Origin of the sequence: Abiotrophia defectiva ATCC 49176 (genome assembly GCF_000160075.2) — a bacterium.
Lineage (GTDB): Bacteria > Bacillota > Bacilli > Lactobacillales > Aerococcaceae > Abiotrophia > Abiotrophia defectiva.
On the sequence record NZ_KI535340.1, the window covers coordinates 650,711 to 708,381 of the forward strand.

Annotated in this window: 49 protein-coding genes (1 of these 49 cut by a window edge); 5 read left to right on the forward strand and 44 right to left on the reverse strand. The window is 45.7% G+C overall.

Annotated features, from left to right (window positions below; translation table 11 throughout):
- Positions 1–52: 52 nt before the first annotated feature.
- The 11 genes from GCWU000182_RS02900 to GCWU000182_RS02945 form a co-directional block, all read right to left on the reverse strand.
- Positions 53–952 (reverse strand): DUF7916 family protein, encoded by a 900-nt coding sequence (locus tag GCWU000182_RS02900; protein WP_023391248.1) that lies wholly within the window; start codon positions 950–952, stop codon positions 53–55.
- Positions 953–1,358: 406 nt separating this feature from the next.
- Complete coding sequence (locus GCWU000182_RS02905; protein ID WP_023391249.1) at positions 1,359–2,201, reverse strand: MurR/RpiR family transcriptional regulator; 843 nt, start codon at positions 2,199–2,201, stop codon at positions 1,359–1,361.
- A gap of 220 nt (positions 2,202–2,421) precedes the next feature.
- The gene (locus GCWU000182_RS02910; RefSeq protein WP_035363960.1) at positions 2,422–3,213 is read right to left on the reverse strand and encodes a hypothetical protein; all 792 of its coding nucleotides are present in this window, start codon (positions 3,211–3,213) and stop codon (positions 2,422–2,424) included.
- Positions 3,214–3,321: 108 nt separating this feature from the next.
- On the reverse strand, positions 3,322–4,548 hold the full coding sequence (locus GCWU000182_RS02915) for a hypothetical protein (protein WP_023391251.1): 1,227 nt from the start codon (positions 4,546–4,548) through the stop codon (positions 3,322–3,324).
- A gap of 212 nt (positions 4,549–4,760) precedes the next feature.
- Entirely contained in the window at positions 4,761–5,195 is a 435-nt protein-coding gene (locus tag GCWU000182_RS02920) for a hypothetical protein (protein WP_023391252.1), read from the reverse strand.
- Positions 5,196–5,261: 66 nt separating this feature from the next.
- Positions 5,262–5,663: a hypothetical protein gene (locus GCWU000182_RS02925; RefSeq protein WP_023391253.1), complete on the reverse strand. Its 402-nt coding sequence runs from the start codon at positions 5,661–5,663 to the stop codon at positions 5,262–5,264.
- Positions 5,635–5,814, reverse strand: coding sequence for a hypothetical protein (locus tag GCWU000182_RS10145; protein WP_023391254.1), 180 nt, complete (start codon positions 5,812–5,814; stop codon positions 5,635–5,637). The genes GCWU000182_RS02925 and GCWU000182_RS10145 overlap by 29 nt, the downstream gene beginning before the upstream one ends.
- Before the next feature lie 304 nt (positions 5,815–6,118).
- On the reverse strand, positions 6,119–8,458 hold the full coding sequence (locus GCWU000182_RS02930) for an alpha-galactosidase (protein ID WP_023391255.1): 2,340 nt from the start codon (positions 8,456–8,458) through the stop codon (positions 6,119–6,121).
- 12 nt (positions 8,459–8,470) lie between these two features.
- Complete coding sequence (locus tag GCWU000182_RS02935; protein ID WP_023391256.1) at positions 8,471–9,298, reverse strand: carbohydrate ABC transporter permease; 828 nt, start codon at positions 9,296–9,298, stop codon at positions 8,471–8,473.
- A 2-nt stretch (positions 9,299–9,300) separates the two neighbouring features.
- On the reverse strand, positions 9,301–10,197 hold the full coding sequence (locus tag GCWU000182_RS02940) for a carbohydrate ABC transporter permease (protein WP_023391257.1): 897 nt from the start codon (positions 10,195–10,197) through the stop codon (positions 9,301–9,303).
- 101 nt (positions 10,198–10,298) lie between these two features.
- A complete protein-coding gene (locus GCWU000182_RS02945) occupies positions 10,299–11,561 on the reverse strand; it encodes an ABC transporter substrate-binding protein (RefSeq protein ID WP_051372918.1) in 1,263 nt (420 codons plus the stop codon).
- 207 nt (positions 11,562–11,768) lie between these two features.
- Between GCWU000182_RS02945 and GCWU000182_RS02950 the strand changes: the two genes are divergently transcribed.
- The gene (locus GCWU000182_RS02950) at positions 11,769–12,602 is read left to right on the forward strand and encodes an AraC family transcriptional regulator (RefSeq protein WP_023391259.1); all 834 of its coding nucleotides are present in this window, start codon (positions 11,769–11,771) and stop codon (positions 12,600–12,602) included.
- Positions 12,603–12,662: 60 nt separating this feature from the next.
- Here the strand turns inward: GCWU000182_RS02950 and GCWU000182_RS02955 are convergent, their stop codons facing one another.
- Positions 12,663–14,630 carry an alpha-galactosidase gene (locus GCWU000182_RS02955; RefSeq protein WP_023391260.1) on the reverse strand — a complete coding sequence of 656 codons (1,968 nt, stop codon included), beginning with the start codon at positions 14,628–14,630 and terminating at the stop codon, positions 12,663–12,665.
- Positions 14,631–14,925: 295 nt separating this feature from the next.
- Between GCWU000182_RS02955 and GCWU000182_RS02960 the strand changes: the two genes are divergently transcribed.
- Positions 14,926–16,269 (forward strand): APC family permease, encoded by a 1,344-nt coding sequence (locus tag GCWU000182_RS02960; protein ID WP_023391261.1) that lies wholly within the window; start codon positions 14,926–14,928, stop codon positions 16,267–16,269.
- Between the two features lie 42 nt (positions 16,270–16,311).
- On the opposite strand, the gene GCWU000182_RS02965 is transcribed toward GCWU000182_RS02960, so the two are convergent.
- The 8 genes from GCWU000182_RS02965 to GCWU000182_RS03000 all read right to left on the reverse strand — a co-directional run bounded on the left by GCWU000182_RS02965 (position 16,312) and on the right by GCWU000182_RS03000 (position 25,503).
- On the reverse strand, positions 16,312–17,868 hold the full coding sequence (locus tag GCWU000182_RS02965; RefSeq protein WP_023391262.1) for a ClC family H(+)/Cl(-) exchange transporter: 1,557 nt from the start codon (positions 17,866–17,868) through the stop codon (positions 16,312–16,314).
- A 58-nt stretch (positions 17,869–17,926) separates the two neighbouring features.
- Positions 17,927–19,402 (reverse strand): HAD-IA family hydrolase, encoded by a 1,476-nt coding sequence (locus GCWU000182_RS09560; protein ID WP_023391263.1) that lies wholly within the window; start codon positions 19,400–19,402, stop codon positions 17,927–17,929.
- 43 nt (positions 19,403–19,445) lie between these two features.
- Entirely contained in the window at positions 19,446–20,495 is a 1,050-nt protein-coding gene (locus tag GCWU000182_RS02975) for a Gfo/Idh/MocA family oxidoreductase (protein ID WP_023391264.1), read from the reverse strand.
- A gap of 210 nt (positions 20,496–20,705) precedes the next feature.
- A complete protein-coding gene (locus GCWU000182_RS02980; protein ID WP_023391265.1) occupies positions 20,706–21,305 on the reverse strand; it encodes a GNAT family N-acetyltransferase in 600 nt (199 codons plus the stop codon).
- Positions 21,298–22,095 carry an epoxyqueuosine reductase QueH gene (locus tag GCWU000182_RS02985; RefSeq protein ID WP_023391266.1) on the reverse strand — a complete coding sequence of 266 codons (798 nt, stop codon included), beginning with the start codon at positions 22,093–22,095 and terminating at the stop codon, positions 21,298–21,300. Before GCWU000182_RS02985 ends, GCWU000182_RS02980 begins: the two co-directional genes overlap by 8 nt.
- 725 nt (positions 22,096–22,820) lie before the next feature.
- Positions 22,821–23,294, reverse strand: a complete 474-nt coding sequence (gene tnpA / locus GCWU000182_RS02990) for an IS200/IS605 family transposase (protein WP_023391268.1) — start codon at positions 23,292–23,294, stop codon at positions 22,821–22,823.
- 248 nt (positions 23,295–23,542) lie between these two features.
- Positions 23,543–24,058 carry an ATP-binding protein gene (locus GCWU000182_RS02995; protein WP_023391270.1) on the reverse strand — a complete coding sequence of 172 codons (516 nt, stop codon included), beginning with the start codon at positions 24,056–24,058 and terminating at the stop codon, positions 23,543–23,545.
- A 68-nt stretch (positions 24,059–24,126) separates the two neighbouring features.
- Positions 24,127–25,503, reverse strand: a complete 1,377-nt coding sequence (locus GCWU000182_RS03000; RefSeq protein WP_023391271.1) for a hemolysin family protein — start codon at positions 25,501–25,503, stop codon at positions 24,127–24,129.
- A gap of 227 nt (positions 25,504–25,730) precedes the next feature.
- On the opposite strand from GCWU000182_RS03000, the gene cbpA reads away from it, so the two are divergent.
- The gene (gene cbpA / locus GCWU000182_RS03005; protein ID WP_023391272.1) at positions 25,731–26,366 is read left to right on the forward strand and encodes a cyclic di-AMP binding protein CbpA; all 636 of its coding nucleotides are present in this window, start codon (positions 25,731–25,733) and stop codon (positions 26,364–26,366) included.
- Positions 26,367–26,438: 72 nt separating this feature from the next.
- Here cbpA and GCWU000182_RS03010 read toward each other — a convergent pair whose 3' ends face one another.
- From GCWU000182_RS03010 to GCWU000182_RS03120, 23 genes are all read right to left on the reverse strand, one after another.
- Positions 26,439–27,341, reverse strand: a complete 903-nt coding sequence (locus GCWU000182_RS03010) for an RluA family pseudouridine synthase (protein ID WP_023391273.1) — start codon at positions 27,339–27,341, stop codon at positions 26,439–26,441.
- A 2-nt stretch (positions 27,342–27,343) separates the two neighbouring features.
- Complete coding sequence (locus tag GCWU000182_RS09565) at positions 27,344–27,949, reverse strand: thioredoxin family protein (RefSeq protein ID WP_023391274.1); 606 nt, start codon at positions 27,947–27,949, stop codon at positions 27,344–27,346.
- Between the two features lie 15 nt (positions 27,950–27,964).
- Entirely contained in the window at positions 27,965–28,816 is an 852-nt protein-coding gene (locus tag GCWU000182_RS03020; protein ID WP_023391275.1) for an NAD kinase, read from the reverse strand.
- Between the two features lie 17 nt (positions 28,817–28,833).
- Complete coding sequence (locus GCWU000182_RS03025) at positions 28,834–29,466, reverse strand: GTP pyrophosphokinase (RefSeq protein ID WP_023391276.1); 633 nt, start codon at positions 29,464–29,466, stop codon at positions 28,834–28,836.
- A gap of 140 nt (positions 29,467–29,606) precedes the next feature.
- Positions 29,607–30,500 (reverse strand): methyltransferase domain-containing protein, encoded by an 894-nt coding sequence (locus GCWU000182_RS03030; protein WP_023391277.1) that lies wholly within the window; start codon positions 30,498–30,500, stop codon positions 29,607–29,609.
- A gap of 132 nt (positions 30,501–30,632) precedes the next feature.
- Positions 30,633–31,988: a phosphoglucosamine mutase gene (glmM, locus tag GCWU000182_RS03035; RefSeq protein WP_023391278.1), complete on the reverse strand. Its 1,356-nt coding sequence runs from the start codon at positions 31,986–31,988 to the stop codon at positions 30,633–30,635.
- 48 nt (positions 31,989–32,036) lie between these two features.
- Positions 32,037–33,167, reverse strand: a complete 1,131-nt coding sequence (locus tag GCWU000182_RS03040) for a CdaR family protein (protein ID WP_023391279.1) — start codon at positions 33,165–33,167, stop codon at positions 32,037–32,039.
- Positions 33,164–34,027 (reverse strand): diadenylate cyclase CdaA, encoded by an 864-nt coding sequence (cdaA, locus tag GCWU000182_RS03045; protein WP_023391280.1) that lies wholly within the window; start codon positions 34,025–34,027, stop codon positions 33,164–33,166. Before cdaA ends, GCWU000182_RS03040 begins: the two co-directional genes overlap by 4 nt.
- A gap of 175 nt (positions 34,028–34,202) precedes the next feature.
- Positions 34,203–35,606, reverse strand: a complete 1,404-nt coding sequence (locus GCWU000182_RS03050) for a sugar transferase (RefSeq protein WP_035363963.1) — start codon at positions 35,604–35,606, stop codon at positions 34,203–34,205.
- 260 nt (positions 35,607–35,866) lie between these two features.
- Complete coding sequence (gene galU / locus GCWU000182_RS03055; protein WP_023391282.1) at positions 35,867–36,754, reverse strand: UTP--glucose-1-phosphate uridylyltransferase GalU; 888 nt, start codon at positions 36,752–36,754, stop codon at positions 35,867–35,869.
- A 10-nt stretch (positions 36,755–36,764) separates the two neighbouring features.
- On the reverse strand, positions 36,765–37,595 hold the full coding sequence (locus GCWU000182_RS03060) for an LCP family protein (RefSeq protein WP_035363964.1): 831 nt from the start codon (positions 37,593–37,595) through the stop codon (positions 36,765–36,767).
- Between the two features lie 12 nt (positions 37,596–37,607).
- Entirely contained in the window at positions 37,608–39,464 is a 1,857-nt protein-coding gene (locus GCWU000182_RS03065) for a polysaccharide biosynthesis protein (RefSeq protein ID WP_396229687.1), read from the reverse strand.
- Positions 39,465–39,617: 153 nt separating this feature from the next.
- Positions 39,618–41,099, reverse strand: coding sequence for a response regulator transcription factor (locus tag GCWU000182_RS03070; protein WP_023391285.1), 1,482 nt, complete (start codon positions 41,097–41,099; stop codon positions 39,618–39,620).
- On the reverse strand, positions 41,057–42,784 hold the full coding sequence (locus GCWU000182_RS09570) for a sensor histidine kinase (RefSeq protein ID WP_023391286.1): 1,728 nt from the start codon (positions 42,782–42,784) through the stop codon (positions 41,057–41,059). The genes GCWU000182_RS03070 and GCWU000182_RS09570 overlap by 43 nt, the downstream gene beginning before the upstream one ends.
- A complete protein-coding gene (locus GCWU000182_RS03080) occupies positions 42,756–43,382 on the reverse strand; it encodes a DUF624 domain-containing protein (protein WP_023391287.1) in 627 nt (208 codons plus the stop codon). Before GCWU000182_RS03080 ends, GCWU000182_RS09570 begins: the two co-directional genes overlap by 29 nt.
- A complete protein-coding gene (locus GCWU000182_RS03085) occupies positions 43,372–45,654 on the reverse strand; it encodes a GH92 family glycosyl hydrolase (protein WP_023391288.1) in 2,283 nt (760 codons plus the stop codon). Before GCWU000182_RS03085 ends, GCWU000182_RS03080 begins: the two co-directional genes overlap by 11 nt.
- Positions 45,655–45,802: 148 nt before the next feature.
- A complete protein-coding gene (locus GCWU000182_RS03090; RefSeq protein WP_023391289.1) occupies positions 45,803–47,257 on the reverse strand; it encodes an ABC transporter substrate-binding protein in 1,455 nt (484 codons plus the stop codon).
- Positions 47,258–47,316: 59 nt separating this feature from the next.
- Positions 47,317–48,237 carry a carbohydrate ABC transporter permease gene (locus GCWU000182_RS03095; protein ID WP_023391290.1) on the reverse strand — a complete coding sequence of 307 codons (921 nt, stop codon included), beginning with the start codon at positions 48,235–48,237 and terminating at the stop codon, positions 47,317–47,319.
- A gap of 11 nt (positions 48,238–48,248) precedes the next feature.
- On the reverse strand, positions 48,249–49,205 hold the full coding sequence (locus tag GCWU000182_RS03100) for an ABC transporter permease (protein WP_023391291.1): 957 nt from the start codon (positions 49,203–49,205) through the stop codon (positions 48,249–48,251).
- Between the two features lie 318 nt (positions 49,206–49,523).
- Complete coding sequence (locus GCWU000182_RS03105; protein ID WP_023391292.1) at positions 49,524–50,384, reverse strand: ROK family protein; 861 nt, start codon at positions 50,382–50,384, stop codon at positions 49,524–49,526.
- The gene (locus GCWU000182_RS03110; protein WP_035363966.1) at positions 50,381–51,790 is read right to left on the reverse strand and encodes a glycoside hydrolase family 1 protein; all 1,410 of its coding nucleotides are present in this window, start codon (positions 51,788–51,790) and stop codon (positions 50,381–50,383) included. The genes GCWU000182_RS03105 and GCWU000182_RS03110 overlap by 4 nt, the downstream gene beginning before the upstream one ends.
- Positions 51,791–52,147: 357 nt before the next feature.
- Positions 52,148–54,106, reverse strand: coding sequence for a bacterial Ig-like domain-containing protein (locus GCWU000182_RS03115; protein ID WP_023391294.1), 1,959 nt, complete (start codon positions 54,104–54,106; stop codon positions 52,148–52,150).
- A 468-nt stretch (positions 54,107–54,574) separates the two neighbouring features.
- Positions 54,575–55,003, reverse strand: coding sequence for a MarR family winged helix-turn-helix transcriptional regulator (locus GCWU000182_RS03120; RefSeq protein ID WP_023391295.1), 429 nt, complete (start codon positions 55,001–55,003; stop codon positions 54,575–54,577).
- 151 nt (positions 55,004–55,154) lie between these two features.
- Here GCWU000182_RS03120 and GCWU000182_RS03125 point away from each other — a divergent pair, with 151 nt between their 5' ends.
- Both GCWU000182_RS03125 and GCWU000182_RS03130 read left to right on the forward strand, forming a co-directional pair.
- Positions 55,155–55,496, forward strand: coding sequence for a winged helix-turn-helix transcriptional regulator (locus GCWU000182_RS03125; protein WP_035363969.1), 342 nt, complete (start codon positions 55,155–55,157; stop codon positions 55,494–55,496).
- A 1,059-nt stretch (positions 55,497–56,555) separates the two neighbouring features.
- Positions 56,556–57,485, forward strand: a complete 930-nt coding sequence (locus GCWU000182_RS03130) for a homoserine O-succinyltransferase (protein WP_023391298.1) — start codon at positions 56,556–56,558, stop codon at positions 57,483–57,485.
- Between the two features lie 53 nt (positions 57,486–57,538).
- On the opposite strand, the gene GCWU000182_RS03135 is transcribed toward GCWU000182_RS03130, so the two are convergent.
- Positions 57,539–57,671 carry the 3' portion of an autotransporter outer membrane beta-barrel domain-containing protein gene (locus GCWU000182_RS03135; RefSeq protein WP_051372919.1) on the reverse strand. Its footprint extends 1,223 nt past the window's final position, so 133 of the gene's 1,356 nt are visible here — the last part of the coding sequence; its start codon lies off the right edge, out of view; it ends in the stop codon at positions 57,539–57,541.

The following is a 57,671-nucleotide window of genomic DNA, read 5'->3' on the forward strand; positions in this document are numbered from 1 at the left end:
AGCGGACCTTCTACTGAAGCTAGTAGAAGGTCCGCTCTTTTTATTGCCTTAATTAGCGGTTAATGGAACGCGCAATCATAGAAATGGTATGCCGTTGGCCGCGAATCGCCTTACTGAGGGCAAAAATATTCTCCACTGGAGCCAAACAGCCGTAACCGGAGTCCCCAATGTGCTGGATGTCTACCCCACAAATCTTATTGCGGATAGCCATCTGCTTAATGGTGTCCGTATCCGAACTTTCTTGGCTAGTTCCGATGGCGCTCATGACTAGGGCACCTGCTTGATGGGCCCGCTGAACAATGGCCTTGAGATCGGCCTCATCGAAGCCTGGCACACTGCCTACAGCCGGCGCCAAAATAATATCGGCTCCAGCCTCAATGAATTGGCTGACCGCTTCTAAGTCGGCAACAGGCTCGTCAACCCCTGCCCCATGCATCTTACCCGCAATCACTAAGCCCGAGAAGTGCTGCTTAGTCAGCCTAATGGCTGACGCAATGGTCTTATTGGTCACACCGGTCCCGGGATTCCCAGTCAAACAGATAAAATCAACACCTAGCGCTTGAGCCGCTTGTAAGGAAGCTTCATTAAGCTGGCGACCCGTCACCAATTCCTGACGTTCTTCATTCATCTGGGCGCTAGCATCAACAGGTTCCAGATTAACCCCAATTGGCCGTCCTACTAGGCGATGGAGCTCTGCGACAAAATTAGGGACATTTGGATCGATGGCTGATATGACCGGATTTAATAAATCCACCCCGTTAAGCAAAATCAGGTCCGCCCCAAAAGCGCGAGCCATCTCCGAGTTGGTAATATCCCCAATGTAGGACTCCTTAAAGCCCACATTCTCCGACAAAATCACTCGACCTTCACTAGCCTTAATACTCTGCTTTAGTTCTGCTGCTGACATGGCCAGAATTTCCGACGTGTTGGCACTAATCAAACGTTTCACCATGTGAATCCTTCTTTCTTTTTGACAATAATAAAGATAAGACTAACCTTTGATTACGCCCTTTTGTTTACATTTTGTTATTAATTAGTATAGCATGATTCTTCGGATATGTAAACGGTTTATAACCTAGGGGCGCCTCGCTACAACATTAACTATATTAGTTCAATTTTATACCACGAGTTCGGGTTAACCCGAACTCCCAATAAAATCGTGACCAATTAAGAAAGTTATATTCTATACCCTATTCACTTATTATACAGGCATTAGTCGAAATAGATTTTCTTCAAAACGCCTTTTAAAAAATCTGCTGAATTGACTTTAAAATCTGCAAATCATTAGGAGGTCAAGCGCCTAGTTAATCCACTCTATCTGGACAAAAAAGGTTGGGTCTAAACCCAACCTTTTTGCTTTAATCAATTTTTCGAATCATTTTCCGGGTCTTAACTAGGTGTTCCTTGGTTGCATGGAATTGGCGTTGTGCCACACCATAGTAGAGTAGGTCTGTCACAATTAAGGAGCCATCTCGAGAAGTTACGGAGCCTAGACGGATTTCCTTTTCGTCCCGAGGAATGAAGAGGCAGACGTCGGCTAAACTTGCGAGCGGTGCCTTGAGATTGTGGCCGGTAATGGCGATAATCTTAGCCCCTTGCTCCTTAGCCAAATAAGCCATTTGGTTAACGGTATGCGTATTACCGCTATAGCTGACAACTAACACCACATCTCCTGGCATACAGTGCGCCATCTGTGCCATCAGCACATGGGTGTCGCGGTCATAAGTAACTGGGCGATTAATCCGCGTCAATTTGTGAACCAAGTCCATGCAGACGATCCCACTACCCCCAATCCCACAGAGGAAGAGACGATGGGCACTGGCCATCATGTCAATGGCTTGAGCTAGGACAGCTTCATCAATGAGTTCATAGGTTCGACGTAGATTCTGTTCCAAAATGGTCTGGGTCTTATGCAACAAGGCCCCTAGCGTATCCCTTGGATCCAAGAAAAGATCTACTTCTGGCATCTCTTCATCGGTGCGATCTTGGGCCAAATCCAACTTCAAGGCAGGTAAACCCTTATAGCCCATCTTCTTAGCAAAACGAGTCCAAGCTGCCCCTGATGTACCTGAAGCCCAACCCAATTCTAGCGTATTCATCTCCAAGACTTCATGACGGTGTTCCAAAATATAACGGCCAATCATTTGCTCGGTTGCGGTCATGGATTCCAAGGCACTCTTAATCTTGGTAATACAACTCATTGCTTTCACTCCTTTATCCTTATCAATTTATATACCACTCTCATACTGGGTCTCCCCAGCCCATTTCGCCTACAGTATAGCATACTTAAGCCCTTACGACAACTGAGTTTCACCTAATTGTTTATAACAAAGAAACAAAGTTTCATTGTTTAGCAAAAGAAAACAGGCTCTATGAACCTGTTCTTAGCTGACGATGCTTTTTGATTTATTAGTAGATATTTTACTTCACTTTGCTAACTAGCCAGGCGCTTTGCGCCGACAAATAGGCAAAAGGCAAGTACAAGACCAGGCTTCGCCAATAAGCAGGTCCGACACCCACGCCACCTCGCATCATGAGCCAATAGAGAAAAGGATAGCAAAAGAGCAGAAGATTAACTCCTACAAGTCCAAGATAAAGCCGCCAGGTCTGGCCATGACGAGCTACTGTCGCTAGAATCGCGCTCAAGACTAAGAGGCCATTGAGAAGCGCTGCCTCACGCCAATCCAAATTGTTAAAGCCAAAACGCAAATTATTCAATAAAGGGACTAGGAAATAGAGCAACATCCCTGTCTGTAAGTAAGCCAAGCCCAACTGATGACGTCCCAAGGCCACTTGCTTCTTATTTCGAACCCCTTCTGATTTAGGCCAAGCTTGGGCGAAGTTCTTAAGGCGATGACTCCAAATTAGTGAAGCCAGGAAGAAGACCCCTGACCGAATCATCAAGTCGACTTCGTAGGCAGTCCTTAGTTTTGTGCTTCCTTGCCCTGGCACAAGCAGCCCCATCAGCAGACGCCCCCAGAGCACAACCAGCCCCAGCCATTCCAAGCGATAGGCCCATCTCATGGTGGATCCAAATTGGTATAACCAAGCCAACCAGGTGACTGCCATAGCTAGTAGCCAGGCAGCAAAAGGCAAGTTAATGAAGTCCCAGTTAAAGATGTTCTGATAAATCCATAAACCGGCCAAAACCTTGAAGACTAAAAATAAAGCAAAGGCGCGTTCTTGGCCTGCTTTGTCTACTATGGGTTCCATGGCAGTCCCTCCTTTCTTTTCTTTTATTATAACAGAGTCCCCAAAATGCGTCATTAACCGACTAGCCAAAAAAAGTGCGGAGTCTCCCGCACTTTCTAAAAACAGCTCTTAATTCTTATCTGGCACAAAAGCAAGCCAGTCTGCATCTAGAAACCAACCGTTAGGGATGGCCTGACTGTCTGTTTCATGATAGCCTACTTGTCCACGAAGAGTTAGGACTCCCTGCCAACTGCTGATAGCGTGTGGGACTTTTCCCTGAACACGCACCCGCAGAACTTTAGCTGAGGCTCCCCCACCAGTAGACTGACTGAAAGTAAACCAGTAAGCATCTCCTACTTGTCCTAAAAAGCCCTTCTCATCGATAATCATTCGACATTCAATCGATTGGTCTTTTAAGTTCTCTGCTTGGGTCAATACTTGGTCTAAATCTTGTAACTGATAGGCTTCTTCCCCTTGGTAATGGGAAGTCACGCCAAAGACATAGTCTTGAACACCCGCTTTAAGCTTACGTAAGAAAAATAAGGGGAGTGTCGGTAGCCCTATCAAGAGTAGAGCAGATAAGCCCAGGCTATAGATAACATTTGCTAATATCTCGGAATCTCTCGCCTGATTAAGAAATTGAAAAATCATCGCCCCTATCACCAAAAGAGCGATTCTATAAACGATAAGAAACAAGATAGCCATTAGGAGATAAACTAGATCTAAGTTCCAGGCTCTCTTGAGCAAGTCCGGGCGATGATGGCGGTAACCCCACCAAGCTAAGTAGGTAGTAGCAAGACATAAGATTATAACTAATAGGTAAAGGGGCTCATGAGAATAATTCAGGTGTAAGATGAGCATCTGCCATCCTTTAATGAAGAGATAGCCTAAAAACACACGATTAAGTGCCTTATTCCCCTCAGTTGGAACTAGCTTTAATTGATTTCCTTGCTTATTCAATTGGCGTCCGACCAAGAATTGCTGATAGGCACAATAAACCATAGGAACTACTGATACAAAGAGTTTTGGGATGAGATTTGATAAAGCGATAAGTGGCGAAAAGGCCAATAAGCTTTGAAAATTGAAACTTAGCAAGGTATAGATGACAATACCGGCATTGACCGCGCTAGCTAGATAATGACACCAGGCTTGCTTTGACTTATAACCTAACCAAGTCAGTACTAGTGGTAATAAAAAGATTGCTTCTTCTAACAATAAGTGCCCTAAAATAGTCTGACTTAACCAACTAAATATGGCAGAACCAAAAAGAATGGGGCTAAGCCGGAATAAAAGATAAACCAGTTGGCATTCCAGCAACCAACGTTGCTGATTAGATACTGACCTGTTAACTTGCATATGTTTTCCTCCTCTTAGGGATATTCAATCTTACTGGCTTTGCCTAGTTAGAACTAGCTAGGCAAGACCGCACTGTATGTAGACTGCGGTAGCTCTAATAAAAAGTGACTAGCACAACAGATAGAATTCTTAAAACGGAATTATCATGAAACCTTCGAAATCAGCTTGGTGATCCTTCTTGTTTTCTTCTGTCATTAGGCTCCCTACTAATCTTACGATTGCCGCTCGTATCTCTTAGTTTCCAGTTCATGTAACCAAACAGCCCTTGCTTCTTCGAAACGGTTATTGGCGCCTAGGAGTACTAGCCAGATTATGATAGGGATAATCAATAGTATCAGGATAAGGCCTTGGCTTGCCCATAAAATATATGGGAAAAATAAGATTCCAAGCACCCCTAAGCCTACTTCTAGACTGGTCAAAACTAAATCCAGTTGGTAGCCTCTTTTGAAGATTGTCGCATCATGATCTTTCCACGCAATCATCAACCAATAGAAAGCCAATAGGCGCCCAACATATACAAACCCAAGTACAAATGCGAACGACATTAAATCTAAGCCTGTTATCAACGTTAATACTCGCAAAACAGTGTACAAGGTCATGTAAAGGTTAAACTTGGACTGGCGCCCCTTTTTACTCTCGTCAATCAATGCATGTGCCTCCTTAACTTACAATTAAGCTTATATTACTAGTCCATAACTAAACAGCCAATCTGACTAGTCTGAATCAAAACGGCGCTTGGCTCCAAATAAAACGAGCCAGATAACGATTGGAACCACAAATACCAAAGGCATATGCCAGGATGATATTAATGCTCCAAGCGCATATGGCCATATTATTAAGAATCCTAATAACCAAGGTAAAAGTTCAATCCCAGTCAGTATCGTATCTATCAGAAAGCCTGCCTTGAAATGGATATCCTTATTGCCTATCCAACCTCTCATTAACAAATAGAAAGCTAGTAGCCTACCAAAATAGATAGTCGCAAAAAGTGGAACAAAGGGATGAAAAGTGAATAAAAGATGTCCTGTCATAAAAGTCAGGATTCTCATGATAGTATACCAAAACATAAAATCATAAAAGTGCGGTTTATGATGATGCTTCTTTTTCTCTGACATTAGGACTACCTCCTACTTTTCCGTCTGGGTATCGGTTTAAGTTAACTAGCATAATAATACCAGTCACAAAAGTAATGACTCTTAAAGCGGTATAAATAGACATGTATCTTTCAAAGCCTGGTTGGTGGCTTTGCTTGACTTCTTCTGTCATTATCCTTACCTCACAGTCTGCCCTAAAAAAACCTCGTGCCGTTAAGACTTTAATTAATAGACTATTAATATGTCATCATTATACCAAAGTTCTCAAAGCTTGGTAAAGCTTTCGCTTCATTCCTTCTCACTAGATTTAACCCTATACACCCGATGAAAACCTGATAAATCAACATTTTAACTATTCACATCTTGTATCTTGTCAATTTTCTGCTGACTTTTGGATGTTGAATGTTTCGTCCATCAAAACACCCCTTAAAAATAATAACCGAGGCTAAATTCATTTTAATTTAGCCTCGGTTAAATTATTTTATAGCCTCTACATAGAAGAGCCTACCTACAAAATCCTTCGTTACTTGAGGGTAGAGATAAAAACCTGCCTTCATTAACTCTGCACCACTTGCTTCAAATGATTGGAAGCCTGACTCTACTCCACTGTTATTAGAATTTGAGTCATCACATGCCGAGTCAGTTAAAGACATAGCTTCAGCTTCTGGACCTCCTTCTTCTTTTGAAAGGGTGGCACCCCAAGCGCCTTCGCCTAGTACTTGGGTCACACGATATTGACATTCTGATTTCAGACCTTCTAGTTTAAGTACTTGCAATGGCTGCGAAGCCTTTCTTAATACTTGGAAGACCATGACCATAGATTCTGTCTGAGAATCATTGGTCAAACTCCAAGCAGTAAGGTTCCCATCATCTTCAAAAGGGCTAAGTAAACGATGGAAAGTCCCTTGTTGGAAAAGAGTCCGATGGTTTTTATAGAATGCAACTTGGTCCTTTATTTCGGATTGCTCAGATTTTGTTAGCTTAGTAAAATCTAGCTCATAGCCAAATGCTCCATAGAAAGCAACTGCCGCTCGTGATGCTAGCGGTGTCTTACGCCCAGTTTGGTGATTTGGCACAGCTGAGACGTGTGCCCCCATAGCATTAGTAGGTACCATAAGAGAAGTTCCATACTGAATTTTCAATCTAGCTACCGCATCCGAATTATCACTAGTCCATACTTGCGGCATATAAGCTAATATCCCTAAATCAAAGCGCCCGCCACCACCAGAACAACTTTCAAAGAGTATTTCTGGATATCGAGAAGTAATACGTGACATTAAGGCATAAACCCCTAGCATATACCGATGAGCTATCTCTCCCTGTTGATCATAAGGAAAAGCACTTGAATAAACTTCACTTAAATGTCGATTCATATCCCATTTAATATAATTCAATCCAGTATGCTCGATAACAGCTACCATTTGATGGTATATATGGTCTTGTACATCCGAACGAGACATATCTAGAACATATTGATTTCTACCATAGGACTTAGCACGTCCTGGTGTATGGAGAGCAAAGTCAGGGTGTTGCCGATAGAGCTCAGAATCTTCTGAGATCATCTCAGGTTCAAACCAAAGTCCAAACTGCATCCCTTTACTATGAACGTAATCCGCTAAACCTTTAAGTCCATGAGGCAGCTTAGTCTTATATTCAAACCAGTCGCCCAATGACGAATCGTCCCAATCTCGTTTGCCAAACCACCCATCATCCAAAACAAAAAGCTCAACACCTAAATCTGAAGCTGAGTCCACCATTGCATGCAGACGTTCTTCAGTAAAGGCAAAATAGGTACCTTCCCAATTATTAATAAGTACAGGACGTTCTTTATCTCGGAAGCGAGCTGGGATGAGATGGTTTTTAAGGAAATGATGGAATGCTTGTGACATACCATTTAAGCCATCTTCACTATAAGCGAGCACAACTTGTGGTGTAGCAAATTCTTGGTCGGGCTCTACTTTCCAGTGGAAACCTGTCGATTGGATCCCTGCTTGTAATCGGATTTGTTGATAGGGGTCCTGTTCTACACTAAGCTCGTGGCTACCGCTATATACCAACTGAACCCCTAGGGCAACCCCTTGATTTTCCGTTGTGTTTGGAGATACCAAAGCCATAAACGGAGTTTGTTGATGACTACTCGTCCCCCGCTTACTATCATATACCTTACGACCTCGGTGTACGGCTTCTCTCTCGAGCATTCTTTCGCGTCCCCAAGCACCATTCAGTTGAATGATTTCAGATGGACGAGGTGATAGATCTAAACTAAAACTAGCCATACGCTCTATCGTTACCGGTTCTGCACTTTCATTTCGGAAGACTGCCCAACGAGTAATAATCGGATGATTCCTGAAAACTGTATAGTAGAGATCTACAAACCATGAGTGGATTGGATCGCCCAAACGAACTTTCAGCGTTTCAGCCAGCTCACTTGAATCGACATAAGCATGCGGTAGCCCCTCTATAGATGAGGCCCCCTTTATAATTTCATATGACTGATATCTAAAATCTGTCACACTACTTCCGTCCATTTGCCGTAAGATTAAAGCCGGGTGACGATAATCGCCATGATTATATCCTGGAAATTCCTGTAAGATATTTCCTAATGACCAATCTCGTTTAGTCTTTTGATTTTGATCAACAAAGTCAACTTCAAAGTCCCTATGAATGACTGGGTAAGACAAGTAGTTAGAATATCGTGGTAATCGTGAGCCAAAATAGCAATGACTTAACACACCATATTCATCAACTTTCATAACATAAGAAATTTGATCATTTTGAAGATGAAAGGTCTTATTTTTGTCGTTGTAATGTATCATCTAAACCCCTCCTTATAATTTGCTACCAGTTGTTGCAATACCTTGAATAAATTGTCGTTGGAAGAAGACATAAATTAGCGCCATTGGCCATATTGCAAGTACTGATGCGGCCATCAAATGCGGATAGTTGACTGTGTAGGCGCCTTGTATCTTGGATAAAGCAGATGAAAGGGTCGCTTTATCTACCTGTGGATTAATGATTAGTGGCCACATTAAATCCTTAAAAGCAAATAGCGCTGTGAAGATACCTAAGGCAACCAGACCAGATTTTGCCAATGGTAGCATGATGGAAAAGAATATTTGTCCCACATTGGCCCCATCAAGAATGGCAGATTCTTCTAAGGATCGTGGTAGTCCCATAAAGAACTGTCTCAAGAGAAAAGTACCGAATGCTGAGACAATCCCAGGGAAAACAAGCGCAAAAATCGTGTTACGCATGCCCATAGCATCTACCATCAGGTATTGCGGAATAATGAAAATTTGAGAGGGAATCATCATTTGGAAAAGCACCAATCCAAATAACAAATCTCTGCCTGGAAATTGCAGTCGAGCAAAGGCATAGGCTGCCATCGCTGAAAATAGCAAGCCACATACTAGTCTAAAAAACATCATAGCTAGTGTATTAAAATATAGGACTGCGAAGTTATTATCTCGAATTACTTGCGTATAATTCTCAAAATGCCACTGGCTGGGCCAGAAGACAAATGGATCTAATTGAGTAGATTCCGTTACCGTCTTGAAGGAGGTCAGAACCATCCATAAGAAGGGTAACAACATAGATAGAGCTACTAGAATCAAAAATACATGAACTAGACCTTTTGATACCATCGGTTTTGACATAATTATCCCTCCATATAATTAACCCATTTCTTCTGGAGCCGAACTTGAATCACGGTAATTAGCATAATAATCGCCAATAACAATATGACAATAGTCGATCCATAGCCTTTATCACTATACTTAAAGGTATTATTATAGAAAAGGTAAACTAAAGAAACTGTTGAGTCATAGGCTGGACTGGTATTAAGTATCATCATATAGATAGTATCGAACACCTGTAAAGATGAAATAATACTTGTTACCAAAACAAAGAATATCTGTGGTGACAAGAGCGGTAAGGTAATCGAAAATAACTTTTTAATGGGCGTTGCTCCATCCATTGTGGCTGCTTCGTAATAATCTTTAGGGATTTCTTGTAACCCGGCTAACAAAAGTATCATGTTGTAACCAATACTTCCCCAAATGCCGATGATGGCAACAGAGTACATAGCAAATTGCGGATCATCAATCCAGGCAATCGGGCCAACTCCAAAATAACCTAATACATGGTTTATTAAACCAAACTGGGTATTATAGAGCCATTTCCATACCATGGTAATAGCGGCCGGCGCTGCAACCATAGGCAAGAAGTAAACTGAGCGATAGAAATTTCGCCCTTTAATTTTACTATTCAGAATAACCGCTAGAATTAAGGAAATAACGATAGTCGGTGGAACGACAAGTAGCATATAGCGTAAAGTGTTCCACGTTGCTTGCCAGACTTGGGGATCCGAAAATAACTTCGCATAATTTTTAAGGCCAATAAATTTATCGCCCTTTCCAAATGCGCCTGACTTATGAAAGCTCAAATAAAAGGTTTGAAAAATTGGAATGATATTGAGAATAAGGAGCCCCAGAATAGTCGGCGCAACAAAGCCATATGCCCATATCCAATCTTTCTTCTTAAACGAGTTTGTCATTGATTTCACCGCCTTGCTTGCCTTTATAATATCTTCATATCTGAAGAGCGGGGCTACCTAACCTTTCAAGATAGCCCCACACAAACATTACTTATTAAGCACTACTCTTCCTCTTCTATAAGCTCGTTCATAGCTTTAGCTGCTTCTTCTGCAGCTTCTTTCACTGGTTTTTCACCTAGATATGCTGGCTTAAGAATTTCATATACTTTTTCTTCCCATTTTGTGGTTTCGTGTGTATATGGACGGATTTGAGCATCTTTGATCTCTTCTATGTATGACTTAAGGTTAAATTGCTTGTTAGTATCCACCCAAACATCAGAAGCACCTTCATAGGCGGAGATTGCAACCCCTAGTTTGGAGGCCTTTTCTTGTACCTCTTTGCTGGACAGATAATTAACAAATTTCCAAGCCGCTTCTTTATGCTCTGTCTTAGCAGAGATAGCATTTGCTAAACCATTATAAATAGATACTCTCTTACCATCTTTGCTAGGCAATGGCACTACATCCACCTTATCTTTAAGACTTTCATTACTGATAATGCTCCCAATCCGCCATGAACCAAAGAGAGCCATCGCTGCCTTATCATTAGCGAAATAATCCATGGCATCGCCAGTAGTTGGACTTAGGCCTTCTCGTCCAAAACTGAAATAATATTCTAACGCTTCAACTGTCTTTGGATCCGTGTAGCCAGACTTATTGTCAGATGTTAAAGCAGTCCCACCATTGGTATACATAAAATTATAAAAGCCTTCTTGGTTTGCTAGCATTGTAGCAATACCATAAATTTCCTTATCCTTATTAGTTAATTTCTTTGCGGCTTCTTTTAAATCATCCCAGGTCCACTTATCAGTCGGATAGGCAACACCCGCTTCATCAAATAACTTCTTGTTATACCATAATGCGATAGTGTCAAAGTCTTTTGGAATACCATACTGATGACCGTTGACCTTATAAATATCAACCAGACCTTGAGGGAATTTGCTAAGATCTAAGTTAGATTCCTTGATTAAATCATCCAGTGGCAACAATTGATCATTAGCACCGTATTTATAGATTTCATTTGAATGCATCCAGAATACATCAGGTAGTGATCCACCTGTCGCAGCAGCCTCTAACATTGTCCAATAGCCTTCCCATCCTGTTACCTGGATATCAACCTTGATATCAGGATTAGCTTTTTCAAAATCGTCTGCAATCTGTCTCAACCCCGGCTCTTGGCGTGAGTCCCAAATACCGTAAGTAATTGTTGTCTGCCCTTGTGCGGCCACAGAATCATGTACAAATAGTGTTGGAGTTACTACACCCAATACCAATAATAGGCTGAATATAAAGCTTGGCCAACGACGTTTATGTGCTGATAACATGATGAACACTCCTTATTTATTTGATATTTAAATTATACACTGGTAGATAGCGGTTTCATATCTTATAATGCCTAGTTTTTTATTTAAGAATGACGCATCATGTACGTACAACATATATTTTGTCTCTTTTCAACATATCTAAATTGACTATCTAAGCTAACTAGCATTATAATAGTATTATAACTTCTATCAGACGAGGTGATATCCATGTCCGAGCAAGAGTTTTACGTTTTCCATAATATATCTTCTGTTGACCTCTACCCCATTCAGTTTGGCAAGGAGAAGTGTGACCCCTGGCATCATTATGGGCCAACCCTGACCCATAATTACCTCTTCCACTACATCCTGTCGGGGCGGGGGAGCTTTCTTGAGAATGAGAGACACGAGGCCATTCAACTGGGACCAGGCCAAGGCTTTCTCATGCCTCCTAACACGGTTTGTTCCTATACGGCTGACCAAGACGATCCCTGGACCTATTGCTGGATTGAGTTCAATGGACTTAAGGCTGCTAATTTCATGCGCCAAGCAGGTTTGAATGCTAACAACCTAATCTTTACACCTCATAAGCCCATGATTATCTCTAGTATCAAAGACACTCTAGAGACCATCATCCGCAACCACTCCCAGCATGAGTCCTTTCTGATTGCCCAGCTCTATCTCTTAGTTGATCATCTGATTCGCTTTTCCAAGCACAGTCCTCAGCAGCGTCCTAACGAGATTCACTCCTTCTATATTCGAGAGGCTATCCACTATATCCAGGACCACTATATGGACAATCCCAGCGTCGATCAACTGGCAGACATCTGCCACCTCAACCGCAACTATTTCACCCGACTCTTCAAACAAGAGCTCCACATGACACCTTCGCAGTTTATCTTGACCTATCGTATCAACCAATCCTGCGAGCTCTTGGCCTCAACTAATCGTTCCATTCGCGACATTGCCGATCAAATTGGCTACAGCAATCAGTTCAACTTTTCTTCGGCCTTCAAACGTGTCAAGGGAATGACACCTATGGAATGGCGTCGGCGCTATCGTTAGCCGAGGGGTATGATGGCATACAAAAATCCGCACTCAATCAGTGCGGATTTTTTTAACATTCTAAGTTCTTGAACCAACCATGGGATCAGCATAGGTCAGTTGATAGATGACCAGTTCCTGAGGCGCTAAAGTAGCCTGCCAAATATGCTTTTCCGTCCGTTCCAAGCTTGCACGACCTGCGACTTGCATGAGGGTCTGGAGTTCGCCATCCCCCAAAACATAGGTTTGAGGTTGAGCTGTCGGATTACGTAGCGACAGAATGACACGACGCCCGTCATCACTCAAACAGCGATAGCCATACAACCCCGTATGGTCAGCTGGCTTATGGCCGATAAAGCGACTATTCTTAAGGCAATCGTCATAGTTATCCTGTACCCAGCGAATGGCCTCGGCATTGGCACGCCAACGTTCCTGGTCGAAGAGGTCGTAGGAATAATAGCACTCCCAGAAGGCATTACCGCGCGTCCCAATAAAGTAGAGATAGTCACGGAATTCACTGACACTGGCCTGGATAGGATGGTCTAAGAGCCCTGCAGTCGCCCGATGAGCAAAGATTGGCTCATGGTTATAGAAGTATTTCTGTGGCACTTGGATAGCTCGCTCGCGAATGAAGGCGTGATAACGATCATCTCGATAGGTCATCATACGGGCAAAATCAGTCTCCCCAAGTGAATCGTAGCCTGTATCCTGAGAAACTTGAATCCATAGGCTATTGACATAGGCTAGCCACCAAGGGCTTGGATTGACGTAAGAAGTTAAATTCAACCATAAATCTCGCTTCGCCCCTTTTTCATCATGGTCTTGGGCATGTTTTTGGCGATAGGCTGTCCGGAGGTTCTGGAAGAGCCTAATCAAACGTTCGTAAGTCGCCGTCATCTGGTGCATGCCATGAGGACCAGAGGCATCATCTTGGGCGGGCTCAATCAAAAAGCCATCTAGCTTCCAATAAGACAGATCATACTGGTCCTGATAGGCTAGAAGCTTAGCTTCTAAGGCATCCAAATAGGCCGGGTCACCCACATTGACGTCTTGAGTGCGTTCATTTTTAGTCCCTAGCCCTAATTCTGGATGAGCCTTGAGCCAGTTGCTCATGGTCAGCTGCGTGCCCCCATAGCCACCGCGTGGCCCCATCCAAAGGCCAAGCTGGCCACCATAACTTGCCACTTGATCCTTGATACATGAGAGGCCAAGCGGAAATTTCTCGTTGAATTCCCAAAAGCTCTCATAATTGGCCCAGCCATCGTCGACCACATAAGTATCCAGTGGCACCCCATAATCACTGAAACCTGCTCGTATAGCGGCAAAGGAAGTCATAATCTTGTCCTCGTCAATGTCTAACATATGGTCGTACCAGGAATTATATTGTAGGCGGAAGTGGTTTGGTAATGCAATGCTATCGATGTAAGCGAAGAAGGCTTGTTGGATGCTTGAATATTCAGGGCTTGCCGCTGATCCTATAACCGTCGCATGTAAATTCACTGGTTGGTCTGAAGTCACCTCTCGCCCTAGATAGTAGCGTGACCAATAGCGACCTTCTTCTAGGCGATTCTCTGCTAGGGGAAATTCCATCCCTAGGAAGAAACTATTGGCGTAGACTGGCTGGCCACAGGCCACATAGTAACCACTAAATCCTGCCATCTCAGGAATTGCCTCTTGTTCCTTTGGCGGATAAAACTTGGCATCCTCCTGGAAGGTCATGGCCGATAAATCTAGGAAATTAATCGCCTGTTTTGCCTCTAAGAGGCTAACCTTGCATTTAAGATAGCCGTCTATTAGCTCGTAAATCACCTTGACTCGCGCTAGGTCGTCTTGGTAATCTACCTGAATGGCTTCTGAGGTATCTTTCTCAAGCTGAGCTTGCATCTGGCTAGCGGCTAGCTGCTCGCCCTCCTGCCAATGGATAACAAAAGGCTCACTCTCACTTAAGAGATAGGTCTTTCCCGTCTGTCTATTGGTCAGCCGGTCTAAGTAAAACTGTTGATGATTGCAGACAAAATGTCCGATAAGCGTTTGGCTTTGGAGTTCCATACGCCTCTCCTCCTCATAAAAGTAATCATACTTACCTAATATAATTGTAAGCTCCTAGCAAATATTTTTCTATCTTACTTTGCCACCTTCTCTATGTGCTGATTAATCACTAAGGAACTTTTGTCATATTTATAGTAGCTTTTACAAATATTTCTAGTATAAAAGGCGCTCCATCCCGAACGGAACTCATCTAATTCTCATTTTTTTGCCACTTTATTCAAATTCTTCTTGTGCCTCTTGACCTAAACGCGTATAATGTAGAGTAATTCATCTTTGATATTAGGAGGTATTATATATGAATCAACCAAAAAAAGCCTACGGCCTCTTAACAGCTGTAGCGATGATTATTGGGATTGTGGTCGGTTCGGGGATTTACTTCAAGGCTGATGACATCCTGACCTATACGGGTGGTAGCCTAGCCTTAGGCTTACTGGTCCTGTCCATTGGGGCCAGCAATATCGTCTTTGGTTCCCTATCCTTGTCAGAATTTGCTAAATTAGAGACTTCAAGTGGTGGGGTTGTGGCTTACTTAGACCGCTTTATCTCTTCACGCTTAGCAACTGGCTATGGTTGGTTCTTAGCCTTCGTCATGATTCCAAGTGTGGTTGCTGTCGTATCTTGGGCTTCTGCAATTTACACCGGCTTACTCTTCAATCTTGACCTGAACCTAGGTCAGCAAGTACTCTTAGGTCTGGCCTACACCCTCTTCTTCATGGCCTTGAATGTCCTCTCTCGTGTCCTCGGGGGTTACTTCCAAACTCTGACCATGTTCATCAAGATGGTACCCTTGGCCCTGATTGTCTTTGCTGGTCTCTTCTGGTCAGCACCCGCGCCAAATCTTCCGGCTGGTGTTTCCGCAATTGAACCGAGCAATGTGGGCTTAGGTTGGCTATCAGCCCTAGTTCCCCTGGCCTTCACTTATGAAGGCTGGAACTATGTCGTGACCATTGCACCTGAGCTCAAACATCCAAAACGTGATTTGATTCGTGCCTTCATTATTGGCCCGCTCATTATTCTCTTGACTTACTTGCTCTTCTTCTATGGCATGGTCCGCATTCTGGGGGCAACTTTCGTACTATCAACTGGTGACCAAGCCATCACCTACGCCCTGACTTCACTCTTAGGTGAACGCGCTGGTAACCTAATCCTAGTCGTGGTGATTATCTCCATGCTAGGGGTCCTCAATGGCCTTCTCTTAGCTGGGATGCGTCTACCACAGGCCTATGCTGAAAAAGGCATGTTACCAAAAGGTCGCTTGGAAGAGATTCACCCTAAATATCAGGTATCTGTGCCTTCCGCCATCCTCTTCACTGCTATTACGCTAGTTTGGCTTTTAATCCATTACCTAACGCAAAAATTCGGGATTATGGGCAAGGGAGATGTCAGCGAAATTACCATTGTCTTCAACTACATCTTCTACATTATTCTCTATCTTCGCGTCATCAAACTCAATCGCGAGGGCTTGGCTAGCAATCGCCTGACCAGTCTCTTTGCTCCAGTTATGGGGATTATTGGGGCCGCGCTAGTCATCGGCGGGAGTTTGATTTCTTCCCTTCAAACCACTTTGGTTTTCAGCTTACTCTGCGCCCTAGTGATTTTGACCGGGTGGCTTTACTCTAAACGCCAAATGCAAAACTAACAACGAAAAAGGCTGAGACGCTGTCTCAGCCTTTTTTTATTGTCATTCATCTTGCGCTGGCATAGCTAGTTGGGTCATGGCTTGATGCATGTTGCCCACAATGCCTTCATCCGTCACCGCAATCAGAATATCGCCTGCCTGCAGGACCATTTTGCCTTTGGTGATGTACTCTTTCTCACCACGGCGAATGGTGGCAATCAAGACCTCTTCAGGCCATTTAATAGCGGCCACCTTCTGGCCAACCAAGGGGCTGTCAACATAAATGGGCACTTCGAAGGTGGTCCGTCGCCCTGTCTTGGCTAGGTCCTCTTGGTGCAGCATTTTTTCAGCTAATGCCTCATAAATTGGCGGCATCTTAAGGGCTTCCGCAAGAAGGAAGGCAGATAGGACCACTACCGCGAGCGGCATGAGTTGGTTGAGGCCCCCTACCATTTCACTTACCAGAAGCAGAGCCGTAAGTGGCGCTTTCCCGATGGCTGCAAAGCCTCCTGCCATAGCGAAGAAAATAAAGCAGAGCAGGAGTTCCTGATCCATGCCGGTGACATTGATAATGAACTGGCCGTATAAAGCACCTACTAAGGCACCTAGGGACAGGATAGGTAGGAAAATCCCGCCCGGCAGGCCAGTCCCATAGGAAACCATGGAAAATACAAAACGCACTAGGAGAATAAGGGCTAGGACTAAGAGCGGCGTCTTAGTGTGAGCTAATTCTAAAATCAACTCACCACCCCCGCCTAGAATGTGGGGTGCCACCAATCCAATTGGAATGATAAGCAAGCCAGCCACAATGCCATAGAAAGGCGGGTTAACCCAAGGCACTAACTTAGCATAAAGCCGTGGCAAGGCAAAGGTCACACGTTGATAGCACCAACCGAAAGTTGCTAACAAAAGGCCTAAAACTACCAAATAACCGTAATAGGCGACAGGAAACTTGAGATGATTACCTAAATCAAGCGCTGGATGATTACCAAAAACATGTAGGGAGATAAAGTTAGCCGTCACCGTTGCTGTCAAAGTCGTTAAAGCGACCGTCGGACTGAAGCTATGGTGAATCTCTTCCAAAACAAAAAGCAAACCCGCAATGGGCGCATTAAAAGCCGTCGCTAGACCGGCACCTGCCCCACTGGAAATCAGAATATTCTCTTGGACGCGATTGCTCTTGGTTACCTTAGCGACCCCCTGACCAACTGCTGATCCCAATTGAATGGAGGGACCTTCTCGGCCTAGGAAGAGTCCGGACCCAATAGCAATACCGCCCGCCACAAATTTCTTCCAGAGAATAGACCACCAGTTAAGGCTTAGATGCCCTTGAAGTTGGAGCTCTACCTGCGGGATCCCGCTGCCCTTAATATAAGGTTCACTCCGAACAATTAGGCCTAGAACATAGCCTAGGACTAGGGTCCCTGCAATATAAGGCAAAATCAGCCAAGGATTAACCTGCATGGCCTGATAGGCTGACACAATCCATGACAGGACAGCACCTATCATAAAGCGGAAAGCCGACACAATACACCCCACTAGCCCCCCGACTAAGAGACCCGCTAAGACATAGCGTGTCTTATTGCGGCGAGCCGCAAATTCTTGAAATCTCCTACGCATACTATCACCTCTTCTAGTGAATATTATAGCAAAAAATTGAGGGGCTGTGGTAAAAAAATTAATTACTCATATCCAATCCTTGACTCACACACCAGGCTTGAACATCCTCAATCACCTCATCCGCCATCTGACGGAACTCTCGGTCATCAACCTTGAGGACATAGCGGTAGATGCCTTGGGCCAATTGGAAGGAGAGACAGGCATCTAGCAGGGGGCTTGGTTCTTGCAGGGGCAGAATCTTGCGGTAGCCTGCTAGAAAGGCTTGGCGTTCTTCTGTCGACTTGACTTCACGCAGCCAGAGCTTACCTAATTCACGCCAGGGAATATCGACCACAAGGCGCTCAAAGTCAATGACCGCCCACTCATCTCCCCTACGTTTGAGGTTACGCCAGGAGTAGTCCCCATGCAGAACCGCTTGCGGAAGACTGGCATACTCCGCATCGATTTGCTCAAAGCGAGCTTGGAAAAAATCATAGAGGGGTGCTAGCCTTGCCGCTTCAGAGCTACCAAGTAAATCCTGATGCCAGCTATTTACTTGCTGACTGAGCGGCGGTTGACGTCGCAAGTGATCAGCTAAAGGCGCCAGCTTCAAATGCGTTTTAGCTAGGAGCTCACCTAGTTGGCCTAAGTCCTCAAGGCTTGGCGCCACCACTGGGGCTAGTTCCTGCCAGTCTTGAATGAGAACATGGCGCCCTTCTAAGACTAGGTCCGCGACATACCAATCGGGCCAGATTGCTAGGAGACCTAGCTTATCCCGCTTAAACTTGTCTGCTTCGGCATACACTTTGACGAAATAGCACCGCTGATACTGAGGCAAGTCGGCCCGGAAAACTGCATTCAGCGAAAGATGATCCAAAGGTGTCAAACTGGCTGACAAACAAGCCGCTAACTTAGCCTTAAATTCCGGTGTGACGGGGCCATCATGAGGCGCAAACCAATCCAGAATATCCTTTAACTGCGTCATGACGCGTTGCCGACCAGTCTCTGGACCGATAAAGTTAATGCTTCCTACACCAGCAGCCAGCGCACACTCAATATCTAGGTCGCGGTCACCGACATAGTAGGTTTGAGCCGGATCCAATTGATATTTAGCTAAGAGGTAATGCACCCCTTGAGGATCAGGCTTGCGCTTAAAACCTGCTTCAATTGTAATGACTTCATCGAAATAGTCAGACCAACCCAATCGGTCCAGAACTTGGAAGGCTGCCTTGTCCTTATGGGTGTAGACAAAGTGCCGATGGCCTGCTTGCTTCAAGCCAGCTAGGGTGGCATCTGCTCCTTCCATGGGACCAATCTGTCCGTCCCGAGCAGCGGTCGCTTGTTTGAGTCTAGCCACAAAACGGTCGCGCTCTATCTGGCCAGAAGCCACTAGATTAGCGATGAGGTCACGGATGGAATAATCAATAATATAGGTTGCCACTGCCTCTCGGTCAAAGCTGAGTCCCAAGGCTTGATAGGTTTCGGCTAGCGCCTCTAGGGTATGGGGATAGGAATTAATGAGGGTCCCGTCCAGATCCCAGATAAAGTTGGCCATGGGCGACAACTCCTTTTCTTAAAATTAAGTTATTGGCTGAATACTAAGGTGCTACTTGCCAACTGGCCTTCAGACTGGCAATACCGGCTTCTAATATTTCTAGCTGAAGCAAGGTCTCTTGCGGTTGAACGCGACGGGGGGCGCCTTCTCTGACTGTGGCATAGAGGGCCTGATAGACGCGGCCATAATCGCCCCTTTGACTCTGGATGGCTTGTCGGACTAGGCGCCCCTCTTGATCGAGGCTAGACAGAATGCCATAGTGCTCTGGCCTGTCCAAACCAAAATCAGGCTGGTCTGGCATATAGAAGGCCTTGAGATCTTCCTCCTGGCGGTCCTTGCTAGCCTTGATAAAGGAGCCTTTACTGCCATAGAGTTGGAAGGAAGGTCGTTCTTCTAGGCGGAAGTAGGAGGATTTAACGGAAACCTTGAGGGGACCATAATAGAGGTCCAGGTCGAAGTAATCATTCATCCGATTGGGGCCTAGGAGAGATCGAACATCGTAGACCACCCGGTCAGGCCGGCCAAAGTAGGCAATCACCTGGTCTAAAGTATGGCAGGCGTGGCTGTAGAGAAAGCTCGAATTGAGGGTAAAGGTTTCTTGCCCTTGCGGAACTTCTGGTCGATAGTAATCAAAGTGCATCTCGACTTCCAGCAAATCACCCAACTTACCCGACTCGATGACCGCTAGGCTAGTGAGGTAGTCCGAATCATAGCGACGATTTTGATAGCACTCTAGGTGTAGGCCTAATGCTTCCGCCAAGCCAAAGAGCTCGCGCGCCTCTTGGGCAGTCGCTAAAAAAGGCTTCTCACACAAAACGTGTTTGCCAGCTAGGAGGGCCTGTTTAATATAGTCATAGTGGGAGTCCAAGGGTGTCGTGATGACCACTAAGTCCACTTCAGGGTCTGCTAAAATAGCCGCTAAGTCCTGACTATAGTGGATATCTGGGCGTTTGGGCCAAGCAAAGTTAAAATGCCGGACATAGACGCTTTTGACCCGAAACAAATGGGGCAGTTGATCGACGAAGGGTAGGTGATAGCGGTTGGTACTCTTGCCATTGCCGATATAGGCCAGAGTGAGGGGCTGAGTGGTCATAGCATTACCTCCTTTAGCGAGTGACGATAAAATAGTGATTGCTAGGCTAGCATAAATTACTGATTACTTCTATTATACGCAATGAGGGGGGCTATCGACAAGCGCTTTCCATTCCTGGCTCGATAGACAAAAACAAGGCCAGAGCTTGCACTCTGACCCTGTTTTCCTGGCTAGTACTCTAGCACTATACAGTACCGGTTCCATTTTAGCTTATGCGTAAGAAGCTCGCTCGCGCCGGCGAGCCCAGTCTGACTTAAGTAGTCCATAACGTAAGTCATCGATGCGGGCATCATCCAGTTGGTGTCTACCCCGCAAACAAGCTTCTAGGGAAAAGCCACATTTGCGTAAGACTGACTGACTCTGTTCATTACTGCTATAACAGGATGCCTCTAATTTGTAGAGATCCAGTAGGCCAAAAGCCACCTCGATAAAGGCTGACACAGCTTCCGGCGCAATGCCCCGTCCCCAATAAGTAGGATGTAGGACATAGCCAATCTCTAAGATATCTGGCCCCAGACGATCAATAAAATCAATGGAGCCAATCACTCGATCAATTCCCTTAAGGGTAATGCCATAACCAATCGGCACCCTGCGATAACTCATTTCTTGAGGAAAAACCTGGGTAAAGTAGGTAATTTCTTGTTCTAGACTCCGAATGCGCGGGAACCCCGCCGCCTGAGCCACGGTATCCAAATGAGCATAAGCAAACATATCTTCTGCGTCCGCCAAGGTCCGCTTGCGCAGGACTAGGCGATTGGTCTCCACGCGCGGCAAGTGGTTGTCCACCACGCCACCAAATATCTTAATCATGGTTTTCTTTGGCCTCCTTCGCCTTGCTCCTGCCAAAGTTAAATGAAATCTTGTCCCAATTCTCGTGCTTATCCTTGAGATAAGCCAAGGCTTCCTTATTCACCTCCCGTAAATCCACCCCTTGTTGCTTGGCTGCAAAGACACAGCCACAGTAACACTGGCGATAGACATCGTATTCGCGGCACATGACGATTGAACGCTCATAGCCTTTATTTTTCTTAAAGTCACTGGGTAAGTAGTTAACATCATAGAGTTGTTGAACCTCTAGCCCCAATTCATTAATAAGCTGACTGTTTTTCTTAGGGGATAGGGTCAGAGCCGAACCAAAGTAGTCAAAGCCCAATTCTTGGGCCACTTGGGCTACCCGGTCTAGTCGCATATTAAAGCAAGCCGAGCAACGCTCGCCCCCCTCTTCTTCTTCAGCCAATTGATGGAACATGACCATACGCGTAAAGACTTCTGGCCGATATTCATCTTCAATAAAGCCCGCCTGATGGCCAGTCCGTTCATTGAATTGGTCAACGAAGCGCTTCTGCTCATGGGCCCGGCGCTGATACTCAGACTTAGGATGAATATTGGAGTTAGAGAAGAAGATGGTCACCTCCGCGTGCTGGCAGAGGAATTCGAGGGTGGAAGTCGAACAAGGTGCACAGCAAGAATGCAAGAGAATGGTTGGCTTGTCTTCTTGGGCCTCCCATTTAACAATCATTTTGCGTAAGACCTTGTCATAGTTAATGGTCTGATTCTTCAGACGTCGTAAGACTTCTTCTGCGTTAATCTTAGCGTGCATGGCCTCATCTCCTTTCCGCCTTTATCTACCTATAGTATACCATAAACGCCGAATAAATATCATTGGCTATTTTACGTTATTCCTATTATTCATATTGCGCAAAAAAAAGACCCCATTCTGACCTCTTTCTAAATTTCAGGGGTCAAAATGGGGTCAGATTTTATAGGTCGCTTACCCACTTGAGATAAAAGACTTTGCGTGACAATTAGTTAGTCTTTCCTGCTACTCTGCCGTCCACATTGTTGTCATCTCCTACTTAAAGGTTAGCTACAAAGCGCCGATGATGATAATCCGTCCGATTAGAGCTTTCCAATCTGGCTTCGTGCGCTCTATTTTGAATTCGACCTTGAAGTTCTTCATTTTCACTGTTTTTTATGATATACTAAGCATGACCCCCGGAGGGGTGTAGGAGCTTACGCTTCCCACTTGATGCGCCACTTGAGCTTGAACAACCAGAGGCTGATTTCGAAGGTGACCTCGTGTTCTCGTTTAGGTGGCTTTTTTTCGACATGAAAATATACTTTTAGACCAAAAACCGTAAATAGAAGCCAAGTCAACCATTGCATTTTTTGCAATAGTTGAATGCAAATAAATCAAAACCGCCCGTGACAACGGGCGGTTTGCTCTGCGGCTGGAAGCCTATGCTACCGGCCACGGCCTAAAGGCCTACTGAATCGGTTTCCCTCCTGCACCACTTTCCCTCGCTAGCTCTCAAAGAGCTCCACTTACTTTCTCCGATACTTTTCTCCCGTGAAAGGATCTGTCACTTCGAACAAACTCAGTTGTTCTGCTACCTGGTCCTCACGAACTTGATTCCGAATGTATTCTTCTATCTTCTCCTTGTTTCGGCCTACTGTATCCACGAAGTAGCCTCGACACCAAAACTTGCGGTTCCCATAACGGTACTTTAAATTGGCGTATCGATCAAATATCATCAGACTACTTTTTCCTTTCAGATACCCCATAAAGCTTGAAACACTTAGTTTTGGTGGGATACTGACTAACATATGAACGTGGTCTTTGCAGGCATTTGCTTCATGGATAATGACGCCCTTACGCTCGCATAATTCACGGATAATTCTGCCAATCGTTGCCTTGTACTTCCCATATATGATTTGCCGTCGATACTTAGGCGCGAACACGATATGATACTTACAATTCCAACTTGTGTGTGCTAAACTATCATTGTCCTTTTTCATAAGGATACCTCCCTGGTTCTTTTTGTGTGGTCGGGAAACCTACACTAAGTTTACCACTTGGGAGGTCTTTTTGCTTACCTCGCTGTAAGCTCTCCGGAACCACCAGCATTGCTGGTGGTTTTCTCCATACAAAAAAGACCCCCAGGCCGAAGCCTAGGGGTATGTCATAAAGACTGCCTTCAAACATTGCGAGTTTAGCGAAAGCAAGACACAGTAAAAGGCACCGCGTCAGCAGTGCCCCATAGCTTTTATAAGTCGATTTCTACTTGGTAACCGTCTTGAATCAGAAGATAGTTGGCGCCCGCTTGCTTAGCCTGAGCTAGCTGTCTGGCATTGTCCCGCAAGACGCTGTCAAGGGTACACCAAGTGTCATCTACCCTTTGTTCAATGGCATTGGCATGTGCTTTGATATCGGCAAAGTGCTTTCTAATATAATCCTCACTCATGATTAGGCAATAATACTTAATCTGGCTAAGTTCGTCTGCTTCAAAATCCTTGGCCCAATCAAAAGGGATATAGCAGCCTTCTACTATCAAATTTTGCCCATTCTCAATGGCTGTTTTAATCATCTCCCGCACAATCGGCCAGAGAAATTCGGTCAAGGTCTGATCATCCGTCATGGCATGATGGGGACTATGCCCACTCCGAATCAAGCCCATTTTTAGATGGTCGATGGATAGGTAGGGATAATGATATTTTTCCAATAGTCTCTGGGCGAGTAGGGTTTTGCCTGTATGGGACGCCCCCATAATTAAGATAATCATACTCTTTCCTTCCTCTCAAATTCTATAGCAGAAGAGGCAGAGACGATGGTCTCTACCCCTTTAGAAGTCTAGTTTTCTTCGTTTTCTTCGTCACCAAATTCTTCTTCTTCGAAGTCTTGGTAATCAAAATCAGTGGCCATGGTGCGCTCAGCATCTAGTGTTAGCAGTACCCAACGAATACGGCCATTTTCAATTTGTGTGGTAGTCAAGACATAGTCGTTAACCCGTACCGACAAGCGTTCATCATCATCTGGCACATAGCCGATAATTTGAATCATGAGGCCGGCAATGGTCTCCACGTCCTCAGATCGGACTGACTCATTGAAAGTCGCATTAAACTTATCTAGGGTCATACCGCCGTCAATTTCCCAGTGGGTTTCATCAATCGCTTGAAGTGACTCACTATTGATATCGGACTCGTCTTCGATTTCCCCGACAATTTCTTCAATTAAGTCTTCTAGGGTGACAATCCCTTCGACACCGCCGTATTCATCCTTGAGGATAGCCAAATGGGTTTGTTCGCGACGGAATTCGAGGAGTAAATCATCCGTATAGATAGTATCCGGCACAAACATTGGTTCATTGGCAATCTCACGTAAATCTAAGTTATCAAAGCCATGCTCACGTGAGGCACGTAAGAGGTTCTTGACGTGAATCACACCAATCACATTGTCCTTATCCCCTTCATAGAGTGGAATACGAGAGAAAGGACTATCTAATAAGGCATTAATATTTTCTTCCAGTGGATCTTCAATATCAATCATCTGGGTGTCTGTCCGAGGCACCATAACCTCACGAGCTAGCTTACTATCAAGTGATAGCACGCCCTGCATCATAGCAAACTCATCCGTGTCAATGGCACCGTCATTGCGGCTGTTAGCCAAGAGGGCCTTCATCTCACTACGGGTGAACTTCTCTTCTTCTTTGGTAAAATCAATTGGCGTCAACCGCTTCAAAAGCCCTGTTGAAGCCGTCAGCAAGCCCACAAAAGGCTTGGCTAGCCACTGGGTAACAGAGATAAAGCCCGCCGTTCCTAAGGCAATCTCTTCAGGCATCTGAAGGGCGACTTGCTTAGGATAAAGTTCCCCTAAAACCAGGGTTAAATAAGATAAAACAAAGGTGACAATCAAAATCGCGACTGCTTTTCCGCCCGGCAAACTTGGTAGCCAAGTCATAATTCGATCTGCAAAGGTAGTTGCAGCCGACGCACTAGAGAAGAAGCCTGCTAAGGTGATGGCTACTTGAATAGTGGCCAAAAAGTCGTCCGAATTATCCAACAATTTCATCACGCGTTGGGCTTTAACATTACCTGATTCAGCCAATTGCGTCATCTTTTGTTGGTTGAGCGACACGAAGGCAATCTCTGATGCCGAGAAAATCGCATTAATAAAGGTTAGTACTAAGATTAATAAGATTTGTGTACTTAAATTCCCCGAGGGGTCCATTGTCGTCAATCTCCTTTTGCTTTTACAATATAATGTTAACTTTAATAATAGGTAAAAATGCTGCAAATTGCAAGAGCTAGAGGTCAATAATACGTTTTCTTTTAGATATTTTTAATATTCTATGAGATATCCATGAGAAAATATTGTGTTTTGCCCTTATTTTTGATACACTATACGAGATTGGGCCCTATGATAGGGCTAGAAGTTCCCCAGAAAGGAGTGCCGCCATGATTGAACAACTGGTCGTCCCTAAACAACAGATTAGCTATCTAACCGAAGCCGATAACTGCGCTAGCGCCTTGGATTTATTAGAAGACCAAGGGCTACGCTGTGTACCCGTCTTAGATGCCACCCAAACCCTCTACCGCGGTAATCTCTATCGCTATCATATCTATCAATACGCCTACCATCACCCTGATGAGGATTTGAGTCGCTTACCTGTCACCCACTTCCTAAAAAATACCACCCGCGTAGTACACGAGCAAGACTCCTTCTACCATCTGGTCTTTACCCTCAACGACTTACCTTACGTAGCCGTCTTAGACCGTGAAAATCGCTTCAGCGGCATTATCCGCCACAATACCATGCTGCAATGGCTAGCTCAAGCCTGGGCCATGCCGAATGCTGGTTTTGCCCTATCAGTCGAGACCCTAGGGAGCCGTGGCGAGCTGGCTCAAGTCAGCAAGTTAATCAATCGCTTTAGCGATATTGTCTCTGCTACCACCCTAGAGAAGACCGATATGGATACCAAGGGCCAAATCCTCTATGCGCTTCCAAACAGTTTGGACCCTGTTGAGTATAATCAATTAGTCAAACAACTAGAACGACGTGGCTATCGTATTCGAAGCTATCGTCTACATTAAGCCAGGCTTGGAGCTAACTCCAAGCTTTTTCTATAAGAAAAGAGCTCGATATTTGGCTATCGAGCTCTTTTTTTATAGGTGATGTTGTCTTTTAGCTAGCCAAGCAGCCATATCCTCAGGCAGAGGAGCCGATAGCACCAAACGCTGCCCTGTAAAGGGTTGGGTGAGACGGAGTTCACCGCAGTGCAGGGCCTGGCGCCTAATCGCTTCTAAATGCGGGCCACCATATAGGTCATCTCCTACTAGGACCCCACCTGCATCCTGCATATGGACCCGAATCTGGTGAGTACGTCCGGTATGAAGGCGCAGCTTGAGTAGACTGCTGTCAGCAAAGCGATGCTTTAGCCAATATTCAGTGACTGCCCGCTGGCCACTTTCATGGACCCGTCGCGTGATAATCGAATCTTCTGTGCGCGCAATGGGCCGATCGATGACGCCATGATCCGGCCAGTCTGCTTTTGTCGAAATGGCCAAATAATATTTCTCTACTTGCCCCCCTTGGACCTGCTTATCCAACATGGCGTGAGCTAAACGGTGCTTAGCTATCAACATGAGGCCAGTGGTCTGGCGGTCCAAACGGGTGACAATATGAATGACCTGATCCGCGTAGTCTTGGCGCTGATAGTAGCCCTTAACCCGATTGGCCATGGCGGAATCTGGAATCCGTTTGGAAGGGATGGAGACTACGTCAGTCGGTTTATTGACAATCAGTAGGTCCCGATCTTCGTAAATAACCTGAATGGGGACATGTGAAGGTGGCACCGTCTCGTGGCTTCCTTCATCAGCTGCCACCAAGGTCAAGATATCGCCTGCCTCTAATTTGGCCAGGACATTGACTTCTTGCCCATTCAATAAAATGTTGCCACCTTCGAATTTAACATGTGATACGAACTTGCGAGGGATGCCCAGATGCTTGAGATAGTCCTTGATTCGAACCGGATGCTCTCCCTCATAGTGCCATTGAAACTGGACCACGTTTACTTCGCTGCCTCGTTAATAAAAGCTTCGAGATCTGCCATTTTACTTGAGTGGTTGACATTGGTGCCGGGTTTTCCTGATTTGACGATAAAGGCATTAGGTACCTTATTAACCCCATAGACTTGCATAGCAGATTGGAAGTTGCTGTCATTGGCGTGTTTACGGGTATTGTAATAGTAGACAGTGACGCCCTTTTCCTTAGCTAATTGGTTGATCTTAGGAGAGAAGGCGTGGCAGTATGGACACTCGTCAAAACCTAGATAGACAATTTTAGGCCCATCGGTCGTTGATAGGATGAGGTCATTATACTCTTGTTCAGTGACAATTTCTTTGATGTTAGAGTATTCACCTGGCTTGAGGCCCTCACTGGTGTCAAGTGTAATCAGGTCTAAGCTAGAATAGAAACTGGCTTTTTCAGACTCAGACATGCCCGCAATATTGGTGTTGTCTGGAATTTCGACTTTCTTATCGACTTCGGTGACGGTCGCATTAGTCGTATTGTTGCTGGAGTTGTTGCCACCTTGCCCTAAGTTGCAGGCTGCCAAGCTTAAGCTAGCTAAGCCTAAGAGCCCGAGTTTGATTAAGTGTTGTTTATTAAAACGCATATTTTTCCCTCTTTTTTATTTTACTGACTTGTTAATGTTTGATTTTGGATTCCGTTCCTGCTTGTGGCCGATAAAGGAATTCTCTACGCGGTCCCAGAAATGGGTGTGGCGGAAGCTGGCAAACTTAATCCGTGTATCAGCCAACTGGAATTTGACTGACTGGATCCCCTTAGTCTCGCAAGCAAGATGGTCGATCATGAGCATGGTCTGAGCTTCTTCTTGGATAACCAAGGTTAGGTATTCATCACGTGGAATAATCATAGGCGCACCCAGGGTTCGATAGACCCGGTTGTTAAGGGCGGCCATCTCCGTTAATTGTAAGGCATCCACACGAGGATGCATGACGGCTCCACCCAGTGACTTGTTAAGACCAGTGGATCCAGTTGGCGTCGCGATACAGAGGCCGTCGCCACGGAAGGTGGCAAAGAACTTGTCGTTAATTTGAATCTCGGCTACCATGGTGCCAGCCATCGTCCTTAGGGAACATTCATTGAGGGCCAGCCACTCATGAATTTTGCCATCTTTGCAAGCGGCCTGTACCTTAAGTAAGGGATAGCTGACATGGCCCTGTCCGCCAGAACGAACCAAACTATCCACTAGCTCATCTAATTCATGGGGTAGCCAATCGGCATAGAAGCCCAGATGGCCGGTGTGAATCCCGATAAAGATGAAACAATCCAACCAGTCCTGATATTCATGGAAGGCTGCTAGAAGCGTGCCATCACCGCCAATGGTAATGAGGTAATCAGGCACCTGGCCAGGTTCCACCAAGCGGAAGCCCGCAAACTCCAATTTAGCCTTGAGACTGGCCTCAATTTCTAAGGATTGGGGCTGTTGATTGGTATAAATCATGATTGCTTGTTTCATCCGTCAACCGTCCTTCCTTAGCGTTTGTCGAAGAGCAAGAGCGCTTCACGAATCTCATCGCGAATCTCCGACATCTCTTCGTCCAGGCGAAAGGCTGCCTCGGAGGCGCGCTCTAGCCGTTCTAAGATTTCTTGTGGGTATTCGCCTTGGTATTTGTAGTTGAGCGAGTGCTCAATGGTTGCCCAGAAGTTCATGGCCAAGGTCCGAATCTGAACCTCAACAATGAGTTGCTTGACTTCGCCGGAAGCCAGCTGGACAGGATACTCCAAAACCATATGATAGGAGCGATAACCGCTCGGCTTACGATTTTGAATATAATCGCGAATTAAGAGTACTTTGAAGTCCTGACGATTCTTCAAAATATTGGCCACTTCATAGATATCTTCTACGAACTGACACATGATCCGAACACCGGCAATATCCTGTACCCCTACTAGAAAATCTTCTGGCGCAATCTTGCGTACTTCCATTTTCTCTAAGATACTCTCCCGCGTCTTAACCCGCCCCGTCACAAACTCGATAGGCGCCCGACGATGCTCGATACGAAACTCCTTGCGCAGGTTTTTAAGTTTGAGCTTAAGCTCATCCACTGCCTGCTCATAGGGTGCCAAAAATAATTGCCAATCATCGATAAAATCATCCGCGATCATGCAACCCACCTCCTGATACTCACACCCTTCATTTTATCATATCTGAAGCCCCTTCGGCTACTAGAAACCTAAGCTAATATGCGACTAGATGCCATAGAAAAAGGAGCTAGCTCTCTCAAGCTAACTCCTTAAGTAAATCCTTATTCCTTCCAGCCTACTAAGACCGTCAGATCGAGTAAAAATTCATCCGGCAGAGACTCTACTAGTTGGCTGGCCTGACTTGCATCTAGGTGCCAAGTCAAAGGTGTCATCGCCACTAAGTCAGCCTTGGCTTGGTCTGTGAGCAGGCGCTTTGCCTGCACTGGATAGGCTTGATGGTGTCGGTAGTGGCTTTCAAAGACTTGTCGGGTTGCCTGGTTGTCGTAAGTTTGTTTAACCGCCTCTTGCCCTAAGGCCCGGCGGATTTCTGCCAAATATCCGCCATTTGGAATAACCTTGAAGACTTGCCCACCCGGCGCCAGGACGCGGTCAAATTCCTGATAGTTGGAGGGCGATAAGATGGACAATAGACCATCGATGGTCTGGTCGCCAATAGGTAGCTGGGCCAAGTCCCCTACTAAATTGAGTTGTTGCCCATTAAAATCGGTAGCAAGGGCAATACCTGCCCGCGCCAAATCCACACCAAGTCCAATCCGGTGGTTCGGATCTTGAGCCAAGAGCCAGGCCAAGTGACTCCCTTCGCCCGAGCCTGCATCTAGAATGCGATAAGGCGAGTCTGATTGTCCTAGGCTGGCTTGATGGTCGCTTACTAATTGGTTTAGCAGGTCCTGCAAGGGAGCGTAATAAGCAGATTCTTGTATAAACCGCCGTCTTGCCTGAAAAAGTTGCCGGTCATAATGGTCATCAACTGACTTATTGCTCAAAAAATAGGTGCCTTGTTTATGGCTATCTACTCGGTGTCCCTGAGGACAAACCAAACTATAGCCCTCCAGGCTCAAGGCTTGATGGCAATGATGGCATTGTAGGCTCAGATGCCCCAAATGCGCTTGGAGCCAGTCCTGGGTCCGGTCTTTCTTGCTTTTTAATTCCGTCATAATAGGCCCCTTCCTCACTTCTCTATCGCATGATCGTCATTGGACATTATAGCCCTTATCCGCTAAATTTTCAATCGAGCTAGTCAATAACAAGAAAGGTTGGCACCCCAAGGTCCCAACCTAATGCTTGACTTATTCGATTCCGCGTTCAGCGCGAATGACATCGGCAATGGTATCCACATATCGGGACACCTTCTCGTCGGTTGAGGCTTCAGCCATAACCCGTAAGAGTGGCTCCGTCCCACTTGGCCGAACCAAGATACGTCCGTCGCCATTCATTTCAGCTTCAACGGCTTCAATCACTGCCTTAACAGCTGGTTCATCCATAACCGTATGCTTGTCGCGTACGCGAATGTTCACTAGTTTTTGCGGGAAGATGGTCACTTGAGCTGCTAATTCAGATAAAGGCTTACCTGTTTCCTTCATTACAGCCAAGAGTTGCACGGCACTTAAGAGGCCATCCCCAGTTGTATTCAAGTTAAGGAAGACGATGTGGCCAGATTGTTCGCCCCCAAGGACATAACCACCTTCACGCATGGCTTCTACTACGTAACGGTCACCCACTTGGGCTTTAAGTGCGACCATGCCATGCTCTTCAATGGCCTTGTGGAAGCCAATGTTGGACATAACCGTCGATACGATGGTGTCTTTTTCTAGGCGGCCTTTAGATTTAAGGTGTTGGCCACAGATGAACATAATCTTGTCCCCGTCAACCAATTCACCATTCTCATCTACTGCAATCAGACGATCGCCATCCCCATCGAAGGCCAAACCAACCATGGCGCCTTTTTCTTTGACGAAGGCTTGCAGGCCTTCTGGATGAGTAGACCCTACGCCATCGTTAATGTTAATGCCGTTAGGACGGTCACCCATGGTGTAGAAGTCAGTTTCCAAATCAGCGAAGAGTTGGTTAACCAGAGGTGCTGTAGCCCCGTTGGCTGCGTCGATACAGACACGAATGCCTTCCAAATCGCCAGAAATAGTCGATTGCAAGAATTGCAAGTACTTGATGGCCCCTTCTGGGAACTCATCGATAGTCCCAAGACCATCGGTACTTGGTCGCGGCAAGGTATCTTCTGGTGCATCAATTAAGGCTTCGATTTCTTCTTCCTGTTGATCAGAAAGTTTGAAACCGTCAGAACCGAAGAATTTAATCCCATTATCCAAAGCTGGGTTGTGGGAAGCAGAAATCATAACCCCTGCTGCCGCATTCTGCGTACGGGTCAGGTAGGCTACTGCTGGCGTCGAGATGACGCCTAATTGCATAACCTCAATCCCTACTGATAAAAGGCCGGCTACTAAAGCTTGCTCTAGTAATTGGCCAGAAATCCGGGTGTCGCGTGCCACCAAGACGCGTGGATGCGCCTGTTCTGGTGCATGTTGCATTAAAACGTAACCCCCGCACCGGCCTAGTTTAAAGGCTAACTCCGGTGTTAATTCCGTATTAGCGACGCCGCGAACGCCGTCAGTTCCAAAGTATTTTCCCATTATGTTTATGTTCTCCTTCTTATCAACTAATCTAAGGATGTCTTAAACTTATTCGACATCTTGGCCGCCAGGATTGGCGTTATTGTCTTCTGTCACACCTGGATTGGCGTTGCCACCATTTTGATTGGGGGTTGTTGGGGCCTCTTCCACCGCGCTGCTGGAACTAGCGGCAGGTGTGCTACTGGTAGTATCACTGGTATCCGTTGTGATTGGGGTGACCGTCACAGCAACTGAAACGGGACCTGAGAGATTGGCGGTGACACCCTCTGGCAGTTCTAACTGACCCTTGAGGGTAGCACTAGAGGTCAGGTTGCTGACGTCTACATTGACCTTAATATTGCGGATGTTTTCTAGAACCGATGCCGATCCTTGAAGGGCAATCTGACTGGCATCTACCAATTGATATTGGTAACGATAGCTATTGGATTCGCCTTGCGCGGCCACTACTAAGTTGACCGTCTTACGCTGTTGGGCGTTAAGCTCCACATGAGCTTCTACTTCACTGACATTGGCATTAACATCCAAGAGCTTGTTGTCAGCATCTACTACCTGGAGTTTGAACTTACCGCTAAAGGACCGGTTGTGAGCCGTCGCATTGCTGATGCGGATGTAGGCGCGTTTCACCTTATTGATATTTTCCTCGTTGCCCGTTAACTCAACTTGACTTGGGTTGAGCGTCACATTTCCAACTTCCATACCAGAGGCAATGGTACCTTCTTCGATTTCATATTCTACTGGTACAGTTACGGTCTTACGTCTTGCGACCTGAACGACTACCCGCGATGGGTTAATCTGATATTTAACACTGTCTGGCAAGCCAGGTATTTCTAATTTGAGGGTTTGTTGCCCTGTCTCAATACCGGTTAAATCTTCGGTTTGGACAACCAAATTGCCACTGGCTAACGAAGAGACGATATTCTTAGGACCCGTTAGGGTAACGGTCACGGTTTCTTGCAGTTGGCTGACGAAAATGTCGTCGTCGTGCTTACCTAATTTAACTGGCACATTGGAGATGGTTTCGGTTGTATCCACACTGACTACTTGCTGCAAATTAGATAGGCTAGTCACTGAGGGGCTACTTGCCTGGACCATGCCATAGAGGAAAACCGCAAAGACTAGAGAAGCAATCCGCAAGAACCATTTATTGTCGTACCAACGACTATTCCAAAGCTTCTTCATGCGGCACCACCTTTCTGCTTGTTAAAGAATGACAAGAGATCATTAACCAGGCGGTTACGACTAGACTCAGCGTTATCGCCTTGGTCGTCTCTACTTAAGTAACGTTTTAGGAGTTCCTTGAGCTCCTTAGGGTCTACATCCCGGTGCAAATGGTCTCTCATAGCTAAGCTGACCCCGCCTGTCTCTTCTGAGACAATCAAGGTGACCGCGTCTGTGACTTCTGATAGACCAATCGCTGCCCGATGGCGTGTCCCTAATTCCTTAGGAATGGCCTGACTACCAGACAAAGGTAGATAGCAGGCAGCTGCTGCCACGCGATGGCCCGCGATAATAACGGCCCCATCATGGAGTGGCGTATTGGGGATGAAGATATTGACTAAGAGCTGATGGGAAATAGCTGAATCCATGGGAATGCCCGTTTGGATGTATTCATTCAGGCTATTTTCTCGTTCGATGGAAATCAGCGCCCCGATTTTACGACGGGACATGTACCAAATACTCTTGTCTAAGTCTTGAATCAAACGAGCAGTTGGATCATGCTCTAATCCCTTGCGCGAGCGAGAGCTGACGGTTCGCCCGATAGATTCTAGGGCACGGCGCAATTCTGGTTGGAAGAGGATGACCACGGCCACCACACCCCAAGAAATAACTTGTTGCAGCAACCAATCGATGGTCTGCAAGCCTACAACCGAGGCAATAAATTTAGCGGCTAAGATTATGCCTACCCCTTTTAATAAGTTCATTGCCCGTGTATTACGTGCATAGAGTAAGACACGATAGATAATGTACCAGACTATGGCAATATCCAGGAGTCGAACTAAAGGCTTATCCACTAAGAATTGATGAAACCAATCCAACATCTTCTCCTCACCTTTCTCTTGTATTCGACTTATTATACCATAAGTTAGCTAGAGGAAGGAAATATTTGTACAGTGAACTTTTCACCTGGCTTTTGACTGTCTCTGTTACTGAGCTAGTAACCTTCCATAGACAGACAAAAAGACCGGCCGTAGCCGATCTTTTTCTAGTGCTATTTTAACGTGCTCCTTTGCCTAGGAGGACAATTCTAACGGTCTTCAAGAGAATCTTGAAATCTAGCCACAAGGACCAGTTATCAATGTATTCGGCATCTAAATGAACCACTTCTTCAAAGTCAGTAATATCACTACGTCCGCTTACCTGCCAGAGCCCAGTTATACCAGGCCGTAACTTGAGGCGCTTCTTATGGCCAGCAGAATAGGCCTTGAACTCACTCTCGGTCGGCGGCCGGGTGCCAATCAAGCTCATATCACCAATCAGAACATTGTAGAACTGTGGCAACTCGTCTAGACTAGTCCGGCGAATAAAGCGACCGACTTTGGTGATACGTGGGTCATCTTCTAACTTGAACATGAGACCCTTCATCTGATTGTATTGTTCTAATTCCTTCTTGCGCTCTTCAGCGTCAGCATACATGGAGCGGAATTTATAGAACTTAAAGACCCGTCCATTACGGCCCACACGATTTTGGGCGAAGATAGCAGGACCCTTAGATTCTAACTTAATCAAAGGCACTAAGATTAGGCCAACTAAGAAGGTAATGACTAAGCCCACTAAGGCGCCCAAGATATCAATAGCCCGCTTAATGGTCATCCATTTGTAGTCATAGAATTTAGTGGAGAAGGTCAAGACACTGTACTTGCCTAGCTTACGAACTCGGCGGTCCGAATTAAGGGGAATCTCAAAGGCTGAGATATTGAGACTGACCACAATCCCCATGGACTGGAAGAGTAAGAGGTAATCCGCAATTTGCTCATCAAAATCACGAGACAAATTAAGGAAGACTTCATCGACCACATTCTGAGTCGCATAGGGCTCGAGCTCATCTACAGAAAGGATGAGCTTATCTTGGAAAATCTTAGGTAAGGCCAATTCCTCTGGTTTATCTAAGAGCGCAATGGCACAAATCTGCCCACCCCAAGCTCTACTGGCTTCAAAGCGAGCCGCAATACGTTCTAGGCGATCCGATGTCGTCACCAAGAGTACCTTGCGCGAATATTTGAGGGTTGGATAGAGGTGCTGGTAATAGTATTTAATCGAGGAATGAACAGCATAAACCAAAAGCCCATTTAGCGTCACGAAAACCAAGGACGCCGTCCGAGCAATATAGAAGTGGTTCTTAGACATAAAGACCATCATGGTAATGCCGACAAGGAAATAGATAGAATAAATAATAACTGACTTGAGTTGTTCCAAGTAGCCGCGGTCAAACAAAGAGTTAAATTGATTGGACACATAGAAGGCTGCTATATGAATCAGTAACAAGGTATTGACATCGTCCATATCCATGTGGAGTCGTGGTGAGCGGCTGGTGGTTAAGAGTAGGCCGACCAAGATGACACCCATCAAGTCAACCATACAAATTAAGAATTTTTTCAAATCACGATCTTTCGTGGTCACTGTGGGGCGTCCTCCTTATAGAATTTGATAAATTCCTATTTATTGCATCACTTTATTATAGCACCTGTCACCCAAAAATTCTATACTTCTCAAAATAAATTTCAGAAGCTAACCATCACTTTTATTTAAATGATAGAAGAAACTACTAGCAAATGCTGAGCAAACTTTTACTAGCTCTCGCTACTCTCATACCTAGACTTAAGGGCCAAATAAAGCAAAAGGCTAAGACCTAGGTCTTAGCCTCCATATTATCCATTATTCTAGCGTAATGTTGTTGCTATATTTTTGATATATTCCTTTAGCCCCGCAGCGGTTTCAGGGTGACTCAAGCCATACTCCACCATATAGCGCATATAACCCATTTTGTTGCCAACATCATGGCGGTTACCTTGACACTGAACAGCCAACACACGTTGGGTCTGATTGAGTTTGTTAAGGGCATCCGTGAGTTGAACTTCGTCTTCCTTACCTACAGGCAGGTCTTCCAAGAGATCGAAGATTTCAGGTGGCAAGACATAACGTCCGGCAATGGCCATGTGACTCTTGAGCTCACTGGCCTTGGGCTTTTCCACCATATTGTTAATGTGATGAACCGGTAAGCCCACTTGATTGTCGACTACTTTGCCTAATTCAACAATCCCCATTTGTTCAGCTTCTTCATCAGAAACTTCCATAATGGCCACATTGGCCGTTTGAGTTTCTTGATAGAGATCCATGAGCTGACGAGTGACAGGTTGCTGCCCCGTCATAATGTTGTCACCTAACATGACCACAAAAGGCTCATCTGCCACAAAGGCCTTAGCCGCTAAAATCGCATCTCCTAAGCCCTTTGGATAAGACTGGCGAACAAAGAAGAGATTAGCCTGGGTGGTCCCCTCCACTAGTTTAAGCAAATCTGCCTTACCTTTTGAGCGGAGGTTGTCTTCCAACTCGATATTGGAGTCAAAGTGGTCCTCAATAGGCCGTTTGGTTTTACCCGTAATAATCAAGATTTCCTCGATACCAGACGCAATGGCCTCTTCCACAATAAACTGGACAATAGGCTTGTCTACAATCGGGAGCATTTCCTTAGCGAAGGCTTTAGTGGCTGGCAAGAAGCCCGTTCCATAGCCGGCCGCCGGAATAACAGCTTTTCTAATTTTCTTCATGAGATGTCTCCTATTCTTTCAAGTCAGACAGTAAGGTCGTGCGTAATTCAGCTAGAGAGGCTTGGTCAGGGATATCGTAATAAATGCCATTAATGGTTTGTCCCTGCCCTTGCAATTGACCTAGTTCAAGTTGTAGGCCCGCTTGGCGATATTGATTGAAAAGCCCCATGAGTTGATCCAAGGACAAGTCAGTCGAGACAGATGTCATAAGAGAGGCCACTTTCAAAGGATCTAATTTAAAAGAGGCATCTTGTGCCTTATGCATCAGGGCTTCTAGCACTTGTCGTTGACGGGCTTGGCGGACATAGTCACCGCTTGAAGAGAAGCGATCTCGCACATAGTAGAGGGCTGTCCGGCCATCTAAATAAACCGGCGTGTCTTGGTAAAATTCATAGCCATCAATGGTAAATGTTTCAGGTGGCACTACTTCTACTCCGCCCACTAAATCCACCAAATCTTCTAGCCCCTTCATATTAAGCGCTAAATAGTGTTGGATGGGGACGCCTAGTAAGTGCTCGACGGTTAGTTTGGATAACTCCGCACCACCATAGGCATAGGCGTGGTTGAGCTTATCCATGCCCTCGTAGCCCTCAATATTGACATAGGTGTCTCGCGGTAGACTAACGAGGCGTAGGGTTTTATGGCTAGGGTTCAGGGTCATCACCATGATGGTATCGGAACGACCTTGTTCTGTCCGGCCCAGCTCCCCCGTGTCAATCCCCAGAAAGAGGAAAGACATTGGCCCCGATTCAGGCGTCGCCTGAACCTGAGGTCCTTGCCACAGACTGGCCACTAGGCCCAAGATGAGGATTAAAAGCAAATGCTGGAGTTTTGATTTCATCATGGGGGCCTCCTAGTCAGCTTGAGTAGTTTGATTGGCGAAGCCAATGATGGCTTCTTTGAGGACATCGCCTTCTAAGTTATCGAATTCTGCCATTTTAGCTTCAATGGTAGCCAGCGGCATGGTATTTACCTTGCCGACGAAGATTTGATCATGCACTTGGTTATCAACAAATTCTGACGCCACCAAGAGCTCTTCATAGAGTTTCTCACCCGGACGAATGCCTACTTCAACAATTGGGATTTCTTTTTCAGTATGGCCACTAAGCAGGACCATTTTCTTAGCCAAGTCATAAATCTTAACAGGTTCACCCATATCTAAGATGAAGACTTCACCGTCGCGGGCATATGCCCCGGCATGAATGACTAAGCGACTAGCTTCCGGAATGGTCATAAAGTAACGGGTCATGCGGAAGTCGGTCACCGTCAAAGGTCCACCTGCAGCAATTTGTCGTTCAAAGACTGGAATGACACTGCCTCGGCTACCTAAGACATTACCGAAACGAACGGCACAATAGGTGGATTGACTGGTCTTATTGAAGCCAGTCACAATCAGTTCGGCTACACGTTTAGTTGCCCCCATCACGTTAGGTGGGTTGACCGCCTTATCTGTCGAAATCATGACCATCTTAGGCACACCAGCTTGGTCGACTGCCTTGGCCACATTATAGGTCCCGTGGATATTATTTTTGAGGGCTTCCTTAGGGTTACGCTCCATCATCGGCACATGCTTATGAGCTGCTGCATGATAGACGATAGCTGGTTGATAATCCTGGAAGACTTGTAATAAGCGTGGGTAATCTTGAATATCTGCAATAACGGGCACATATTCGATTTCCGGATGGCTCTTAATTAATTCATGGTAAATCAGATAAATGGAGTTTTCGCCATGACCTAAGAGGATCACGCGTTTAGGCTTGAAGCGACTCACTTGGCGACAGATTTCGCTCCCGATTGAGCCACCTGCCCCGGTCACTAAGATGGTTTTATGGCTTAACTCTTGGTCCAGGCATGACTCATCTAGGCGGATTTCCTTACGACCCAAGAGGTCTACAATGTCAATTTTCTTAATCCCATTGCGTTGTGGGCCAGCCCCTTGAATAACATCTTCAACCTTAGGCATTTTATAGACGGTTAAGCCCGCCTCATTACACATTTCGAGAATGCGTTCATATTCGCGCGGTTCAAGAGAGGGGATAGCCACGATGACTTCGTCAATATCATATTCTTTGGCCAGGCTGGCTAAATCATCATAACGGCCTAAAACCGGCACACCACTTAACTGTTGTCCCTTCTTATTGAGGTCGTTATCCAAAATCCCCACGATGTCCAAATCACTGGTTTGGGGTTGATAGCTGTTCATGAAGGCCGCGCCTCCGTCCCCAGCCCCAATTAGGAAAATTCGGCGACTGGTCGCCACCTCCTGGCCGCGATCTCGTTGGGAGTATAAGAGCTGCCAAATCAAACGTGGCGCAAAAACCAAGAAGGTACTCAAGAGAATGAAGAGAACCAAGAATCGAACTGAAAACTGAGGCAAGAAGACATAGCTAATGCCATAGCCCACCACACTGGAAATGGCGATGGTGGAAAAGAGCTTCATAAATTCATCTAGGGAATTGTAGCGGCTCATACTTGCTGCCAAGCCCATAAGATGGGTTAAAACTTGGTAAATTGCAAAAGTTAACCCCACATACACAATGTAGTCAAAGGGATTAGGGTTAATCAAGGTATAGAAGAGGACATAGGATACCACAATGGCTACAATAAAACTTATTAAGTCACTGATGGCCCAGAAAAATTGTTTCTGCCCCCGATTTAATCTTTCAACGATGTCTATTACATAGCCGGCTATATCTTTATTCAAAATCATACTGCCACCTTTTCTATAGATTTGCATTCTTTTGTATCAGTACTATTTTACTCTTGATTGGGTCAAAATACAATGTATTTTCGCTAAAAAGAGCCCCAGTTAGCCCATAGGACTCTGTCCCTACCCCAAATAAAAACACGGCAAGGCTAACCCTTACCGTGTCGTTTGCTTATCTTCCTGAGCCTTAAGGTGATCATGATAGTGTTGGCGATACTCTTTAGGACTGACACCCTCAGATTGTTTAAAGACCCGATAAAAATAGGCTTGATTCTGATAGCCAACCTTGACCGCAATCTGGGCCACCGACAGCTTAGACGCAATCAGTAAATCCTTAGCGATAGCTAGACGATATTGATTGATATAGCGGGACAGAGTCATACCGACCTCACGCTTGAAGAGTTGCCCCAAGTACATGACATTGACATGGAGGTCATCGGCCAAACTCTTCATGGAGATATTCTCGTTATAGCGTTCATAGATAGCCGCCAAGACTTCATTGACTATTGGCGGATAGAGGTGGTGACGTTTCTCACGTCCACCTAAATCTAAACTCTCCTTGAGATGTTGGCTTAGCAAGGCAAAAGTCAGAGGCTGATTGGCCCCTTCATCTAGGAGACTGGTTGGGGTATGCTGGTTAGATTTAATATCAAAATAATGCCGAATCAAGGCCGTTAATTGCACCACTTCCTGAGGCGCTAGTTCCCGCTCCTGACAAAAGGCCAAGAAACTATCTAAGTCCGCATCCAGTTTAATACTATTCTGCTTGTCGATGGCTTCATAGAGATGGCCCACTAATTGATCGACTAACTTGGCGGTTGCCGGATCGCTCTGAGGACTTTCGCTCTCATCCTGACAAAAGATTTGCCTAGCTCTCTCTTCATCCCACTCCCATTCATAGAAAAGCCGTCGACTTTCAGCCTGAAGGAAGGCTTGGAGTTTATGATGAATGTCGGTTAGGCTAAGCTTAGTCTGTATTTGCATCCCACTATCTTGAAGTTTTTGACTAGAATCTGACTGGGGCATAATCCCTAGTAGCCAGTCACCTAGCACCATAATAGACCAACCGCCCGTAGCCAACAATTGGGGCTGACAAGTCTTTGGTGCCAAAACCCACTGCCAGTTGGGGGCAGTGACATCCTGGTAACGAAGAGGTAAGCTCCCTTGGCCTGTCTCTAACCAACTAGTCAGTTGAGCTTGCTCATGGTCCGAAATAACCTGAGCTAGGGCTCGCTTATCCCGAATTTCTTGGGCTACTTGGCTAAGCACCCGATGAAGTTCTACCTTGTCTATAGGCTTAAGCAGATAATTCTTGGCCCCTAATTCCATGCCTCGCTTAACGTACTCAAATTCCTGATAGCCTGACACAAAAATGAAGGCAAAGTCCTGGCCCAGCTCCTTGGCTTGACTAATAAAATCAATCCCCGTCACGTTAGGCATATTGACATCGGTGATGACAATATCTACAGCTTGGTGACTCATTAAGTCCAAGGCTTCCTGGCCATTACCAGCTGTCCCTACAAGTTGCAGGCCTAGTTCTTGCCAGCGGATCAGGCGTTCTAAACCTTTGACGATCATGTACTCATCGTCCACAATCAGGACCCTGAGTGGGGTGGGTTGAAAGGACACTTGAGCCATACACGGACACCTCCTTCTTCATTTACTTGATAAGATAAAGTAGCCTCGCCACCAAAATAATGATGCAGTCGCTCAGCCACATTAAAGATTCCAATTGACTGCCGGCTATTCGGTTCAATGGGTCGAGCTCCTTCTCTTAATCCTTGATTTAAGGCGCTGAGGGTTTCCGGGGACATACCTCTCCCATTATCAGACACTTCAATCCAGAGCCTGCTAGTCAGGCTAGCTTGGTCGGCCACGCCTTCCACCCAGGCTTTGATGACTAAGTGATTATCACTTCTAGCGAAATCCACGCCATGCACAAAATAGTTTTCAATCAATGGTTGCAAGGTAAACTTAGGCAAGACGAAAGCTTGACATTCTGATGTCATTTCAATATCCACCTGCAATTTGTTAGGATAGCGCACTTGGTAGAGGTGGATGTATTTACGACAGAAGGAAAGCTCACGCTCCAAGGTCGTCTCCTTCTCATCGCTAATGTTATTTCTTAATAAGGCAGCGAAATCATAGACGATATCGGCCAATTCATCTGCCCCCTCAGTCAGGGCACTCATGCGAATAAACTCTAGAGTGTTATACATAAAATGCGGATTGATTTGCGACTGCAAAGCCTTGAGAATGGCTTCGTGCTCGCGGGCTTCCATGGAATAGAGTTCCTGTATGTTGACCTGATACTGGTCTAACATGGTATTAATGGAATGGGTAATTTCCCGAAGTTCATCCTGCTTATCGGCTTCACGAATACGATAGTAGAACTGCCCTTCTCCAATTCGCTTGAGGGTCGTGACCATATCATGAACCTGATTAGAATAGGCCCCGAAGAAACGATAAAGCAAGGCCAAGAGGATGACTGCCACAAGTATGGTAATCAAGGTAATCACTAATACTGGACCCGTAACCCGTTGCCAGATGATCGACTTAGGCAAGAGACTAATAATCAGTAGATCCTCGCCCGTCTCCATGCGGCTGATTAGGTAGCCAGACAGCGAGTTTTCTCCTTTGATGACCGCTTGTAGCTTGTCTTGACTCAGCTTGCCACGTTCTAGGAGCATGCGTTTTAGCTTAGCATCGACGACGACAGTTTGAGCCTTGGTTAAGAGCGGCGACTCGGCCAGCCCTTGGAAGAAACGATCAGCATGGTAGTTGACCTGAACCTGCCCCAAACTATGGCCAGAACGCAAGTCAAATAAAGGGCGGTCAAAGCCAATCTCTTGACCCTCTTCTTTACTTATATCAGACGGCATCATCTTACGGCCTCGTGTGTTGTCGGCGGTAGAAACAATCAGTTCTTTGGCATTATCGACATGGATCACAATCGAGGTAATATCTTGAAACTCCCGATGAAGTCGATAGAGCTTATCAGGCAAGTAGAGATTGTACTGACGGTTCATTAGAAAGCTCTCTAGCGACTCCTGGTAGCTATAATTGGCATAATGACGCAAGGCTTCAATCTGCTTGGTTGACTCCGTCAGTTTTTGCGCGATTTTCTGAGTATCTTGGTCAGCCTGACTGAGTTCTGTCTGAATATGGTAGTGCATGAGATTAAGCTCCGCCAGGGCGTTATTGACGTTATGTTGATAGAGCAAGTAGACCGCTACAAGAGGCAAAAGAAAGACCAAGACCAGAATCAGAGTTGCATAGTAGCGTAAGAGCCGACTAAAGCGGTTGGGATTCTTCTGGCTCATGCGGAATCACTCCTTGCCGGCGCCATTCTCTCAAATAGAAGGACGACAAGCTAGTCACCCAGAGAGGGACCGCGAAGATAAAGGCCAAGGCTGGGAAGGTCATCACCACCCAGACAATAACCAAACTATAAACCAAGGTCAGGAGATTGGGACGAGGCGTCACCAAGAGTTGGAAGAAGCTAAACTTAATGAATTGGCTAGCTTCCCCCTGGTAGACTACCCGCATTTGACTCTCTGCAACCAAAGCTAGGTTCACCAGAACTAGAACCGTCACTTGGATAACAAGGGCCACCAAGAAGATCAGGCCTCGCATTTGAGAGGTAATAAAAATCAACCAGCACAGGAAAACAGACAAGAGGGTATAGAAGAGATTGAGCCCCCAACTATCACGACGATTGGCCTTATAGCTATCCCAAAAACTAGAGAAGGTCAGCAGGTCTGCCCGCCATTTAGCTTTTTGATGGGCTTCAGTTAAGGCCGTCAGACTAGCCATAGTGCCAAAAAGGCCCAAACCAGCCAACCAACCCAACCAGAAATAGGCGGCTCCCTTCATCCAATAGTAGACTCGCATCATCATCTCAACAAGTTTAGTTTCCATGCGCTTCCTCCTCTATCTTACAATCAAGACTATTATACTCCCTTTGGCCATTTAGCGCTAGAGAAAACGGTCTTAAAGATGCTTCCAACGGCTTGATTGACGGCAGCAAGCCAAGTTCTTGCTCCAATTGGCCACCCGCCATGATATCTTCATAAGTCAGGAAGTGAGCAGCATAATCTCGGCCATTTAATTGGCGGCTCAAAACTACATTGAGTACCTGGCTAGGATTCAGGGTAGTCCATTGGAAGCTCCGTCCCTCACTTAGGTTGAGACTGGCTCGGTCCCAGATGCTGATCCCTAAGACATATTGATTAGTCCCCGGTGTGACGGCATAAATTCCCAGAGAACTCAAAACAAACCAGGCTGATAAGGAGCCGTTGTCCTCATCGCCAATATAACCTTCTTCTTCCAACTTAAAGGCTTCTAGCATGAGCGATTTAAGCAATTGATGGGCCATATGTGGGTAGCCAGCATAGATTGGCAAATAAGGCAAATGGAAGCTGGGCTGATTGGACAGGGCAAGCTGGCCCCAATCGCGGCGGGCCATTTCTAACATTTCATGAATTTCATAGCCATAGCCATCCACCCGGTAGCTAGCTGGTTGATTAACCAAGGCCTGCAGTTGCTGGTAGAAGGCAGCATCCCCGCCATGTAGGGCCACTAAATCAGCTAAATTATGATAGACTGCGAAAGACTGCTGCCATGCAGATCCCTCGGTATAAGGTCCACCCCAGGCCTGGCTAACAAAGCTGTCTAGGAAGTGGCCCTCTTGATCCTTGGCCCGCATCAGGCCACTTTCGTCATCGAAAAGCTGGCGGTAGTTGAGTGATTGTTGGCGGTAGTCCTTAGCTCTCTCCCAATCGCCCAAGGCCTGGGCTACCTGACTAATACAGAAGTCACTATAGGCGTAGTCCAAACTTTTATTAACCGACTCGCCGTAGCTTGCTGGCAAATAGCCCAAACGACGATAGTCACCCGCCCCCTGGCGACCTTCCAAGTGGTGGCCACTCTCTGTCTCAGCCGTATAAAGCATGGCCTGATAAAGCTCCTGAGCTAATTCTTCAGGCACTAACCCCTTGACGATGGCATCCGCTATGACCGCATCTACTAGGGTACCTGGCATGAGCCCCCGCTCATCAGGAGACAGCCATTTAGGCAAGAAGCCATCTTCTCGGGCAACCGCTAGAATACCTTCTAGGAAGAGTGGAACCATTTCAGGCACAATTAAGGCATAGAGTGGGTAGTTAGTCCGGAAGGTGTCCCAGTAGCCATTGTTGGTGAAGAAGTAACCAGGCTCCAACTTACCCGTATAAGGCGATTGATGAATCGGCTCTCCAGCCTCTGACCACTCATAGGCCGCTTGAGGGAAGGTGGCCGTCCGATAGAGACAATGATAGAATCGATTGACTAACTTGTCCTCTCGATGACTAACTGTCAAACGGCTTAGATAGGCCTCCCATGCGGCCTCCGTCTGAGCGCACTGCTGGTCCCAGGACTGGCCGAAGAAATTGGATTGCTGATAATTAAGCTCCAGCTGGTCTGGGCTAATATAAGAGGTCACCCATTCCAAGTGCAAGAACTGACTTGGGACAGCTTCAATACCGTCCAACTCTAGCCAAAGTTGCTGAAGCCCCTCTCCCAAACTCACCACCTGGCAAAGCTTGAAGGATACACCTTCAGGCGCTTGCATGCTACTGTATTGCCCATACTGGCCATACTTAGAACCTGCTAGTTGATTAGTATAGAAGCTTAATTGACGCCCCTCTAGCTCATACCAGCCACTTTGTGCCAGAACCAAGCTCATGACCCAATGTCCCTTAGGATAGCGCCGGTCAGGTGTCACCTTAAGACTGGCCCCATCCCGCGTTGGACAACAAGCCACCTGCAAGCCGTCCCGTAAACGTTGATAGGACAAAAAGCCTGGCCGAAATTGAGCTAAATCACCGCGATAGCCAGAACTTGCTAATTCTCGACTGGCCTCAGCCGACAACGGACTCTTAAGTTGATCCCACTCCTTATCCGTTAGACAGGCCACCTGCCAAGTCACCCAGGCAAAGTCGCCCATCCAGGGACTGGGTTGGTGGGTCAAACGAATCCCAAAGGCAGTCCCATCTTCCGGATGGAAAAAGCGTGCCTCTCTAGGCCGGGTTTCCAAAACAAAATGGTTCATGCCAAAGGGGACCCCAGTATAAGGCAGGGTGTTGCCCTGGCCCAAGCGGTGACTATTCCGTGTTCCCCAACGAGTATCAATGGTTTGGTAAGGGGCTGACATCTCTTTTCTTCCTTTCTTTCAATCCTCAATCTTTGATCCGAGGGAGTGCAAAAGCTCCCGACTTCTGCTTCCGAGCCACAAGGCTTGAGCCGTCTGTTAACAACAAGAGGCTGGAACTGAGTCCCAGCCTCGCCTCATTCATTAGGCATTAGTTTTTGTTTTTCAAGAATTCGTCGTATTGACGTTGCATTTCTTCCTTGATTTTATCAATACCTGCGTCTTTCAAAGCTTTGTTGAATTCAGGCAATACTTTTTCAGGGTCAACTGTACCAGTGTGGAGACCTGCAACATATTCGTTAACAACGTTGTTGACGTTAGCAATTTCATCCGCTACAGGTTCTTGGTTGAAGTTGAAACCTAAGAGTGGAGAATCAGTTGCTTCTTTCAAGCCTTTTTCAGAAGCAGCCAATTGTTCTGGTGTGACGCGTTCATCCTTGTAAAGCAAGGCAGCATTCCCTGTGTTCCAGGCAGACATGTGAGTTGCGCCTTCGTTGTACTTAGGCAAGAGTTTGATCTTGTCTTCGCCAACTTTTTCCCAGTTTTCGCCTTCAAGACCATAAACCAAGGTGTTCATGATTTCTGGTTTAGAGTTGATGTAGTTGAGCAATTTCACTGACTCTTCAACGTGGTCAGAGTTTTGCGCGACAACGAAGTTAGACATACGTGCTTGAGCGTTTGTCTTGATGATAGAGTCGCCGTGAGGCACGATTTCTAAGTCTTTACCAGAAACAGCACGGAGTAAGTAGTTACCGTAGTCACGTGGCCCTACTGTTTCACGACGCATGAACCAGGTATCCGCATCTAATGGGTAACCTTGGTCAGAAGTGGCAGCATCTTTAGGAACAAAGCCTTTTTCGTAGAATTCGTGCATTACTTTGATTTCTGGAATGAAGGCATCTGTTTCTTCATAAGGGTTCACGATCTTAGCGGTGTCGCCTTTGAGGTAAACCCCGAGTGGTACGGCATCACCAATGACATAGTCAAAGTCATGCCCTACACGCCAACCACGACCGGCAGCTAAAGGCGCTACACCAGGTTCTTTGTCTTTAATGGTTTGTAAGAGAGGCTCTACGTCTTTGAGTTCTTTGATACCGTCTAGTTTGAGGTTATATTTCTTCAAGAAGGTTGGGTTGAAGGTGTAGAATTCTTGTGCATACACGTTCCCGTTTACTGGGAAAGCATACATCTTGCCGTCAACTGTGTTCCCTTTGATGTAAGCTTCGTCTAAGTACTTGAAGGAGTCTTGAGCGTGTTCTTTGATTAAGTCGGTCAAGTCAGCATAAGCGCCTTTTGAAGCATTTTGGATATAACCAGAAGCACGCGCGATGTCGTATTTTTCACCTGAGTTGGTCATCACGTTCATCTTGTCATCGTACTCACCCCAACCTAGGTAGCGGATTTCAAGTTTAAGGTTTAAGTCACGAACAAAAGCTTCGTTAACTTTAGCCAAAAGTTGATCCAAGTTATCAGGTGGTGTCCCGATTTGGTACATGGTGATAGTAGTTGGCTCTTCAGCTTTAACAGCTGGAGTGAAGACAGAAGCTACAGATACTGCTGCTAAAGCAGACATAGCCATATTACGTACAAGACGTTTCATTTTCATTGTGGATTCCTCCTAAAATTTTTATATTGTTATTACCTGTAAGAATGGGGTGGTCACGTCTATTCCTTGACGCCACCGATGGTTAAACCAGAAATAAAGTATTTCTGGAAGAAAGGATAGCTTAAGGCGATTGGCAAGGTTGAGATAACCACCATGGCCATACGCGTTGCTTCCCGCGGAATGGAGACGCCCGATACGGCCGAAGCCCCTTGGGCAGCATTTTTAACGATATAGTCAATATTGGCTTGGATTTGCATCAAGACATATTGCAGTGGGAAGAGGTTTTGATCATCTAAGTAAAGCAAAGCGCTAAACCAGTCGTTCCAGAAACCAATAGCCGCAAAGAGAGAGATAGTTGCAATCCCTGGGATGGCCAGTGGTAAGACGATTTGACGGAAAATCCGAAATTCGCCTGCCCCGTCAATCCGAGCGGATTCAATGATGGATTCAGGAATAGACTTGCGGAAGAAGGTCCGCATGATGATGACGTTGAATGGACTCAAGGCCATTGGCAAAATCAAGGCCCAGATAGAGTTTCTTAGCTTGAGCAAGGAAGTCATCACGATATAGCTTGGCACCATCCCAGCCCCTACCAACATGGTCACCAAAATGATGAAGAGGAAGAAGCGGCGGAAGATGAAGTAAGGTCGTGATAAGGCATAGGCATAAGTCGAGGTCACCGTTACGTTAATCAAGGTCCCAACCACGGTCACGAAGACTGTCACCATAAAGGCATTGACGATGGTAGAACTTTGCGTAAAGAGATACTCGTAACCTGCCGTAGACCAGGCATCCGGAATCAAGCGATAGCCGTTCCGCACAATGGAGTTTTCATCGGTCAGCGATAAGATGATAACAAAGATGAAGGGAAAGACACCCGTCAAACCAACCAAGGTCATCAGAAGACTGAAGAAGAAGTTAGCTTTGGGGCCGAAGGTATCCACCGATACCTTGCCCAGTTTTTTCTTGGTCTGAGTCATGGTGGCACCTCCTAGAATAGAGCAGAATCTGGATCAATCTTGCGCACAATCAAGTTAGCTGACAGCAACAAGATGAAACCAACGAAGGACTGATAAAGCCCGGCTGCGGTGGTCATCCCCAGGTTCCCTGCGTTTTTCAAACCATCATAGATATAGGTATCTAAGACGGACGTCACATTCTTAAGTGGACCAGATTGAAGTGGCACTTGGTAGAAGAGACCGAAGTCGGCCCGGAAGATGTTCCCAATCCCCAAGATAACCAGAATAATCATCATAGGCACCAAATGTGGAATCACGACGTGACGGATTTGATCCCACTTGCTAGCGCCATCCATTTGAGCGGCTTCATAGTAGGTCCGGTCAATCCCCACGATGGTCGCGAAGTAGATAATGGAGGAATAACCAATCCCTTTCCAAATCCCCATGAAGACAAGGAATGGTGGCCACATATCAGGTGTTGTATACCAGTTAGTGTCGGCCTTCATGCCCATATCCCCTAACATTTGGTTCAAAAGACCGCGGTCAGTAGATAGGAAGGTTAAGACGAAGATACTGATGATAACCCATGACAAGAAATAAGGTAAGAGCATGGAGGTTTGAATGGTCTTAACCAAGAGCTTGCTGCGTAATTGGCTGAGAATAATCGCGAACATAACGGCGAAGATAAGGCCAATAATAATGAAGGCTAGGTTGTATAAGACGGTGTTTCGGGTAATGAGATAGGCCTTAGAACTTGAAAATAGGTAGTTAAAGTTGGCGAACCCTACCCATTTACTGTCGAGGATGGACTGAACAAATCCTCCCTTGGAGAAACGGAATTGCTTAAAGGCCACTACGTTCCCTAATACTGGAATATAGTAGAAAAAAATGAGCCAAATCAGCCCTGGTAAAGTCATAATGAGCAAGGGTATATTTTGTTTCCATTTGCGTCGTTTTTTGGAGCTTTTAGCTTTTTTCGCTGCTTCCATTGTCACTCCTCTTTTCTGTTAACGTTTACAGTTTGTATTATACGCCATTCTCCTTGAGCTTCCTATCCTCAAATCATAGGTAATTTATTAAAAATTATAGGTATTAAATCATACATTGTGCACTAAACCCGTATAGGCAAATAGTTATTTCGCCCGAGACTCTAGCAAGCCACTTGTACTTTTTAAGCCCCTCTCTCGCTGCTAAATTAAGCAGATATTTTACTAGGCTTTATAGTCGCATCAGATCAAAGCAAAAAGGCATGACTTCAGTCATGCCTTAAATATATACTAAATGAGTTCGACTCCTTGGAAGCCAGGCTAGTCACTAAGTTCAGCAGCTGCCAACCAGGTTACCCCTGCCCCAATCAGATTAGCATCTGCTTGATGGGCACAAGAACGTACCTGAGGGTAATGGGGGACTTCAGACGCTTCTAAGAAGGTCTTGACCCGCTCTTCTAGTAGCCGACTGAAGTCCTGATTGCCCGACAAGGCGCCCCCAATCAAAATAAGCGGCAAATCCATAAAGACATAGAGATTATGAATCAAGAGGGCCAGGTCATCTACCATTTGATTGACGGCTTCCTTGGCTTCTGGATAACCTTGTGTGGCCAATTCCAAGAGGGCCTTGAAGTCGCTCGACCCATTATAGCGTCGCGCCACATTGACTGGACTCATAGTTGGGCTGACCCGGCGGTTGAAGTCAACCATGCCATAACCAAACTCTCCGGCAAAGCCCCCTGGCCCCCGGTAGAGCTGACCATTTAAGACTAGGGCACCCCCAATGCCAGAGCCTAAGACTAGGAGGGCCACTACTTGAGCACCCTGCGCAGCGCCTGAGTGGACTTCAGCCACCGCTGCACAGTTGGCGTCATTTTCTATGGTGACAGGCACTTGGAAGGCCTGGCTCATCTCTTGAACAAAAGGCCGATGATGGATATAAGGGACGGCACTTATGCCTTCGATAAGGCCCTTGTCCGGCAAGACGGTCCCTGGCACGGAAAAGCCGATTCCTTTGATAGGTAGGTCCAATTGTTGGCGGAGTTTAGCAAGCTCGGACTGGAATTCCTCCCAAGTCGCTGGTGTTAGAAACTTGCCTTGATGGCTCAACACCTGCCCATCAAAGATGCCATACTTAACGCTCGTGCCCCCGACATCACATACTAGTAGATACTCGGTCATGACATTTCCTCCCACTCAAAACCGTGATTAGCAGTCAAATCCTTGAACCACCAGCCGGATTGTTTGACGGTCCGGGTCTGGGTATGAATATCGTTAGAGATTAAGCCATAGCGGTTCTTGTAGGCATTGAGCCAGGACCAACCATCGACTGGCGTCCAGACATGGTAGCCAAAGCAGTTAGCCCCTTCTTGCATAGCTCGGTTGAGCCAGTAGAGGTGCTCACTGAAGAACTGAATCCGATAGTGATCCTGGATAATGCCTGTCTGATCCAGATAGCGCTCCTCACGCGAAACGCCAATCCCATTCTCGGAGACGAACCAAGGGATATTATCATAATTGTCTTGAAGGTTCTTAGCAATATCATAGAGAGCTTGAGGATAGATTTCCCAACCCTTATCCACATTCATACGCCGGCCTGGCATTTGATAGTCGTTAAAGTAGCGTTGTGGCATCCAGTCAACCGTTAAACTGTTAGGCGAAATTTCTGGCGCCTTGACCCGATGAGGGTGATAGTAGTTAACCCCGATGTAATCCACGCGATTGTCTCGGATAATGGCTAGCTCTTCTGGCGTCGATTCCCATAACACGCCATCTTTAGCCAGAACGGCCACTAATTCCTCTGGAAAATGCCCCTTAACTGAAGCATCTAAGAAGAGGCGATTAACAAATAAGTTGGCAAAATGCGCCGCTGCCAAATCTTCTTCAGATTGGCTAGCTGGATAAGCCGGCGTCAGGTTAAGGGCAATGGTGACTCGACCTGCCGGATTTCGATTGATTTGGCGGTAGGCTTGAATGGCCTTAGCAGAGGCTAGTTGTAGGTTATAGGCTACTTGCACCGCCTTCTTGCCATCTACCAACATAGGGTAGTGGAAACCATAGAGATACTGGCCTTCTACGACTACCATAGGCTCATTGAAGGTCATCCAATCGGTCACACGATCGCCGAAACATTCAAAGGCCCGACGCGCAAATTTCACAAAAAGGTCTACGACATGCTTGGACTCCCAACCACCGTAACGCTCATAGAGTTCGATAGGCAGATCAAAGTGATGGAGATTGATAATCGGCCGAATACCGGCTGCCAAGAGGGCATCAATGACCCGATTGTAGTAGTCTACCCCTTCTGGATTCAAGCTCCCTTCCTCTAAATCATCAATCAAGCGGGTCCATTGAATGGAGGTCCGCAAACTGTTAAAACCTAAGTCCTTAAATAGGGCAATATCAGACTCATATAAATGGTAGAAATCGGATGCCACATCCGGCCCTACATAGCGGAAGAAATCTTCCGGCTTGGTATCATAATGATAATCGAATACATTGACATGTGGCTTATGGAAACGCCCTTCATTCTGTGGACCAGAGGTTGCCCCGCCCCACCAAAAATCTACTGGAAATGTTACTTTCATCGTCATCACCTCACCCTTATTATAGCATGACCCTGACTGTACAAAATATAGACCTTTTGCAACAAACTATAGGCTTATCTTAAAGTGCGCCAAAGGAGCCGGCAAAGGGCCTATCGTCCGAGCCAGATAATCATAATCATGTTGAAGCAATTTTTTACTCCGAGTTGTGGTTAACCACAACTCGTGACAAAATCGTGACCCAACAAGAAGTTTATATAAGGTATAAAGGATGCCTCTATATCAAATAGGGACAGATAAAACATCTCTCACTTGGCCCAAAATCATTTCTCTAAAAGTTCTCTAGCTTTGCCTGATAGACAGAAAAAGGCGAGAGACCTAAGTCTCTCACCTTTTGAATTAAAACCAAGCAAATAAGTCTTTCATTTGTCGGCTAAGTGATTCGATTTCTCTTGCAGGAATCACTTCTAAAGGCAACAAGGCCTTAGCCGCGTTCACTGCTTTTTGAATGGATGGATATAAGGTTGAGGTTGGGAAGCGAGACATCAAGTTTTCCCCTCGGTTAATGAGGGCCTTGAAATCATTTAAGACCTTGTCTTTGTTAGCTGTCCCGTTGAGACGACGCAACTCCCCATAGAGGCTCCAACGAGCTCCTTCTTCCTCATTGCTACGAGTGAATGGTGAATTCAAGGCTTCTTTGGCCCGAGCAAGTGCCATGTCGACTGCTACTCGCGCACCTAAAGTGGCATATTGGTAGTGACCCGTTTGGATGACGGCTTCTGCTTCAGCAACTAAGGCTTTTAGGCGAGTGAAGTCAAGTTGTTCCTTAGGCTTGACCACCACATCAAAATGGCTGAGCACTTCATTCTTGAAGGTCATGGTGATGCGTTGGGTTCCTAATTTATTCTTGTCATAGCCTGAGTAGACTACACGTCGATGAACGAATGGTTGCAGAACTGCGCGCCCATCGCTATAGAGCAGACGGAAGCGTCCGCCAATTAAATCTAGGTCTTCACCCTGAATATATTCAGCTTTCGGTAAGGTCACGACATCCATTCCGACAACTACGCGTGAGTTATCTGGCGCTGGTTTGTAAACAAAGACCTTCCAAGGCAAGCGTACCTTGTGGCCTAAAAAGCTAATCTCTAGGTCTTGTTGGCCTACTTTTTGGCTATTGAAACCTGAAACCGTTACGGCTGGGTTAGTTAGATCATAGACCTTACCTGCAAAGTCCCCTACATAACGAACTAGGAGTGAAGTATTGCTAAAGTCTAATTCTTCCCCAACTCTATAAATGCGTTTTGCCTTGTCTACCTCAAGGGTCATCTGGCTAATGGCCAAGTGCGCATTTTTTGGAACGTCCAATTGCCCTACAGCACTTTGTGCTAGGCCTGGAGTTTGAATGCGATAGTAGAGCGTCTTGATATCATTTTTTAAGGCTAGCGGTTTAAGTAATAAATTGCCACCTTGATCCGCGATACCAGTCGCCACAATCTTGCGAACTTTGGCATTATCATAGACGGTTACAGTACTATGTTGTGGCAAGTTCTTCAAGCCCAATTGAACATAGCCTTCCCCTAAAGCATGAAGGGTCACTTGGCTAGGATCCAGCGCCGGAGTCTCAGGATTTGCTTTTTCATACATCTTCCAGTTGTAGATTCGAACGCCTGGATGCTTGTTACCATTGGTTGCCGTCTTAACAACAAGGCCCCACTCATCAGATTCGAAGGGACGTTCTAATAAGACATCTGTCACAGATTCTTCATTACCACGAATAGCCTTAGCTAGTTTCCAGCCTCTGCTCTTCATATCGCGGAAAATCAGGTCGAAGTCGCGCGTATTCATCTCGCTATCTTCGCCACCTGCCCCTGCGTGTTCCACTACCAAGCGCACAATGGTCCGCGGACGGTCTAACTTAATCTCAACACGTGCTTGGCTCTTAGGCGTAAAGTACTTATCAGATAAGCCATTTTTAGTCCCGTTCAACATCTTGTTGGCCGTCTCAGCATTTTGACCAGGTGCAGATTGATAAGTAATGCTAGCTCCAAGCACCACATTTTCTTCTTCAGCAGGTGCTTGAGGCGCTGGGCTTGTTTGACTAGCCTCTGGAGTTGGCTCAGTCTGAGGCGTTTGGCTTGCTGATTCCGGGCTGACGGATTCAGCAGGCACTTGTGGTAAGACCGGGGAAGTCTCTTCCTTGCTAGCTACTGCGGGGACAGTAGACTGAACTGGTACTTCGGATGAAGTGGAATTGGCAGGTTCAACTGCCTGTGCTTGTCCCTGATAGGACAAGGCCATACCTAAAGCGATAGAGGTCGCCAAGGCATATTTGAAGCGGGTAGAATGTTTCTTGCCCATTTCGATTCCTCCTATTGGTTATTTGATACTTCCAGTATAAGAGAGGCTCCCCCTAAAAAATATGCACAAAATATAGAAAAATTAGCACAAATTATAGTTTTGTTCAATTTTTAGCTATCCTTATTAGGGGTATAAACACAAATATATTGAACCCTTATTTTTAGACTTAACTTTTACTTTAGTTTGTAAATGTAAGCATTATATTAATTGCCGGAACAGCCCAAACACTTATAATATAGATATTTATAAGCATCTAAATAGAAAATCAGAGTTATTATGATTATAATCTATATATAATACAATGAAATCTTACTGGTCTGATTAGAAACATATAACTCTATACAGCCGACCATTTTGTTAAATTTGTCTTATTTGACTAGATAAGACCTCTCTTATACCCACTAAAGCAGACAAAAACAGGGAGCCTGAAACAGGCTCCCTGTATGAGACGCTTATAAGTAATATAGGCTATTCAATTGAGTCAAATTTGATTTTCTTGAGTAACGTACTGAGCCGCTTTAATTCTGTTTCACTTAATTTACCGAAAATTTGATCGAGCCGGGCTGCGTGTTCGGGAAAAATATCTTTCATTAAATCATAACCTGACGGACTCAGGCTAATATAGGCCACCCGGCGGTCCTTAGGATCCACTCGGCGTACCACAAAGCCCTTACTTTCGAGCTGGTTAATGGTATAGGTAGTTGACGAAGAAGAGATAAGAATTTTCTTGGCTATCTGCTGAACTGGAAATTCCCCTTTGGAGTAGAGCAACTCGAGCACCCCAAACTCCGTCGTATTCAGGCCATAATGGGTGATATCACTCTTAAGAAATTGGAGCAGTTTACCACTTGTACGCACTAGCCCTACAACAACTTTTAATGCTAGCTCTTGATGCATAAGTCACTCTCCTTCTCTTTTCACACTTAAGGTTTTATTATAACAAGTCTTGTTTTTTTCAACAAGGAAAACTTTTGTACTTGACGATTCGATTATAACTCTATATAATATATTAAGTATCAAAATTATATATACGAAGGAAGTAAATGATATGACACGCTTCAGCAGTGACAAACTCCCCACTTGTCCATTTGTCGTCACCCAAAAGGTATTATCAGGCAAATGGGCTATTCTCATCCTCCACGCCCTCGAGCAAGGTCCTAAACGCTTTAACGCCCTCCACCGTGAGCTATCCGGGATCACGCAAGCTACTCTGACCAAACAATTGCGTCAGTTAGAAGAAGATGGCATCATCCTCCGCAAGGCCTATCCTCAGATTCCACCCAAGGTGGAATACCAATTAACCGAGATTGGTACTGAGTTCCGTTTAGTCCTAGAGCAACTAGGCACTTGGGGTGGCAAATATATTCAGTTCCTAAAGAACCAAGACTAAGAAAAAGCGTGTTGACTCCCCTAAGTCAACACGCTTTTTGTCATCATGATAGAACGCGTCAAAATAGAAAAGTTTTCGGTATGCCCCTATACTCCCTATTTGACTGACGATATCCAACTGAACCATGGTCGGCCTTCCCCTAAAGGTCGACCACTTTATCAGCGCATCCATCATTCGAATAGTAACCAATAATAATGAGGTTATGCTAGCCCTGTGCTAGCCATGAAGTATCTTGACTGGGCTGACCGAGATCCCTCAATCTCATGGTCAGTGTCAAGTTACAGGATGAGGTATCTACAGCCTCTTCAAAAGGCAACCTCAGATAATGTGATCAACGGTGGTATCAGGCCATCATCCCTATTAAGCAGAGAAACCACTCATCAAATAACCAAGCTGTAGCCATCGCTTGTCCTTGATCTCTTGCCAACTCACGTACCCCATTGCTAGGAGCAACGCGCCGTTACTCCCTGACAGGATAGGTTCTTTCAGCCGAATCCACACTCAGGTGAAAAAAAGAACCATAAGTGGCATAAGATTTAGGTATCTAACCCACAAGCGATTGATGTGATTGAAACCAGCCGTCGTCACAATCATCCTAAATTCGAAACGACACACAGCAAAAGAACTACTTCCCCTCTATTTATAAAAGCAGTATCTTAGATTACTTAGTTATCTCGAATTCGAAGTAATTATATCACGCCAATGATACCCGGTCAATATATTGATTTTCAAAATATTTTATTAAATAAGTGGGTATTCACACAATCAAACATTCGGAATTATATGAACTTTCCCTGATTTTTTTTGAATTACATTCTTGTTTTCTAACCATGTCTATTATTGAAACGTTTTCGATAAACTTTCATTCGCTTTTTAGTCTTAAATTTGAGTGTAAATCCCCATATTTTTTTCTAAACATCAAACATCTATAGCTAAAAACTATAGATAATCCTATGAAATCGGTATAGCTAGATGATTGACCCTTCCCTGCTCTAGCCCTTACAATAAGAGAAAAGCTCCTTTACATGATAGGAGTCATCACGTAAGGAGGTTGCCCCTTTGCCAATTCGTATTGCTGATGGCCTACCCGCCAAACAAGAATTACTTCGTGAAGGTATCCAGGTCATGGAAGAGCAGACAGCACAGCGTCAGGATATTCGCCCGCTTAAAATTTTGCTCCTCAATCTCATGCCAAAAAAAGAAGAAACTGAACTTCAATTTCTACGCCTTTTAGGGAGCCAACCTCTACAAATTGAAGTCGACTTCCTCCAGATGTCGAGTCGCAAGTCTAGCCACACCAACGCCTCACACTTGGAGAAATTCTACTATCAATTTAATCAGATTCAAGATCGCTATTATGACGGACTAATTGTGACCGGCGCTCCAGTAGAGCACCTTGACTTCGAAGACGTCACCTACTGGCAAGAACTCCAAAGTATCTTTGACTGGTCTAAAAGCCATGTCTTTTCTTGCCTCCATATTTGTTGGGGGGCACAAGCGCGGCTCTATACCGACTATGGCATCACTAAACATAGCCTACCTATTAAGCTTTTTGGTATTTTTAGTCATGACTTGACCCAACGTCACCATCCCCTAACACGAGGAATGGACGACTCTTTCTTGGCGCCGCAATCACGTCACACGGGTATTGACGAAGCGAAACTGGCACAGCACCCAGAGTTGGATGTGCTGGCCACTGCGCCTGAAACAGGCACCCTATTGGCCGCTTCTAAGGACAATCGTCAGATTTTTGTCACGGGTCATATGGAATACGACGCCCTAACCTTAGATCAGGAATACCGGCGAGATTTAGGTTCTAATCCTCAAGTCTGCTTACCTCTCAACTACTATCCTCAAGATCAGGCGGATCTACCTCCTCAACATCGTTGGCGCTCTAGCGCCTATCTCTTCTTCCATAATTGGCTGAACTTGGTTTATCAACAAACACCTTATGATTTAACCACGCTTGACAATCAGTCGGCAAAATAAATCGCCAAACAAAGCAAGAGCCCTCCCCTAAGTGGGAGGGCTGCTTTTTGCGCTTATTTTAGGACCGTACCGTCTGCTAAGGTGATGGTGTGTCCATTGAAATTGATAGTGCCTTTGTTGGTTAAGCTAGTTAGAGTGACATCCCCGGTTAAGTTCCAAGTTGCCCCTTCTTCTACTGTAACCACT

What these genes read in the sequence shown, in the direction of transcription:
- GCWU000182_RS03105 (WP_023391292.1), bottom strand. Translation starts at nt 50,384, where the DNA reads ATGACCGAGTATCTACTAGTATGTGATGTCGGGGGCACGAGCGTTAAG.
- GCWU000182_RS03060 (WP_035363964.1), bottom strand. Translation starts at nt 37,595, where the DNA reads ATGAAATCAAAACTCCAGCATTTGCTTTTAATCCTCATCTTGGGCCTA.
- GCWU000182_RS03020 (WP_023391275.1), bottom strand. Translation starts at nt 28,816, where the DNA reads ATGAAACAAGCAATCATGATTTATACCAATCAACAGCCCCAATCCTTA.
- GCWU000182_RS02945 (WP_051372918.1), bottom strand. Translation starts at nt 11,561, where the DNA reads ATGTTATCAGCACATAAACGTCGTTGGCCAAGCTTTATATTCAGCCTA.
- GCWU000182_RS03080 (WP_023391287.1), bottom strand. Translation starts at nt 43,382, where the DNA reads ATGGAAACTAAACTTGTTGAGATGATGATGCGAGTCTACTATTGGATG.
- GCWU000182_RS03070 (WP_023391285.1), bottom strand. Translation starts at nt 41,099, where the DNA reads ATGGCTCAAGTGTCCTTTCAACCCACCCCACTCAGGGTCCTGATTGTG.
- GCWU000182_RS02965 (WP_023391262.1), bottom strand. Translation starts at nt 17,868, where the DNA reads ATGCGTAGGAGATTTCAAGAATTTGCGGCTCGCCGCAATAAGACACGC.
- glmM (WP_023391278.1), bottom strand. Translation starts at nt 31,988, where the DNA reads ATGGGAAAATACTTTGGAACTGACGGCGTTCGCGGCGTCGCTAATACG.
- GCWU000182_RS03125 (WP_035363969.1), top strand. Translation starts at nt 55,155, where the DNA reads ATGACACGCTTCAGCAGTGACAAACTCCCCACTTGTCCATTTGTCGTC.
- GCWU000182_RS03090 (WP_023391289.1), bottom strand. Translation starts at nt 47,257, where the DNA reads ATGAAAATGAAACGTCTTGTACGTAATATGGCTATGTCTGCTTTAGCA.
- GCWU000182_RS03040 (WP_023391279.1), bottom strand. Translation starts at nt 33,167, where the DNA reads ATGAAGAAGCTTTGGAATAGTCGTTGGTACGACAATAAATGGTTCTTG.
- cbpA (WP_023391272.1), top strand. Translation starts at nt 25,731, where the DNA reads ATGATTGAACAACTGGTCGTCCCTAAACAACAGATTAGCTATCTAACC.
- GCWU000182_RS02950 (WP_023391259.1), top strand. Translation starts at nt 11,769, where the DNA reads ATGTCCGAGCAAGAGTTTTACGTTTTCCATAATATATCTTCTGTTGAC.
- GCWU000182_RS03095 (WP_023391290.1), bottom strand. Translation starts at nt 48,237, where the DNA reads ATGACTCAGACCAAGAAAAAACTGGGCAAGGTATCGGTGGATACCTTC.
- GCWU000182_RS02960 (WP_023391261.1), top strand. Translation starts at nt 14,926, where the DNA reads ATGAATCAACCAAAAAAAGCCTACGGCCTCTTAACAGCTGTAGCGATG.
- tnpA (WP_023391268.1), bottom strand. Translation starts at nt 23,294, where the DNA reads ATGAAAAAGGACAATGATAGTTTAGCACACACAAGTTGGAATTGTAAG.
- GCWU000182_RS02940 (WP_023391257.1), bottom strand. Translation starts at nt 10,197, where the DNA reads ATGACAAACTCGTTTAAGAAGAAAGATTGGATATGGGCATATGGCTTT.
- GCWU000182_RS03085 (WP_023391288.1), bottom strand. Translation starts at nt 45,654, where the DNA reads ATGTCAGCCCCTTACCAAACCATTGATACTCGTTGGGGAACACGGAAT.
- GCWU000182_RS02925 (WP_023391253.1), bottom strand. Translation starts at nt 5,663, where the DNA reads ATGTCAGAGAAAAAGAAGCATCATCATAAACCGCACTTTTATGATTTT.
- GCWU000182_RS02935 (WP_023391256.1), bottom strand. Translation starts at nt 9,298, where the DNA reads ATGTCAAAACCGATGGTATCAAAAGGTCTAGTTCATGTATTTTTGATT.
- GCWU000182_RS02900 (WP_023391248.1), bottom strand. Translation starts at nt 952, where the DNA reads ATGGTGAAACGTTTGATTAGTGCCAACACGTCGGAAATTCTGGCCATG.
- GCWU000182_RS03120 (WP_023391295.1), bottom strand. Translation starts at nt 55,003, where the DNA reads ATGCATCAAGAGCTAGCATTAAAAGTTGTTGTAGGGCTAGTGCGTACA.
- GCWU000182_RS03030 (WP_023391277.1), bottom strand. Translation starts at nt 30,500, where the DNA reads ATGACGGAATTAAAAAGCAAGAAAGACCGGACCCAGGACTGGCTCCAA.
- GCWU000182_RS03065 (WP_396229687.1), bottom strand. Translation starts at nt 39,464, where the DNA reads ATGATTTTGAATAAAGATATAGCCGGCTATGTAATAGACATCGTTGAA.
- GCWU000182_RS02905 (WP_023391249.1), bottom strand. Translation starts at nt 2,201, where the DNA reads ATGAGTTGTATTACCAAGATTAAGAGTGCCTTGGAATCCATGACCGCA.
- GCWU000182_RS02975 (WP_023391264.1), bottom strand. Translation starts at nt 20,495, where the DNA reads ATGACCACTCAGCCCCTCACTCTGGCCTATATCGGCAATGGCAAGAGT.
- GCWU000182_RS03000 (WP_023391271.1), bottom strand. Translation starts at nt 25,503, where the DNA reads ATGGACCCCTCGGGGAATTTAAGTACACAAATCTTATTAATCTTAGTA.
- GCWU000182_RS09560 (WP_023391263.1), bottom strand. Translation starts at nt 19,402, where the DNA reads ATGGCCAACTTTATCTGGGATCTGGACGGGACCCTCATTAATTCCTAT.
- GCWU000182_RS09565 (WP_023391274.1), bottom strand. Translation starts at nt 27,949, where the DNA reads ATGCGTTTTAATAAACAACACTTAATCAAACTCGGGCTCTTAGGCTTA.
- GCWU000182_RS02980 (WP_023391265.1), bottom strand. Translation starts at nt 21,305, where the DNA reads ATGATTAAGATATTTGGTGGCGTGGTGGACAACCACTTGCCGCGCGTG.
- GCWU000182_RS02915 (WP_023391251.1), bottom strand. Translation starts at nt 4,548, where the DNA reads ATGCAAGTTAACAGGTCAGTATCTAATCAGCAACGTTGGTTGCTGGAA.
- GCWU000182_RS03115 (WP_023391294.1), bottom strand. Translation starts at nt 54,106, where the DNA reads ATGGGCAAGAAACATTCTACCCGCTTCAAATATGCCTTGGCGACCTCT.
- GCWU000182_RS02995 (WP_023391270.1), bottom strand. Translation starts at nt 24,058, where the DNA reads ATGATTATCTTAATTATGGGGGCGTCCCATACAGGCAAAACCCTACTC.
- GCWU000182_RS02930 (WP_023391255.1), bottom strand. Translation starts at nt 8,458, where the DNA reads ATGATACATTACAACGACAAAAATAAGACCTTTCATCTTCAAAATGAT.
- cdaA (WP_023391280.1), bottom strand. Translation starts at nt 34,027, where the DNA reads ATGTTGGATTGGTTTCATCAATTCTTAGTGGATAAGCCTTTAGTTCGA.
- GCWU000182_RS03025 (WP_023391276.1), bottom strand. Translation starts at nt 29,466, where the DNA reads ATGATCGCGGATGATTTTATCGATGATTGGCAATTATTTTTGGCACCC.
- GCWU000182_RS02910 (WP_035363960.1), bottom strand. Translation starts at nt 3,213, where the DNA reads ATGGAACCCATAGTAGACAAAGCAGGCCAAGAACGCGCCTTTGCTTTA.
- GCWU000182_RS09570 (WP_023391286.1), bottom strand. Translation starts at nt 42,784, where the DNA reads ATGAGCCAGAAGAATCCCAACCGCTTTAGTCGGCTCTTACGCTACTAT.
- galU (WP_023391282.1), bottom strand. Translation starts at nt 36,754, where the DNA reads ATGAAGAAAATTAGAAAAGCTGTTATTCCGGCGGCCGGCTATGGAACG.
- GCWU000182_RS10145 (WP_023391254.1), bottom strand. Translation starts at nt 5,814, where the DNA reads ATGACAGAAGAAGTCAAGCAAAGCCACCAACCAGGCTTTGAAAGATAC.
- GCWU000182_RS02955 (WP_023391260.1), bottom strand. Translation starts at nt 14,630, where the DNA reads ATGGAACTCCAAAGCCAAACGCTTATCGGACATTTTGTCTGCAATCAT.
- GCWU000182_RS03100 (WP_023391291.1), bottom strand. Translation starts at nt 49,205, where the DNA reads ATGGAAGCAGCGAAAAAAGCTAAAAGCTCCAAAAAACGACGCAAATGG.
- GCWU000182_RS02985 (WP_023391266.1), bottom strand. Translation starts at nt 22,095, where the DNA reads ATGCACGCTAAGATTAACGCAGAAGAAGTCTTACGACGTCTGAAGAAT.
- GCWU000182_RS03110 (WP_035363966.1), bottom strand. Translation starts at nt 51,790, where the DNA reads ATGAAAGTAACATTTCCAGTAGATTTTTGGTGGGGCGGGGCAACCTCT.